This window comes from Micromonospora sp. NPDC047187 (genome assembly GCF_040643355.1).
Taxonomy (GTDB): Bacteria; Actinomycetota; Actinomycetes; order Mycobacteriales; family Micromonosporaceae; genus Micromonospora; species Micromonospora salmantinae.
The window spans coordinates 1-57142 of the sequence record NZ_JBEYUF010000028.1 but is presented as its reverse complement, the minus strand read 5'-3'; the positions used below and the strand labels follow the sequence as shown (position 1 = coordinate 57142).

Genomic DNA, 57142 nt, shown 5'->3' with positions numbered 1-57142 from the left:
ACGCACCTCGCCCACCTCGCCCCCGAGAGGCAGTGGCCCCCCGGCGACGCGGGCATTGCGCGCGTGGAGCGTCGGGGCGGTGCCACTCCGGTCGGCGATATCCCTCAGAGGCATCAATATGACTCCCAGGTATATGGCTCACCAAGGATTCTCCCGCCCGAGATGGTGCCGAGGCCGCCACCGCAGTCCGGCCAGCACCAGGGAACGCAGCACGACGGGTCCCCGGGCGACGGTGCGCCCGGGGACCCGTGGACCGCTCAGGTCACTTCGTGAACGAGTCCTTCACGTTTCGACCAGCGTCCTTAACGTTCTGACCGGCCTGCTTGGCGCGCGCGTCGCTCTGCTGGCTGGCGCCCTCGCCACGCATCCGCTCGTTGTCGGTCATGTCGCCGACGCGCTCCCTCGCGGCGCCGGCCATCTGCTCAACCTTGTTCTTTGCCTTCTCGGTGAAGCTCATCGCGCCTCCTCGGTCTGGCGGTTGTCCTGGCTCGCTTGCCCGGTCTCCGGGTGCCGAAACCGGCAGTGCCGGTCGGCACACCCGCTAAAGCATCCTAGGAAGATGGGTAGTGGGAGGGTCTCCTGTCGGCACCACCTCGCGATGGTTAACTGACCGCATGGGAGAGCTCCTGCTGATCCGGCACGGCGAGACCACCTGGAGCGCCAGCCTGCGGCACACCTCGTACACCGACCTGGAGCTGACCCCCGACGGCGAGCGACAGGCCCGCACCCTGGCCGCGTTCCTGGCCGGCCGGCGCTTCGTCACCGTGCTGACCAGCCCCCGCTCCCGGGCGCTGCGCACCGCGCAGCTGGCCGGGCTCACCGTCGACGCCGTCGACGAGGACCTCAGCGAGTGGAACTACGGCGAGTACGAGGGCCGCACCACCGTCGACATCCACGACGACGATCCGCACTGGAACATCTGGACCGACGGCTGCCCCGGCGGGGAGTCCCCCGCGCAGGTGGGCGAACGGCTCGACCGGGTGCTGGCCCGCGTCACCCCGCTGCTCGACCGCGGCACCGTCGCACTGGTCGGGCACGCGCACAGCCTGCGGGTGCTCGGTGCCCGCTGGATCGGCCTGCCCCCGTCCGCCGGTGGGCGCTTACGCCTGGACACCGCCACGGTCAGCGCGCTCGGTCACGAACACGGCCGGCAGGTCATCCTGCGGTGGAACCAGCCGGCTCCTCCGGCGCCCGGGACCGCGACCGACTCGGTGCCGCAGAGCTGATCTTCGGCGGCCGGTTCTCGTACGGCGTGGACAACACCACAGTCGTCCGGGTCGTGACGTTCGCCGAGGTACGGATCTCCTGGAGCACCCGCTCCAGGTCGGTGGGGCTGGCCACCCGCACCAGCAGCAGGTAGAAGTCCTCCCCCGCCACCGAATAGCAGGAGTCGATCTCCGGCAGGTGGGCCAGCCGCTCCGGGGCGTCGTCCGGCTGCGACGGATCGAACGGCCGGATCGCCACGAACGCGGTCAGCGGCAGGTCCAGCGCCTCGAACGACACCCGGGCGGCGTACCCCTTGATCACCCCGCGCTGCTCCAGCCGACGGACCCGCTGGTGCACGGCGGACACCGACAGCCCCACCCGCTCGGCCAGGTCGGTGTACGACAGACGGCCGTCGGCGGTCAGCGCGGCGACGATAGCGCGGTCGATCTCCTCCACGGCGTGCAACCTACCGGGAAAACCGTCGCACGGCGACGAGGTACCCGAGTGGCGGACCGCGGTGGGCCGTGACACACCCACCGCAGCCCCACCGCCACGTACCGCCGTCAGCCCTTGGCCAGCGCCCGCGAGATCACCATCCGCTGGATCTGGTTGGTGCCCTCCACGATCTGCAACACCTTCGCCTCACGCATGTACCGCTCCACCGGGTGGTCGGCCACATAACCCGCGCCGCCGAGCACCTGCACCGCGTCGGTGGTCACCCGCATCGCCATGTCGGTGGCGAACAGCTTCGCCTTGGCCGCCTCGATGGCGTACGGGCGTCCGGCGTCGCGCAGCCGGGCCGCCGCCAGGGTCAGCGCACGAGCGGCGGAGATCTGGGTGGCCGCGTCGGCGAGGAGGAACCCCAGCCCCTGGAAGTCGATGATGGAGCGCCCGAACTGCTGCCGCTCCCGGGCGTAGGAGACCGCGTAGTCCAGGGCGGCCTGGGCCAGCCCGACCGCGCACGCCGCGATGCCCAGCCGGCCGGAGTCCAGCGCGGACATCGCGATGGTGAAGCCCATCCCCTCGCCGCCGATCAACCGGTCGGCCGGCACCCGCGCCTCGTCGAAGGCGACCTGCGCCACCGGGGAGGCGCGCAGCCCCATCGTCCGCTCGGCCGCCTGCGGGGTGATACCGGCCGTGCCCGCGTCGGCGAGCAGGCAGGAGATCCCCTTCGGACCGGGCCCGCCGGTGCGGCAGAAGACGTTGTAGAAGTCGGCAGTGCGGGCGTGGGTGATCCACGCCTTGGTGCCGGAGACCAGGTACGCGTCGCCGTCGCGATCCGCCCGGGTGGTCAGCGCCGCCGCGTCCGAGCCACCCTGCGGCTCGGAGAGGCAGTACGCGCCCAGCAACTCGCCACCGAGCATGTCCGGCAGAAGCTTGCGCTGCTCGTCGCTGCCGAACGCCGCCACCGGGTAGCAGGACAGGGTGTGCACGCTGACCGCCTCGGCGACAGCGAGCCAACGGCTGGCCAGGATCTCCAGCACCTGCAGGTACACCTCGTACGGCTGCGCCGCGCCGCCGTACTCCTCGGGGTAGGGCAGGCCGAGCAGGCCGGCGCGGCCCAGCGTGCGCAGCACCTCGCGGGGGAACTCGGCGCGTTCCTCGAAGGCCGCGGCCTTCGGCGCGAGCTCGCCGTCGGCGAGCTCGGTGGCGAGACCCAGCAGGTCGTGGGCCTCGTCGGTGGGGAGGATCCGGTCGACAGTCATAGCGCGATGAGCTCCGTGGGGGTGGTGTTGAGCCGTTGCACGCCGTCCGTCGTGCAGACGACGATGTCCTCGATGCGGGCGCCGTGCCGGCCCGCCAGGTAGATGCCCGGTTCGATGGAGAACGCCATGCCGGCGTCGAGGGGTCGGTCGTTGCCGGCCACCAGGTAGGGCTCCTCGTGCCCGTCCAGGCCGATGCCGTGGCCGGTGCGGTGCAGGAACGCGGGACCGTAGCCGGCGGCGGCGATCGGCGCTCGGGCAGCGGCGTCGCCCGCCGCGGCGGTGATCCCGGGGCGCACCGCCTCGACGGCGGCGCGTTGGGCGTCGCGCAGCACCTCGTAGTAGTCCAGGAAGTCGGCCGGCGCCGACCCGCCCGCCAGGTAGGTGCGGGTGCAGTCGGAGCGGTAGCCCGACGCCATGGTGCCGCCGATGTCGACAACCACCGGCTCGCCGAGGCCGATCGGACGGTCGGAGGTGCCGTGGTGCGGGCTGGCTCCGTTGGGCCCGGCCGCCACGATGACGAAGTCGACGGTGACGTGCCCGGCGGCGCGGATCGCCGCGGCGATGTCGGTGGCGACCTCGGCCTCGGTGCGACCGGGGCGCAGCCACTCGCCCATCCGCAGGTGCACCTCGTCGATCGCCGCGCCGGCCTCGGTGAGCGCCGCGACCTCCGCCGGGGACTTGCGGATCCGCAACTCGCGCAGTACCTCCCCGGCGAGCCGTTGCGCGGCGTCGGGCAGCGCCGCGCGCAGGCCGAGGACCTGCTCGGCCCACATCCGGTCGGCGAGCCCGACCGCCGCGACCGGGCCGTCGAGGGCGGCGACGACCAGGGGGTACGGGTCGGTGCCGTCGACGTGGTCGACGATGCGCACCCCGGTCGCCGGCGCGGGGGACGCCTCGGCGGCCGGGCGTTCGAGCCGGGGCACGACGAGGGTCGCCTCGCCCTCGGCGGGCAGCACCAGGCAGGTCAGCCGCTCCCCCGCGTGGGCGTCGTACCCGGTCAGATACCGCAGGTCGGAGCCGGGCGTGAGCAGCAGGGCGTCCAGGCCCGCGGCGGCCGTCGCGCGCTGCGCGGCGATCAACCGATCCGGCGGATACAGCTCGTCGATTCCCACCCCGTCAGCTTAACGGTCGTTTGGGCAAACCCCATATCGACACCGATCGTCGGAAAATCCATCGACGTTGATTGACGCGGACAGTTAACACTCTTTAAGATTTGGCTGCCTCGAGGCCCACCCGTCCCTGCGTCCCCGCACCCCCCGCCCGCGACAACCCTGCGCGGGCGGGTGTCGTCCCCCGCCCACGGGAAGGCCCCCGATGTCCTCACCACTGCGCCGCGCCCTCGCCGCCGGCCTGCTCGCGCTCGCCACGGCCGGCGCCACCCTCACCGTCATTCCCACCGCCGCGCAGGCCGTGGTGCTGCCGAACAACTTCAAGAGCGTCGGCTACATGCCCTCCTGGGCCGGCAACATCAACACCATCCAGTACAACAAGCTCACCCACATCAACTACGCCTTCGTCCTGCCCAACAGCAACGGCACTCTGCAAGGGGTGGACGGGGCCCGGCTCTCCTCGCTGGTCTCGCAGGGGCACGCCAACAACGTCAAGGTCTCCATCGCCGTCGGCGGCTGGAACGACGGCAACGACTCGGCCTTCGAGACGCTCGCCGCCAACGCCACCAGCCGCACCAACTTCGTCAACAACCTGATCAACTTCGTCAACCAGTACAACCTCGACGGCGTCGACATGGACTGGGAGTACCCCGACCCGGGCGCCTCGGCCAACAACTACACGACCCTCATGACGCAGCTCAGCAGCGCCCTGCACAGTCGCGGCAAGCTGCTCACCGCCGCCGTGGTCAGCGAGGGCGGCAGCGTCCAGGGCGTCCAGACGGCAGTGTTCAACCAGGTCGACTGGCTCAACATCATGGCGTACGACGGCGGCAGCCCGCACGCCAACTACGACTGGTCGATCAACAGCATCAACCTGTGGAAAGCCCGCGGCCTGCCGGCCAGCAAGGCCGTCCTCGGCATCCCGTTCTACAGCCGCCCCGTCTACTACAACTACTCGTACCTGGTCGGACTCGACCCGGCGAACGCCAACCGGGACTGCGCCACCATCGGCGGCAGCCAGCAGTGCTGGAACGGCATTCCGACCGTCAAGCGCAAGACGCAGTGGGCCCTGGCCAACGCCGGCGGCGTGATGAACTGGGAGCTGTCGCAGGACACCAGCGGCTCGACCTCACTGCTCAGCGCCATGTACGACACCATCATGGGCGGCACCACCCCGCCGCCGACCGGTCGCACCGGTCAGATCACCGGGATCGCCGGCAAGTGCGTCGACGTGGCCTCCGCGAGCACCGCAAACGGCACCGCCGTCCAGCTCTGGGGTTGCAACGGCACCAACGCCCAGACCTGGACCGTGGCCAGTGACAGCACGCTGCGCGCCCTCGGCAAGTGCGCCGACATCACCAGCGGCTCCACCGCCAACGGCGCGAAGGTCCAACTCTGGGACTGCAACGGCAGCGGCGCCCAGGTCTGGCAGGCGCAGTCCAACGGCACGCTGCGCAACCCGCAGTCGAACAAGTGCCTCGACGCCAGTGACAACAGCTCCGCCGACGGCACCCGGTTGCAGATCTGGGACTGCTTCGCCGGCGCCAACCAGCGCTGGACGCTCCCGGCCTGACGCCCCGCCCGCAGGGTCCCCGGACCAGCTGGCTCGCAGGTGCCCCCGGTCGACGCGAAAGGCGTCAGCCGGGGGTCCCTGCGTGCTCACCGACCAGGGCGAGCATCTCCTGCACCGAGCCGGCCGGGTCGGTGACCGGGAACTGCACGGCCCGCACCACCGCCGTCGGGTCGACCAGCAGGGTCAGCCGCTTGAACCGGGTCATCCCGCCCGCGCGGAACACCGGCAGCAGCAACCCCGCCCCCAGCCGACCGTCCTCATCCGACAGCAGCGGAAACGGCAGTTCGGCGTACGCGGCGAAGTCGGCGAGCTGGTCGGGCCGCTGGGTGCTGATGCCGTACACCCGGACACCGGCTCTCACGAAGTCCGGATGACGCTTGGCGTACGTGGTCGACTCCAGGGTGCAACCACGGGCGCCGGGAATCTCCGCCCAGCCGGGCGGATAGCCGTGCGTCCCCGGCGCGTACGCCCCGGGGAACAGGTAGAGGACCGTCCACGCGTCCGTCGCGGCCACCGCCACCGGTTGCCCGTCGGCGGCGGGCAGGACGACAGCGGGCAACCGTCGGCCGACCAGGTCCTGCGCGCGGCGCGCCTCGGCCGAGCCCGCGCCGGCCGTCGCGGTCACGTCACCGTCGCCCATCAGATGCCTCGTCCCCCAGTCCTGCAGCGCGATCAGCACCGGCAACAGCCCCTCGCCCCTCGCGGTGAGCAGATAGTCGTACCGGGGTGGGTGTCGCGAGTACGGTCTGCGCTCCAGCACACCGTGCTCGACCAGGGCGGCGAGGCGCTCGGTCAGCGCCCGCCGGCTGACGCCCAGCTCGCGTTGCAGCGCGTCGAAGCGGGTCGTCCCGCCCGCGACGTCACGCACGATGAGGAACGTCCACCAGTCCCCCAGTACGCCGAGCGCCTGCGCAATGCCGCAGTCCGCATCGACAAGATCCTCTCGCCGCACCCGCTACCCCCATCGCTCCCGCTCCGACTATAGTCCGTTCCATTTCGGAACGCGCGGGCCTGACGAACAGGGGGACGGCGACACGCACGTCGACGAACGGGCCAGGGCGGGCATGCCCGTCGCCTCGGCCCTGATGGCGTTCCGGGGCAGCCCGGGGGCGCACCGGTCGCCGCCGGTACCCCCGCCGCGAGGGGTCGGCGTGTCAGCTCGCGGGTGCCACGTTCATCACGTACTGGCCTCCCATGTTTCCGGGCGGCGAGAAGTTGGCGACGATGTAGGTCTCCCACCATTTCGTGCCCTGACCGGCGACCCGCCCCACGCCCAGCTTCGTGGTGCTCTTCCACACCAGCGCGGTGAAGTGCCCGATGGCCTTCGTGGAGTCGATGGCCTTTCCCGTGGCGAAGTCGTAGTTGCTGATCTCGCTGTACCAGGAGTCGACGGCAGCGGTCCCGGAGCCTGCCGTCGGGCCAGTCGAGGCGCCCGCCCACGACCCGTTCTCACCGGTGCCCGATCGCAGACCCTCGTGGGTGAGGTTGTCCTTCTCGGCCATGAAGGACGCCCGCGACTTCGAGTACTCCACGAGCTCCAGGTCGAGGGTAAGCAGCGACGATCCGTGCCGCGCCCGCAGTTCGTTGACCTTGCTCAGCACCTCTTGCAGGAACTCGTCGTTGGTTCGATCCGCGAATCCATCTCGCATGATGTGACACCTCTTCTGAAGAAGAACGGCGGACTATCTGCCCGTGGCGGGCGGCTCGCCCTCGACGGCTGGCACAGCGAGTCGAGTGGCCATCGACAGCCTTCCATCGGCAAACACCAAAGAGCCGTCACTGAAGGTGATGGATTAATGACAGAGGCGATAACACCGGCTCTCGCTGGCGAACCGTTGCGGAGATGCTGCAGCGGGCCTGGCCGCACCACCCCAGGTGGTGACGGGGCATCTTGGCTTGGACGCACCGCCAGCGGCACGCTGTTTCAGACCCGAACGACATCAGCGGCGTGAAGGCGAATTCCTCTTCTCCGTCACAACGGCGATTTCACGCCCCGCCGTCGACCGGCTCCGTTCGCTGACGACATCGACGCCGCTTCGCCACCCGGCTGCCCAGCTCGTCACCGACGACTGGCACACGGCCGGGCAGGTGCTCCGCCTGCGTTTTCCGGTCCCGCGCACCCTCGCGGCCCTAGCCTGGGATCGGGGCGCCCGCGCGGGCGACCTGACCGGGAGGACCGACGTGGCAGGCAACGAGGCGAATCGGGTGGCAACACGCCGTCGCCGGCAACTGTGGGCCGGGGTCCTCGCACTCGTCGGCCTGGTCCTGCTGGTCATCGGCGTCACCGTCGCCGACGGCATCGCGGCCTGGGTCGAGGTGGTGGTCGCGATCCTGCTGCTGGTGACCAGCTACGTCGTGCAGCGCCTGGCCCGACGCGAGACCGTCTACCGGCCCGACGAACGACGCTGACACCACCGGCGGCCGGGCGTACGCCAGATCGTCGGACGGTTGTGCCAGGCTGTCCGGCGTGGCACACCGACCCCCGATCCTGCTGATCGACGCAGCCAGCCTCTACTTCCGGGCCTACTTCGGCATACCGGAGTCCGCCGCCAAGGCCGAGGACGGCACCCCGGTCAACGCGGTGCGCGGCTTCCTCGACATGCTCGCCACCCTGATCCGGGTGCGGGGCGCCGACCGGATGGTCTGCGCACTCGACTACGACTGGCGCCCGGCGTGGCGGGTCGACCTGCTGCCGTCGTACAAGGCGCACCGGGTCGCCCCGCAGGGCGGCGAGATCGTTCCGGACACCCTCTCCCCGCAGGTGCCGATGATCCTGGAGGTGCTGACCGCGGTGGGCATCACCGCTGTCGGCGCGACCGGCTACGAGGCGGACGACGTGCTCGGCACCCTCTCGGTGACCCAGCCCGGCCCGGTCGAGGTGGTCTCCGGCGACCGGGACCTGTTCCAACTCGTCGACGACGCGCGACCGGTCCGGCTGCTCTACGTCGGGCGCGGCGTCGCCAAGCTCGACGACTGCGACGACGCCGCCGTACGGGCCCGCTACGGTGTGCCCGCCGACCGGTACGCCGACTTCGCCGCGCTACGCGGCGACCCGAGCGACGGGCTGCCCGGGGTGGCCGGCGTCGGCGACAAGACCGCCGCCCGGCTGATCGAGCGGTACGGCAGCATCGCCGGCATCCTGGCCGCGCTCGACGACTCCGACTCGTCCTTCGCACCGGGCCTGCGCGCCAAGCTGGTCGCGGCGCGCGACTACCTGGGCGTCGCGCCGACGGTGGTCCGGGTCGCCCTGGACGTGCCACTGCCGGAGCTGCCCACCGCTCTGCCGAGCGCGCCGGCCGACCCGGACCGGCTGCTCGAGCTCGCCCAACGATGGAACCTGGCCGGCTCGGCCCGCCGCCTGGTCGACGCCCTCGCCGCCCCTCGCGGCGGCGCGAAGCCGTCGACACCCCCGCAAGCGGGGTAACCACCCGACACGACCCGGTCGGGGGACGAGCGGGCGAACGCCGGATCCGGCGCTCGCCCGCTCGTTACCGTCCGTAGAGGTGGACCGGACAGGTCCATCGAGTCGAGCGGTTCCGCAGGAGTATCCCGTGCACCTCGCCGCGCCGGAGCCCGGATCGCCACGGGCCAGCGGTCCGCCGGTGCGCGACCCGGAGGCACCACGCCGGGTCACCCTCCTCGAACTCTTCTTCGACCTGGTGTACGTGGTCGCACTGGCGCTCATCTCACGGGGAATGGTCGACCAGCTCGACTGGCACCGTGCCGCCGAGGCACTGATCATGCTGGCCGCCGTCTGGTGGACCTGGGCGATCACCACGCTGGTCACCGACCTGTACAACCCGGAACGCACCGAGATCAAGCTGCTGATCAGCGCCGTGATGTTCGGCGCGCTGCTGATGACCACGGCGATCCCGGAGGCGTTCAACGATCGGGGGCTCGTCTTCGCCGGCACCTACGTGGCGATCCACCTGGGGCGTGGCCTGTTCCTGATGCCGGCCGTACGCCGCGAACCGCAGACCCAGCGTCGGGCGGCCCGCATCTTCGTCTGGTTCACGGTGTCGGCGATTCCATGGCTCATCGGCGCGTTCGTCAGCGGGGACGCCCGGATCGCGTGCTGGGCCGTCGCGCTCGCCATCGACTACCTCGGCTTCCGGCTCGCGTACCCGGTGCCGGGGCTCGGGGTGGTGCCCGAGAAGCAGCGCAACGTCACCGCGGAGCATCTCTCTGAGCGCTACCAGCAGTTCTTCATCATCGCGCTCGGCGACGCCATCCTGACGATCGGCACCATGTTCAGCATTAAACACAACGAGGCCGAGAACATCGGGGCCTTCGCGGTGGCGTTCCTGACCACGCTGCTGCTCTGGCGGATCTACGTGCACAAGTCCGGCGAGCTGCTGCCGACCGCCATCCAGGCGGCCCAGTCGCCCAGCAAGTTCCTGTTCAGCGCGCCGTACACCCACCTGTTGATGATCGCCGGCGTGGTCACGACGGCGGCCGGCTTCCACCTGGTGCTGCACGAGCCGACCGGGCGGACGCCGCCGGCCTGGCTGGCGGTGATCCTCGGCGGCCCGGCGCTGTTCCTGGCCGGCCGGGCCTCGTTCGAGTACGAGGTGTTCAGCCGGGTGTCGTGGTCCCGACCCGGTGGGGTGCTGGCGCTGCTGACCATCGCCCCCGCCCTGGTGTACCTGCCGCCGGTCTTCGCCTCCCTCGGCGGGCTGCTGGTCCTGGTCGGCGTGGCCTACGCGGACTTCCGGCGTAGCCACGGCAAGCCGCCGGAGGCCCCGTCACCGCCGCACTGAACCAAACCCGCCCTTCACCGCGGAATCGGGCCGGCCAGCAGCCGGCCCGCGTCGGGCACGTACGGTTCGACACCCAGACCGGTGAGCAGTTGATGCACTGTCGCCGTCGCCGCGGTGAGCACCGGGCGCCCGAGACGGGCCTCCACCTGCGGCACGGCCGCCAACGACGGCAGCTGCACGCAGGCGGAGAGGACCACCGCGTCCACGCCGGTCACGTCCAGACGACCGGCCAGCTCGACCAGCCGCGCCGCGGGGATGCGCCCGACCGCCACGTTGTCCGGCTCGCAGAGGCTCACCGAGTCGGTCACCTGCACGCCGTACGCGGCGAGGTAGGCGGCGACGGTCGCTGTCAACGGCGGCAGGTACGGCGCGATCAGGGCCACCCGGCGGGCACCCAGCGCCCGCAGCCCGGCGACCAGCGCGCCGGCACTGGTCACCACCGGCATGTCGTGCCCGGCGCGAACGGCCGCGCGGCCCAACCGCCGCTCGGCCCGCTCGTGCGCGCCGGCGCCCTCGCACATCACCGCCACCAGACAGGCGTACGCGAGCACATCGCAGCGGGCATCGGCCAGCTCGGCGGCGCAGCGCAGGGCGGAGCGGTTCATCCGGGCCAACTCGTCGGCCGTCACCTGACGCAGCCGTACCCGACTGGCGTGGGTGGTGAAGCGGACCGTCGGATCGACGACCTCGCGTCGGCGCAGCATCGCCGGGATCTCGGTTTCCATCGTGGTGTTGGAACTGGGCACCACCAGGCCGATGCGGTAGCCGCTCACACCAGTGCCCCGGCGTACCCCCGGACCCGCAGTCGTTCCCGGGCACCTCCGGCCAGGCGTACCTGTAGGCCGAGCGGCGCGGCGGCGCGGCGGACGTCGTCCAGGTGCAGCGATCCGTGCCGGTCCACGGTGAGCACCGGCGGTTCTTCGAGGTCACCCTCCGGCGCGTGGAACGAGAGCAGCGTGACCGAGGTGGTGAGGTAGCCCGGGTACGCGGCGCGGGCCGCGGCCTCGTCCCGGTGGACCAGCACCACCAGATCATCGAGGTGGGCGAAGTCGGCGGCGAGGGCGCCCGCCTTCCAGTGCGCCGGTTCCTCCGCCGCGCCGGTGAGATGCCGGGAGCGGTTCGCCGAGGTGATGTAGAGGTGATCCGTTCCGGTCTCGGCGAGCGCCCGCTCGAAGAAGGCGTTGGACGGGCAGGTCAGCCCTGGTGCGATCACCTGGGTGGTCCGCATCCCCTGGTCGATCTGGGTGAGGTGCTCGGGGAGCCGATCCGCCGCGGGCCCGCGGAAGCCGAACGGCCCGGCCCCGTAGAGGGCGTCCATCAGCGCCCGCACCCGACCGACAGGCAACCGCGGCGAGATCCGCGTCCAGTCGAACATCCCGGGGATCCGGCCGATCGCGGTGGTGATGCTGCCGACCTGGTGGACCGGACGGCCCTTGGCCAGGTTGACCCGGCGTACGGTGGCCGCGTCGGGACGCGTCACGATGACGTAGAAGTTGGCGAACGCCGCCGCGACGATCGCGCCGCCAGCAAGCGCGCGGGCCGCGACCGCGACGTCCTCGGGGCGGTCGATATAGAGGGGCGGTGTCGGGGCGTCCATGAGTCCTCCTCGGCGGGGCCGTGAGGCAGTTCTACGTCCCCTCACCCGGATGACGGCGAGGTCGGTCGCCGATCCGATAGCCGACAGGCGCTACCCGGTGCGGGCGGCGGATACCCGGGCGGTACACAACGACGGACGGCATCGGCCGGATGGGGGATCCGGCGGGGGTCCGTAGCACGCAACCGTTAGCCGCGCGACCCGATTGGGTACAACGGCTGCACCTCAGATCCACCACATACCTCAGGAGGCAGCGATGCGCGGCACCTCGATTCTCGGAGTCATCGTCGTGATCTGGTTGGTGATCGGCGCCATCGCCGGTGGCCAGCGCGGTTACTACAGCGGCGATGACACCAACTGCGCCGAGGCCGGCACCATCCTGGTCACCATCGTGGCCGGGCCGTTGAACTACATCGGCGCCAACCCGAAGGTCGACTGCAAGCTGCCCGAGCCTTCCAAGTAGACGACAGACGTACCCCGGCCCGTGCCCCCACTGCGGGGGCACGGGCCGGCGCGGTTTCGACGAGGTCGCCAGGATCACTGGGCCGTCTCCTCCCCCGACCGTCGACCGGTCGACCGGTCGCGTCCCCAGGCGGCCAGTGGCTCCAGGGCCTCGTTGAGGCGCGTGCCGTCCTCGGTCAACGAGTACTCGACGCGGGGCGGCACCTCGTCGTAGGAGACGCGGTGCACCACGCCGTCCGCCTCCATCTCCCGTAGGTGGGAGGCCAGCACCTTCTCGGTGATCCCCGGAAGCAGTCGACGCAGCTCGCCGAAGCGACGCAGGGGGTGCTCGTGGAGCGCCCAGAGGATCAGCACCTTCCACTTGCCGCCGATCACCTCCATCGCGGTGTCGATACCGCAGGTGTGTCCGTCCGCGGTGCCCGGCCGGTTCACCGTCGCCATACCCACCCCTCCGACGTGCTCGCTCACCCCCGGGTAACCACGCACTCCGAAGTGCGTACTTGATCATCTGGGGACCGATGACCAGCCTAATCGGCATGGAACCGAACACTGTGGAGAAGCCCTCCGTCACGATGCTGGGACTCGGTGCGATGGGTACCGCGCTGGCCCACGCCTGGCTTGCCGCCGGCTACCCGCTCACCGTCTGGAACCGCACCCCGGCCCGCGCCGCAGCGCTCGCGCCCGACGGGGCAAGGATCGCGGGCAGCGCCGCTCAGGCGGTCGCGGCGAGCACCCTGGTGGTCGTCTGCCTGTTGGACGACAGCTCGGTCGACGAGGTGCTGGCTGGCGTGGACCTGGTCGGCCGGGACCTGGTCAACCTGACCACCAGCACCCCTGCCCAGGCCCGCGCCCGCGCGGCCTGGGCCCGCAGCCGCGGCGCGCGCTACCTGGACGGTGGAATCATGGCTGTCCCGCCGATGGTCGGCGTCCCGGAGGCCGGCGGCTACGCCTTCTACAGCGGCTCGCGAGCGCTGTTCGAACGGCACCGGGAGACGCTGGGCGTCCCGGTCGGCACCACCTACGTCGGCGAGGACGCCGGCTTCGCGGCCCTGCACGACGTGGCTCTGCTCAGCGCCATGTACGGAATGTTCGCCGGGGCCGCGCACGCCTTCGCCCTGATCCGTCGGGAGGACATCGACCCGGCGGCGTTCGCGCCACTGCTCGCCGACTGGCTCGTCGCGATGGTCCCGGCGGTGCACCAGACCGCCGACCAGCTGCGCGGCGGGGACTACACCACTGGGGTCGTCTCCCCTCTCGCCATGCAGGTGGCCGGCACCTCGACCTTTCTGCGCACCGCCGAGCAGCAGGGCGTCAGCCCCGAACTGCTCCTTCCCTACTTCGACCTGATGCGCCGCCGCCTGGCGGAGGGCGGTGGCGAGGAGGACCTGACTGGCGTGATCGATCTGCTGGTGCGGTGACGATGTCCGGTGGCTGGAGGCGGTTCCTTGGTGCCTGACGTCGCCCACCGCACACCGGCTAGGGCATCCTAGGAGGCTGGTTTGCAGCTCGCCGGCGTTTGTCCGCGCCGAGACCGGGAACCGCCGATGCCTCAGTCGGCGAACGGGATCGGGAGTGTGGGCATGCAGATCGGCTACAAGCTGGCCGCGGAGGGATACGGCCCGCAGGAGATCATCCGGCAGGCCGAGCGGGCCGAGCGGGCCGGCTTCGACTTCGTCGAGATGAGCGACCACTTCCACCCGTGGCTCGACGCTCAGGGGCACTCGTCCTTCACCTGGAGCGTGCTCGGCGCCATCGCGGCCAGGACCAGCACCCTGCGCCTGGCCACCGGGGTCACCTGCCCGACCGTCCGATACCACCCGGCGATCATCGCGCAGGCCGCTGCGACAATGGCGCTGATCTCCGACGGCCGGTTCACCCTCGGGGTGGGCGCTGGAGAGCGGCTCAACGAGCACGTGGTCGGGCAGGGCTTCCCCAGCGTGCGAGGGCGACACGAGCGACTACGCGAGGCACTGGAGATCATCCGACTGCTCTGGCAGGGCGGCTACCAGTCATACGAGGGCCGGCACCTGCAACTGGAGGACGCCCGGATCTTCGATCTGCCGGACACCCTGCCCGTGATCGCGGTGGCGGCCAGCGGTGAGGTGTCGGCGCGGCTCGCCGCCGAGTTGGGCGACGGCCTGTTCGCCACCGAGCCGGACGCGTCGATCGTCGAGCACTACCGCCGCGCCCAGGGTTCGGGCCCGCGCTACGCCGAGGTGCCACTGGCCTGGGCCACCGACGAGCAACAGGCGGTGCAGGCGGTGTTGCAGACGAGCCGATGGATGGTCACCGGCTGGAAGGTGATGAGCGAACTGCCGAACCCGGTCAACTTCGACGCGGCCAGCGCGTACGTCGAGGAGAAGCACATCCGGCAGCTCTTCGCCATCGGCCCGGACCCGGAACCGCACGTCGCGAAGGTCCGGTCGTACGTCGAGGCCGGCTTCGACCACATCGTCCTGCAGAACGCCGGCCCCGACCCGGACGGCTTCCTCGACTTCTTCGCCGGCGACCTCTCCGGCCGTCTGCGCGCGATGGGCTGAGGGCGCACCCATCCGCTCGCCGACGGCAGGCCAGGAGGCTGGTTCGGAGCATTCGCCGCCGGAGGTGTCGCCCGCATGACCATCAGCTACGCCAGGGGTACAGCCGGCGCACCCGGCCCACCGGCGATCGGTCGATCGCTCCTGCGGGTCGGGTGCGTTTTGGACCGGTGTCCGCCACCCGGCGGGCCACCCCACTGATGGTCAGCGGAAACAGTTGGGAACCGGCGCCGTGCTGTCCAGGCAGTTGCTGGGCTCGTTGCCGCTGATCTCGGTCTCGTCATCGACCTTGGCCTGGGCTTTGTCCACGAAGAGGCCGCCCGGCCGAACGTCGGAGACATTGTCGGCCACTCGGCTCTTGAACAGCGAAATCTGGCCCATGGTGACGAAGATGCCGCCCGCCTTCTTGTCGGCGTCGTTGCGGCTGACGTCGCTACGGCGCACCAGCAGGTTGGACTTCTCCGAGTAGATCCCACCACCGTCGCCTTCGGACATGTTGTCCGTGATGGTGCTCTCGTCCAGCGGAAGCAGGCCCTGGAAGGTGGAGATGCCGCCGCCCTTGACCGTGGCGGTGTTGTCACGGATCGTCATGCCCCGCAGGTAGAGCACCGCGTCCGAGTTCGCGATGCCCCCGCCGACCTCGGCGGTGTTGCCGATCACCCGGACGTCCGAGACCTTGCTGCGCGCCGAGAAACTGGCGAAGCCCCCGCCCTGCGCCGCCTTGTTGTCGGCGAACGTGCTCCGGTGGACCTCGGCCGCTCCCCGGTAGTTGCCGAGCCCACCGCCATAGCTGGCGGCGGTGTTCTCGAAGAACTTCGACTTGTCCAGGGTGAGCACGCCACCGTTGAGCAGCCCTCCGCCCTTGCCCTCCTTGCCGATGGCGCGGTTGCCGACGAAGGTGCTGTCGCTGATCACCATGTTGCCGTCGTTGAAGACCGCGCCACCGCCTCCCTCGGCGGAGCGGGAGGTGCTTCCGATGATCGTCGTGCGCCGCACGGCGGCGGCGGCTCCATGGACCACGTGGATGCTGCCCCCCTCGGCTGCCGACCGGCCGTTCTTGAGGACGACGTCACTCAGGTCCAACTCACCACCATCGCGGACGGTGAAGAACCGGAACTCCTCGGCGTCCGGGTCGCGCCGGATGGTGGCGCCCTCCCCCCGGATGGTGATGGCGTGGTAGATGACAGGCAGACCGGCCTTGTCGTCCTTCGGATCGCGCGGGGGCGTCTCGGCGTCCCCGGGGTTCTCGGCGGTGTCGGCAGCCTCGCGGGCGTCCCGGATGCCGCCGTCGTAATCGTCGGGTTGCTGGAAAGCCTCGGTGAGGGTGTAGATGCACTTGCGCGCCAGGCGAAGCTCGCCGCCACCCTCGGCGTTGGCACGGACGAGCGCCGCGATGAGTCGGTCGGAGTCGCAGGGCACCGTCACCCGGTCGGCTGCCGCAGCCGCCACCCCGCTCAGACCCGTCGTCGCCACCACTATGCCGCCAGCCACCAGACCACCGGTTAAGAACCACCGGGACCGCCGCCTGGGCCGCGCTGGGCGTCGACTCGCTCGGTACGTGAACATAGAACTTCCCTGCCCCTCGTGCATCTGAACACGGCCGCCCCCAAAACAGGCGCGGGGTGGCTAACGTCCCTACCGCCACCGAAATGACGATACGACGGTCAAATGTGACAAGGCAGGCGAACGTGAATAAGCTTGCGATTTCGCTTGGGTGCCCCGTCCGGCACTCGACCGGAACAGCAGGGCCGAATCCCTCCGAAAACACCGGCTCGGGGCCGCTCCAGTGCCAGGGGCCGGCCCAATGGCGGCCACGTCGGCGCCGAACTCACCCGCCGACGTGGATGCCGGGTCGACGCAGCGGGTCCCGTTCGGTCCGGCGGATGATCTCCCGCACGACCGGCGGGGTGTCCCCCCGGCCCAGGATGAGGTAGCGCGCCAGGTGCGCGATCGGGCTGCCCTCCGACCACTCGAAGTGCGCGTGCGGCCGGACGCCGGTGGCGTCCCGCAGGGCCAGCAGGATCGCGGCGATCGCGTTCGGCGCGGCTGGGCTGTTGGCCCGCAGCACCCGGAAGCCGCCCACCTCGATCCCGTGCACGCGCAACACCTGACTGAACTCCGACGGATCGACCACGTCGATCTCCAGGAACAGCACGTCCGCGGCCCCGGGCACCGGATTCATCCCGCGCTGCGCACGCTCCTTGATCGTGTACTCCTTCACCGACCCCTTCTGCCGCTTGTTCGCGATCAGGTGCAGCTGCCCGTCGTGCGCCAGCGACTCGGTGATGAACCGACGGGCCGCCTCGTCGAACTCGATCCGCTCGGCGCGCAGCTCGGTGGTCCGGGTGACCCGGGAGACCAACGAGACCACGATGATGCCGAGGATGAACAGCGCGGAGATCGTGATGCCGTCCGGCTGTTCGATGACGTTCTCCAGCAGCGCGTACAGCAGCACCAGGGTCAGCACTGTGAAGCCGATCGCGGAGCCACGCCGGTGATTACGGGCCGCGGAGATCGTCACCGCCACCGCGCCGGAGACCATCATGGCCAGGATCCCGGTGGCGTACGCCCCGGCCTGGGCGTTGACGTCGGCGCGAAAGGCGATCGTGATGGCGACGCTGACGACGGTGTAGACGATCACCACGGGGCGTACCGCCCGCGCCCACTCGGGCGCCATGCCGTACGACGGCAGGTAGCGCGGCACGATGTTGATCAGCCCGGCCATCGCCGAGGCGCCGGCGAACCAGAGGATGAGCACGCTGCTCACGTCGTAGACGCTGCCGAACACCTCCCCCAGGTAGGTGTGCGCCAGGAACGCCAGCGCCCGCCCGTTCGCGCCGCCGCCCGGCCGGAACTCCTCCGCCGGAATGAGCGCCGTGGTCACGAAGGTCGTCGAGATCAGGTACACCGACATGATCAACGCGGCGGTGGTGAGCAGCCGACGAGTGTTGCGGATCCGGGCGGCGAGCCGGGCCTGCTTGTCCGCTCCGTCGGCCGAAACCAGGGGCATCATGCTGACCCCGGTCTCGAAACCCGACAGCCCCAGCACCAGCAGCGGGAACGCCAACACGGCGGTGACCAGCACCCCGCCCGGGCCGCCACCGGTCGAGGTCACCGCGGCCGTCCAGTTCGACACGATGCCCGGGTCCTCGACGATCCGGGCCACTGCGACCACGACGATCACCGCGTTGAGCACAAGGAAGACCGCGACCAGCGGGATGGCCACCACCACCGCCTCGCGGAACCCGAGCAGGAACACCCCGCCGAGGATGAGCAGCAGCACCACCGTCACCACGACCGGCACCACGGACCCGTGCAGGACGTCCGGCAGGTACGGGTTCTCCAGCAGGTGCACTGTGGCGTCGGCCGAGGAGAGGGTGATCGTGATGATCCAGGAGGTGGCCACGAAGCCGAGCAGCACGAGGACGAAAATCTTGCCCCGCCAGAACGGCAACAACCGCTCCAACATCGCCACCGAACCCTGACCGTGCGGGCTCTCGTGGGCCACCCGCCGGTACATCGGCAGCATGCCGAACAGGGTGAGCACGACGATCAACAGGGTCGCCAGCGGGGAAAGCGCCCCGGCCGCCACCGCCGCGATTCCCGGCAGGTACGACAGCGTGGAGAAGTAGTCCACGCCGGTCAGGCACATCACCTGCCACCAGGCGTGCCGACGGTTCTGCCCCTCGGTCGCCTCGGGGCCGGGCGGCTGCACCTGGTGCTGGAAGAGCCACCGGCGCAACGGGCTGGCCGGCGGCGCCGAGCGGGCCGCGGTGGCCACACGTTCGGGCACCACGACGCCGTGCCGGCCGCCCCGGTGTGGGCGGGCCGGATCGCGGGCCGCCCGCAGCGCCGGGTCCGGGCCGCTCGGCGCGTGGCGGCGCCCGCTCCAGCGCCCTGGTTTCGCCCGGTGCTCGTCAGCCATCGCCAGTCCCACCCTCACAGGTCCTGATCTGACGGTAGGCGGTGACCCGGCGCCCGACCGGCGGAACCGGGCACCTGTTCGGCCTGCTCAGGACAGGTCCGCGACGGTGAACAGCCGGGCCAGCGCGGGTGGGTCGGCGACGGTCACCGTGGCCGCCGGGTGCCGGGGCCGCCCCCCGGGCACCAGCGCCGGCACCGGTACGGCGAAGCGCAGGCAGATCCCGCCGGCCGCGCTGCTGCCGAAAGTCGCACCGCCGTCGGCCAGCGACAGGTGCGGGCCGATCGCCCGCCACCATCGGTACGGCCCGCTCAGCTCGACGGCGGTGACGTTGTCCCGGTCGGTCCGCAGCCGCCACGGCCCGTACCGGATCATCAGGTCCCGTTCGGTGACGACGACCCAGGCCGTCGCCGGGCGGACCCCCAGCAGCGCCAGCACCGGGCGGAACACCGGGTCGAAGCGGAACGGAAACCGGGCCACGACGCCGGTCATCGGGCGCCGGGCCGAGCGGTGGGCCGCGACACCGGGCCGCCCGGCCGCAGGGGGCCGGGCCGCGCGGGCCGGGGGCGGGCGGCGGGCCGGCGCCGGGCCAGGACGGTCATGGCGCGGGCGTACCCGATCCGAGCCCGCCGACACCCCCGGATCCGCACGCCGGTCGAACTGACCCCCGTTCGGCGCTCCCCCACCGCCGGCCGACACCCCCCGGGCCGGCCGACGGTGGCAGACGGTCGACACCCCCCGGGCCGACCGGCTGTCCCCCGGCGTGACCGACCCGACCTCGGGCGGCCACGCGGGGTGGAACTGGTGGGACGCGCCCCCGCGCTCCGCCGCCCCCCACGGGGCGGAGCGCGGAGGCCCCCCGTCCCGGCTACTGCAGGAACGCCCCGAGGGGCGAGAGCAGCAACCGGCCGAGCGCCGCGGCGTTGTCGTCCAACCGTGTGCGCTCACACTCGCGGGCGTCCGGATCGTGCCGGCACCGCCAGATCTTCTGCGCGTTGCGCCAGGCGACATCGCGGGTGTACTCGACCAGTTCCCCCTGGTACCAGTCGTCGATGTCGCCGTTGAGCATGTCGATGAGCAGCTGCCACCGCTCCAGGTAGCCCCGGCGCAAGCCGGGGATCTTGTCCGCGAAGATGTTGTTGATCTCGAGGTAGTCGTGGTGCTGGTCGCTGCCGTCGACCGGCTCCGACTCCAGGTGGTCGAACGTGGTCACCAGTGCGAACGGCAGGTCGAAGTTGATGTGCGCGTTCACCCCGGCCGCCGCCGACGGCAGCGGGCGGGCATCGGGCCCCCGCATCCGCTCGAAGAGGCACGACCACGCCTTCGGGGTGCCGGGGCTGGAGTCGGTCCACAGTCGCATCGCGTCGAAGTACCGGGCGGCGAACTCGACGTCGAGCCGGGAGAGGAAGACCGGATCGACGAAGCGGTCGTCGTACAGCCCGTCCAGCACGCTGCTGGTGATGGTCAGGTAGAGCTTGTTGAAGTCAGCGAGGGGGCAACTGGCTTCCAACGGTGGCAGCCGGACCAGCATGTCCTGGAGCTTGGTCAGGTGATCGACCACGGCCGGCACGTCCGCGGGATGATCGGCGAGCAGGTCGACGATGTCCCGGTGCACGGGCCCCCAGACCGGTTCGATCATTTTTCCTCCATTGTGGTCGGCGGCATCCCCCGTGCCGTCGTCGACGCGGCCCAGCCTCTCAGCCGACACCGGGGCACCGGATCAGTAGAACGACGTATCCCGGCGCGCACACGCGCCGGGATACGTACTTCAGTGGTCGGGTCGGTCAGCCCCGTTGGTTGCGCAACTGGATCGCGCTGGCCTGCACGCGGGTACGCACCTGGAGCTTGTCGAAGATGTGCGACACGTGCACCCCGATGGTCCGCTCGCTGATGAACAGCCGCTGCCCGATCTCCCTGTTGGTCAACCCCTCGGCGACCAGGGCGAGCACTTCCCGCTCCCGGGCGGTGAGCGCCGCCAACTCGTCGTCGGACGCCTCGACCGGGACGCTGCGCGCACCGGTGGTGCTGTCGCGCTCGTCCAGCGACACCCGGGCCCGCCCGGCCAGCTCGCGGATCTCCGAGGTCAACGGCACCGCGCCCAACCCCTGCGCCACCCGGTACGCCTCCCGCAGGAGCTTGCCGGCGGTCGCCACCCGGCTGCGCCGAGCCAGCAGCGCCTCGGCCTGCCGCAGCCGCGAGTAGGCCGCCGGATAGGGGTGATTGCGTCGATCCCACTCGGCGGCCGACACGGCCCACAGCTCCGGATCGCTGCCGTCGAGGCGGCTCACCTCGGCGGCGCACAGCGCGAGGAAGCCCTCCACCACCGAGCGCACCGGCCGGGCGGCACCGGCGCTCTTGCGGGCCACCCGCTCGGCCACGTCCCGCAGCCGGCGCACCGCCGTCGGGTCCACCTCCACCGTGCGGCTGGCGTGCGCCTCAGCCTCGGCGCGCAGGCCGTGCCAGACCAGCGCGGAGAGGATCATCACGTCGTCGGAACGGCTCTCGGTGAGGCCGCGCTGCACCGCCTGCCGGGCCACGTCGTGCCGGCCCTCCCACATGGCGAGCCCGGAGCGCAGGGTGAGCAGCGGAATGACGTGTCGCGCCCCGCCGCCGGCGAGCAGGGTCGCCACCGCGTCGAGGTCCCGACCGGCGGCCTCGATGTCGCCGTAGCCCACCGACAGCCGACACCGGGCCAACAGCAGCTCCACGGCGTCCGCACCGGACGGTCGGTGCCGCAGGGCCGCGGCCACCACCTTCTCCGCCTCGGCCCACTGGCCCACCCGGAACAGCCCGTTGATGGCGATGGCCAGCAGCCGGGTGCCCCAGGTGCGGCCCAGCCCCAGCTCGGCCACCCGTTCGGCGCCCCGCCGGGCCACCACCACGCCCTCTTCGAGGACGTTCAGCGGCCCGGTCAGCAGCTCCGCCAGGTGCAGGTACGCGCAGGCCACGTCCTCGGGTTGACCGGCACGCTCGGCGGTGTCGAGGGCGTCGCGCATGACCGCCAGACCGGCGTCCGGGTCTTCCAGACAGGCGTCGCTGAAGCCCAACGCCGAACTGGCCAGCACCACCTCCGTGGCCGAGCCCGCCACGTTCTCGGCCAACGCCAACGCCTCGCGGGCCCGCTCACCGGCGTCGGCGTAGCGGCCCAGGTGCAGCAACAGCTCGGCCAGGCGGGCGGCGGCGCTCGCCCGGTCCCGAGGGGAGCAGTCCTCCGCCTTCAGCGCCCGCTGGTACTCCTCCTCGGCCAGCGCGGAGCGACCGGCGGCGGCCAGGTAGCGGGCCCGGCGGATGTGCAGCGCGCAGCTCGGCTCGCCACCCCGCAGCGTGGCCAGCTCCTCCAGCAGGGCCAACGCGCGGGCATGCTCCCCACAGTGGTGGGCCGCCTCGGCGGCGTTCTCGAGCAACTCGACCCGGTCCACAGTCAGCGGGCCCGGCTCGGCGGCCAACTGCAACGCCGCCGACCAGTGTCGGTGCGCCTCGGCGTAACCGTGCAGCCGCTCGGCCTCCTGGGCGGCGGCCACCGCCGCCGGCAGGGCCCGCGCCGGCTCGCCGGCCAGCCGCCAGTGGTGCGCCAACCGGGCCTGGTGCAGCTCACCCGGCGCCGTGGTCAGCGCCTCGGCGTAGCGGCGGTGCAGCCCGGAGCGTTCGGCCGGCAGCAGCTCGTGCGCCAGCACCTCGGCCACGAGGCGGTGCCGCAGCCGGTAGCCCTCGTCGGCGCCGACCAGCAGCCGGTGCGCCACCGCGGCCCGGGCCGCGGCGATCAACTCGTCCTCCGGCATCCGTAGCACCTCGGCCAGCAGCCAGTGCTGCACCGGCTCGACCCCGGCGGCCACCGCGTGCACCACGGCGTGCGCGTGTTGGGGCAGCGCGTCGACCCGGTCGAGGAAGATCTCCCGCAGGGTCTCGGACAGGCCGTCGCGGCCGTCGCGCAGATCCCGGGCCAACTCCTCGATGACGAACGGGTTGCCACCGCTGCGCTGCCACACCTGCTCGGCCGCGTCCGCGGTCAGCGTCCGGCCGACCACAGCGGCGGCGAGCGTCTCGGTGTCGGCGCGGCCCAGCGGCGCCAGGTCGAGCACCCGCACCGTGCGGAGCCGACGCAGCTCGGTGAGCACCCGGCGCAACGGGTGCGCGCCCTGCAACGACTCGGCGCGCACCGCCGCCAGCACCGACAACTGAAGATCACCCAGACCGGCGAGCAGGTAGAGCAGGAGCTGCCGGGTGCTGCGGTCGACCCACTGGAGGTCGTCGAGGATCAGCACCAGCGGGCGGCCCTCGGCGATCAGGTGCAGGCCACGGGAGACCCGCTCCAGCAACGCGCCGGCGCCGTCCGGGCCGGCGGTCTCGTCGGCGAACATCTGCAGCAGCCCTCGCACCGCCGAGGAGGTGCGCGCGGGCGAGGCGGACACCTCGGTGTCGAACCGGCGCAGCGCCTGCAGCAGCGGGTGCAGCGGGGAGGCGTCGCCGATGTCGAGGCAGCTGCCGGTGAGCACCACGGCGCCGCGCTCCCGTAGGCGGTCGCCGATCTCGCCCAAGAGCCGGGTCTTTCCCACACCGCTCTCGCCGGTCAGGAAGACCGCCGCGGTCTGCCCGTGCGCGGCGTCGCCGAGCAACGCGGACCGAACCGTCTGCACCAGCTCGGCCCGGCCCACGAGCGGTGCGGTGTCCACATCGCTGGCCATGCCACGCAGCCTAATCACAGTGCCCCTCACCGTTCTACGGCCGCCCACCGCTTGTGGTACTCCTCGCGTCGACTTTGCGACTAAAGGTTGCAGGTGGCCGACATACGTCGTTCGGCAGATCCCCCGTCGGCCCACTAATGCCAATCTCCGGAGGTGATCAGGCAACAGCGGGGAGAAAGGCCGGTGCGACACCCATGACCACCAGCATCATCGTCGACACACAACGGACCGTCACCCCGCTCTGGCCGGTACCTCAGGAGAGGCGCGTCGTCACCGTCCTCTTCGCGGACATCGTCGGCTCCACGGCCCTGGTGGACCGGCTCGACCCCGAGGACGTCCGAGCGTTGCAACGGGCCTACTTCGACACCGTGGCAGGTGTGCTGCACCGCTGGCACGGGGTGGTGGAGAAGTACATCGGCGACGCCGTGATGGCGCTCTTCGGCGCTCGGCACTCCGACGGCTTCGACGCGTACCGGGCGGTGCGCGCCGGGCTCGAGATCCAGGCCGCGCTGGACCGACGGCCCATGGTCGACGGCATCAGGCTGCGTGTCCGGGTCGGTGTCGCCACCGGCGAGGTCGTGGCCGACCTGGGCGACGTCGTCACCGGTGGGCACGGCGTGGCCAGCGGCGCGGTGATCACCACAGCGGCCCGCCTGCAGGAGTACGCCGCGCCCGGTGCCGTCGCGCTCTGCGCGGCCACCGCGCGCGCCACCGCCGGCCTGATCACCCAGCGTCAGCTCACGCCGGTGCCGGTCGCCGGTCGGGTGCCGCCGGTGCCGGTCTGGCACGCCGTCGGTCCGGTACGCCCCGGCGCCGACCGGCACGACGGCCCGTTGATCGGTCGACGCCGCGAACTGGCCACCATCCACGACCAGTTGGGCGCGGCCATCCGAGACCGGACGCCACGCTGGATCTCACTGGTCGGCCCCACCGGCAGTGGCCGCAGCCGGCTGCTGCACGAGCTGACCCGTGGGCTGACCACGGTGGACGGATTGGCGGTCCGCTGGTGCGTGGCGCACTGTCAGCCGTACCCCGATCAGGTGTTGGCGCCGGTCGCGCACCTGCTCCGCAGCCTCGCCGGGATCCGGCACAGCGACGGCCCGGCGGCGGTCCACGACCGGCTCGTCGCCGCCCTGACGCCGCTGTTCCCGCCGACCCGGGTGGCCACCGCCGTTCCGGCGCTCCAGCGGATGCTGACCACCCCGGACGGCTCGGCCGCCGCCCTCGCCGGCGCGGCGATCTGCCGCGAGGTCCTACTGCGGCTGGCCGCCCACCGGCCACTGATCGTGGCAGTCGACGACCTGGACCGGGCCGCGCCCCCGGTGAGCCGCTTCCTGCACGCGCTGTTCGGCGCGGCGACGGAGCGCGGGCTGCCGCTGGCCCTGCTCACAGTGCACCAGCCGCAGTGGGCCGACACCCGGCCCGGCCCGGCACGCCAGATGACGATCGGACCACTGGCCACTGTGCAGTCCGGGCGGCTGCTGCGCCACCTGCTCACCCGGGCCGGGCAGCCGGTGGCCCTGGTCGACCGGCTGCTGCCGCTGGTGGGAGGCCGCCCCGGGCACGCGGCGGCGTACGTCACGTCGCTGGTGGACGGTGCCGATCCGGCGGCGCTCCCGCTGCCCGAGGCGGTACGTCGGGCCGTCGGCGCGGAGCTGGACCACCTCGACGGTGAGCGGCGGGCGGTCCTGATGGCCGCCGGCACCCTCGGTGGTCTGATCTCCGGGGCGGCCGTGGACCGGGCACTCGGCTGGACGCCCGGTCGGTCCGCATCCGCGCTCCGCAAGCTGGTCGCCGCCGGGCTGCTCCTCCCCCACCACGTCGACGGGTACGCGTTCGCCGCTCCCGCGCTGCGCCAGGTCGCCGTCGAACGGTTGCCCCGCGCCCTGCGGGTCGTCTTCCAACGCCGGGCCGTCGACGTGCCGAGCGGCGACGCCGGGCACCTGGACGCCACCCCGCCCGACCCGCGCGCTCGTGGCGTCAACGGCTCGGCGGCGAGGAGTGCGGAGATCGTGCGCCTCGACACCGTCGGCACTCGGACCGGCCGCCTCGACGCCGTCTTCGCGGCGCTGGCCCCGGCAGGGCCGGGCGGTGGCACCGGCCCGACCGCGCTGAGACGAGGCAGCCCCACCCCGACGATGGCCACCCGTCCCGCCGCGTCGGGTTCCGACGCCAACCGTACGGCGGGCTCACGCCGGCTCCGAGCCGTCGCCTCGGCGGGCGACGTACCGCCGACGCCTGCCACGGCGGCGTCCCGACCTCGGCGCAGTGCGGGCGGTGACCCGTTCCGGGACATCGGACGGCCCGCAGTGCCGATCCGCCCCACGCCGGCGGGTTCGGCTGGGCACCGGACACTCGCCGACGCCGGCACTGCGCCGGGCGTGGTGCGGGCAATACCTCGCCCACCGTTGATCCGCCCACTGGACGGCCTGCCCGCCACCGCCTGACCATGGGGCATCGGGGCGGTTCAGGGCAGGTCAGGACGGTCGCCCTCCGAACTGCCAGTTGTGCACCTCGATGTCGGCGTACCGGTCCACGGTCAATATGGCGCGCGCCGCGTCCGGGTTCGGCGCCCGCAGCAGCGCGGCGGTGCCGAGCCAGGTGACGCCGTCGTCGGCCAGCAGGGGCCCGTACGCGACCAGCTCGTGCGGGTCGGGCGGCACGGCCAGGTCGGCGGCCTGCCCGGCGCCGAGGCCGAGCACCAGATAACGGGTGCCGCCGGTCCGACCGCCAGGGAAGTCCCACATGGTGCGGCCCAGCGTGTTGCGCCACCGGCGCAGCAGCACGTCCCGGTACACGCCGGCCTGGTAGTTCGGTTCCTCGAACGCGAACGCCCGCGCGGCAGCCGGGTCGGGCACGTCGACGATGTGCACGCTGCCGGTGGGCGTGTCGCCGACGAAGGTCGGGCCACGGGCGATCATTCCCGCCGCGTACCGATCCATGTACGACCAGTGCTCGGGCAACAGGTCGTCGCGCAAGGCCGCCGAGCCGGGCCGGTCACTGTGGTAACAGAGAAACTCCACGCCGCATTCTCGCCGGGTGCCCCTCGTCGGCGGCGGGCCGGGTGCCGCAGTGGCCGCTACGGTACGGACGCCGAGGCCAGCAGCGCGCGCCTGCCGTGATCTGGATGCCCGGTGTCCCGTGGCAGCGGTCGAGCCGCTCACCAGCGCGACTAGGATTGGTCCGTCATGCTGCTACGGGTGCTCGGGCCGCTTGAGGTCGAGGTCGACACAGGCGGGCCGGTCGACCTCGGCGGCCCCCGCCAACGCGCTGTGCTCGCGCTGCTGCTCGCGGCCCGCGGCCAGGTCGTCTCCGTCGGGCAGATGATGGAGGATCTGTGGCGGGGTGACCCGCCGCCCCGGGCGATCGCCTCCCTCCAGGCGTACGTCTCGCATCTGCGTCGCCTTCTGGAGCCGGCCCGCGAGCGCCGGGCGCCGGCCCGGGTCCTGGTCACCGCGCCACCGGGCTACGCGCTGCGGCTGCCCGTCGACGCCGTCGACGCCGGTCGGTTCGAGACGCTGCTCGCCGAGGCGCGTGCGGTCGGCCCCGCCGACCCGGACCGGGCACGTCGGTTGCTCAGCGTCGGGCTCGAGCTGTGGCGCGGTCGGGCGTACGCCGAATTCGCCGGTGAGCCGTGGGCGCAGCCGGAGGTGCTGCGGCTGGAGGAACTGCGGCTCGGCGCCCGGGAGCTGCTGCTCGACGTGACGATGCGCTGCGGCGACGCGGCCGAGGCGGTGCCGGAGGCGGAGCTGTTGACCCGGCAGGCGCCGCTGCGGGAGGAGAGCTGGCGGCTGCTGGCGCTGGCGTTGTGGCGTACCGGTCGGCAGGGCGACGCGCTCGCCGCGCTGCGCCGGGCCCGGACGACCCTGGCGGACCAGCTCGGACTGGACCCGGGCCCGGCGCTGGTCGAGGTGGAGTCCGCCATCCTGGGCCAACGACTCGACCTGCTGCCACCGGCGGCGGCGACAGCGCTACGCGTCCAGCGGCAGGGGCCGGTGGAGGTCTTCGTCGGCCGGGAGGCAGAGCTGGAGGCGCTTCGGCAGGCAGCCGCCGAGGCGGTGGCGAGCGGGCCGCGAGTCGCTCTGCTCAGCGGTGAGGCCGGGGCCGGCAAGACGAGCCTGCTCACCCGGTTTCGGGACGAGCTCACCGCTAACGGCTGGCTGGTCGCTGTCGGCCGCTGCCCCGAGGTCGAGGGCGCCCCGCCGGCCTGGGCCTGGGTCGAGGCGCTCCGGCAACTCGCCGAGCAGGCGCCCCCGGGCGATCTCACACCGGCGCTCGCCCCGCTGCTCGGTGGGGGCGACGGCGAGGCCGGCGGCGACGTCACGGCCGGCCGGTTCCGGCTGCACCGCGCCGTCGGCGCCTGGTTGGACGCCGCCGCGGCCCGCAGACCGGTCACCATGATCCTCGACGACCTGCACGCCGCCGACGCGGAGACGTTGCTGCTGTTGCAGAGCGTCACCGAGATGACCACCGGCACCGTCCTGTTCGTCGCGGCGCTGCGTCCCGCCGACAACACCGAGCGGCTCGCCGACACGATGGCCGTCCTGGCCCGCCGGTCACCGCAGCGGATCCCGTTGGGCGGTCTGAGCACGTCCGAGGTCGAACGGCTGCTCGGCGCGCTGGCCCGGACCACGGTCGACCCGGACACGGTCACCGCGTTGGCCGAGCGGACCGGCGGCAACCCGTTCTACGTCCGGGAGTCGGCGCGACTGCTCGCCGCCGAGGGCACGCTCGTGGCCACCTCCGACGTGCCCGAGGGCGTCCGCGACGTGCTGCGCCGACGACTCTCCCGCCTCCCGTCGACGGCCGTCTCGGTGCTGCGTCTCGCCTCGGCCGTGGGTCGGGAGGCCGAGGTGCGAACGCTCGTCGACGCTGCCGGCACCGACGAGGGAAGCGTCCTGCGGGCGCTGGAAACCGGGTTGGCCGCCGGGTTGCTCACCGAACCGGCGCCCGGGCGGGTGCGGTTCGTGCACGGCCTGGTCTGCGACACCATCTACACCGACCTGCCGCAGCTGCGCCGCACCCGACTGCACGCGCGGATCGCCGCCGCCACCCGTCGGCTGCGGCCCGACGACTACCCCGCCCTGGCCCACCAGTACGCCCGGGCCGCGTCGGCCGACACCGCACCGCTCGCCGTCGACTACGCCATCCGGGCCGCCGAGTTGGCCGAGCGGCGGTACGCGTACGACGCCGCGATCGAGCTGCTCAGCAACGCTGTCGAGGCCGCCGCCACTGTCGCCGGCGACCGCGACGCGCTCCGGGTCGACCTGCTCGGGCGGCTGCTGCGCGCCCAGGCGCGGGCCGGCGCGGTGGCCGCCGCCCGGCAGACCCGCGCTCGGGCGATCGACGTCGCCGCGGCGTCCGGCCGCGACGACCTGCTGGTCGCGGCGTTCACCGCGTGGACCGTGCCCACCCCGTGGCTGACCCACGAGTACGGCGTGGTGGACCACCGGGTCGTCGAGCTGCTCGGGCGGCTGCTGCGCGCCGACGAGCTGGACCCGGTCGCCCGCTGCCGGCTGCTGGAGGCGCTGGCCACGGAGTTGGACGGCGAGTCCGATCCACGAGGCGTGGCGGCCGGACGGGAGGCGCTGGCCCTCTCGCAGCGGTTCGACGACCCCGAGCTGCGCGCCCTCGGGCTGGCCGCGCGGCTGCGCACCATGAGCTACGAGCGGGAGGCGCCGGACCGTCGGACCTTCGCCAGTGAGCTGCGTGACCTCGCCGACGAGCACGGGCTGGTGACCTACCGTTCGGTCGCCGAGCAGGCGCTGGGCCACTGCGCTGCCGCGCTCAACGAACCGGACGAACTGCGCCTCAGCGTCGCCCGGCAGGGGTGGCTCGCCGAGACGTACCAGCTGAACGAGGCGCAGACGATCAACCTGTGCTCGCTGGGCGCTCTCGCGCACATCGCCGGCGACTTCGCCGCGGCGCGGCGGCACTACGACCAGGTCGCCGTGCAGATGCGGCGGCAGGGTTCGCTGCACGCCGAGGCCTTCCACTACTTCTCCACCGGCACCCTGCTGATCAGCCAGGGGCGGTTCGCTGAGCACCTGGAGGCGACCCGGCGAATCCGGGGGTCGTTGGGTCCGATCGTGGACGACCTGCTGGCGCTGGCGCTGATCGGAAGCGGGCGCCTGGACGAGGCGCGCGCCATGCCTGTCGGGCGGCACACCTACCGCCCGGACTACTTCGAGTCGGCGCTGCTCAGCGTGCGCGGGATGGTCGTCGTGGCGCTGGGTCGACGGGACCTTGCCCAGCCCGTGATCGACGCGCTGCTCCCGGTACGCGACCAACTGGCCGGTTTCTCCACCACAGCGGCCGTGGTGCGGCCGGTCGCGCTGACCCTCGGTGAGCTGTTCCGGCTGGTGGGCCGCACCGAGGAGGCGACCCGGCACTTCACCCTCGCCGCGCGGGTCGCCCGTCGGTGGGAGTCGCCGCACTGGCTGGCCGAGGCGACGGCGGCGATGGCCCGCTGACCGTCACTGTTGGCGGATTCCAAGCCGGTTCCAAGTGGCACCGAGCATGATCAACAGATCTGTGCCAGTTGATCCCTCGGAAAGGTCACCGTGAACCAGAACCAGCGCGAAGCCATGGCCGACGTACGCGACATGTACATGGCGCACTCGGCGCTCCGTCGCGAGTTCAGCCTGCTGCCGCAGCTCGTCCGCGACGTCACCCCGGGCGACGCCACGCGCGCGGAGGTCGTCGGCGCCCACGCCGAGATGCTCTGCCACATCCTGCACCTGCACCACGAGGGCGAGGACCTGCTGCTCTGGCCCCGGCTGCTGGAGCGCGGCGGCGCGGAGGCCGCGGCGATCGTCCCCACCATGGAGGCGCAGCACCACGCCATCGAGGACGCCCACACGACGGTGGTCGCCCTCCTCCCCCAGTGGCGCCGCACCGCACGCGGCGGTGAGCAGCTCGCGGACGCCCTGGAGCAGCTACGCGCCGCGCTGATCGAGCACATGGCCCTGGAGGAGAGCGAGATCCTGCCGCTGGCGCAACGGCACGTCACCGCCCGGGAGTGGATGCAGCTCGGCGAGCACGGCATGAGCAAGTCCCCGAAGAAGCAGCTCCCGCTGGCCTTCGGCCTTGCCATGTACGAGGGCGACCCGGAGGTGGTCAAGGCGGTGCTGGCGCACGCTCCGCTGCCGGCCCGGCTACTCATGCCGATCATCGCGCCCCGGCTGTTCGCCAGCCACGCCAAGCGGGTGCACGGCACCGCCACGCCCCCGCGCATCGGCGCCAGCGTCCGCTGAGCGAGGTCAGCGGCTCGGTCGGCGGCTCGCCGAAACTCCGCCGTACCCTGAACATGATCGATCCGGCGACCCAGCCGGCCGGGGATCCCGGCCGGCTGGGTCGCCGGGATTACTGGCCCACTTGGCTGCGTCCGGATACCGACGCCGGGGGCGCCAACCGCGCCACGGGCGGGAGCGGCGAGACATCCGGAGAGGCTTGGAACGCCGAGATGGCGAGCGCGGCGAAGCGCCGGGAGGCGCTGACCTGAGTGGTCGGCGAGGTCGCGTTGATACCGCTGTTGGCCATGAGCACGAGGATGACGTCGTCCAGGACGAAGTCGGGGCGGAGGCGACCCGCATCCTTGGCGCGCCGGGCCAGTTCGTCGATCGCTCTCAGCGCGTATTCACGGCGCGCCTCGAAATCAACTGCTTTGGGAAAGTTCGAAATTAGAGCTGCGGTAAAGCCTCGGTCGCGTGCGTGCAGTTCACACATTTTCTCGATCACGAGACAGAAGCCGTGCCATGGATCCGAATCGGCAAGACCCTCGTCGACAACGCCGCGACACGCGTACATCTGTTCTGTGAATGCCTCGGTGACCAGCATCTCCTTGGTCGGAAATCGGCGGTAAAGGGTGGCGGGTGCAACCCCGGCGCGCCGGGCAACCTCCCGCATCGGCACGTCCAGGCCGTCAACGGCGAAGACAGCGCGGGCGGCCTCGAGGATGCGCTCGCGGTTGTCCAGGGCGTCGGAGCGGAGGGCGTGAGGCAAACGATCGGTCACGACTCTCACTTTAGCGAGGCGGACAGCGGCCTGCGTTAGCGTCCGTGCGTATGAGGGCTTTGCAATTTTCGAAGTACGGTCCCGCGAGTGTCCTTGAGGTCTCGGAGGCACCGGAACCGCACGCCGGACCCGGCCAGATTCGGGTGGCGGTTCGGGCCTCGGGTGTCAATCCTGCCGATACGTACGTTCGCGCCGGCCGATTCCAGGAGTGGATGCCGCTCCGTCTGCCGCACGTGCCGGGTGTCGACGCTGCCGGCGTGGTGGATGAGGTCGGTGACGGGGTGACCACGGCTCGGGTAGGACATGAGGTTTTCGGGATCACGGACTACGCCCAGATGGGCGGAGCGAACGCCGAGTACGCCGTCCTGGCCGCGTGGGCACCGAAGCCGGCCGCCCTGACCTGGGTGCAGGCCGGCGGCGCGGCGGGCAACATCGAGACGGCCACCCGAGTGCTAGACCGGTTGGGCGTCAAGAACGGCACTACGCTGTTGATCGAGGGCGCGGCCGGCGGGGTCGGCACGACCGCGATCCAACTCGCTGTCGCTCGCGGTGCGGCCGTCATCGGCACGGCCAGCGACCGCAACCATGAGTTCGTCGCCGCGCTCGGGGCGATCCCGACCACCTACGGCCCCAGGCTGGCCGAGCGGGTCCACACTCTGTTGCCCGGAGGGGTGGATGTCGTACTCGACTGTGCCGGCTCTGGTTCTCTACCAGACCTGGTCGGGCTGGTCGCGAGCCCGGACAGGGTGGTGAGCATCGCCGACATCAACGCCGCGGCCTACGGGGTGCACGTGTCGCGCGGCTCTGGCCCCGGCGCGGACACACCGGCTTTCGAAGGAATCGCCGCCGTCGGCGAACTCGCCGAGCGGAGTCGTTTCACAGTGCCGGTCGCGGCCGTGTTCTCTCTGGATGAGGCGGCCGCCGCCCACGAGCTGAGCGAGTCCCGCCATGCGCGAGGCAAAATCGTGCTGAAGCCGTAGGGTGCCCCACCCAGCCTCTGTCCACCTGACCCGGGCACACACGGCCGACCATCCGGTGTGGTGGGCGAGCACACGCGGGCGCGGTCCGCGGGACGGGTGTTCAGCGGGCGGCCAGGAAGGCCAGCACGCGTGGCCAGGCCGCTGCGGTGGCGTCCGGGGAGTATTCGGCGACGTCCGGGTCGGTGAACAGGTGGCCCACGCCGGGATAGTGGAAGACCGTCAGGTCGGCCCCGGCGTCGGTCAGGGCCTGCTGCCACTCGTCGACCTCGTCCGGCGCGTCGTACGGGTCGGGGTCGGCGAGGTGCAGCTGCACCGGCAACCCGGGTCGGACCGCGTCCGGGGCGCCGCCGGTGCCGTGCAGCAGGAGCAGGCCGGCGGCGTCGCGGCGTTCGGCCAGCAGCGCCCCGGCCACCCCGGCGCCCATCGAGAAGCCGGCGAGCACCGTGGCCGGTGGCAGGTCACGCAGCGCGTCGCGGGCTCGGTCCAGCACCACCTCCTGGCCGATCTTCTCGAGTAGCGCGAAGCCCTCCTCGACGGTGTCGGTGGCCGGGACGCCGTACAGGTCTGGGGTGCTGACCTGGTGCCCGGCGGCGCGTAACCGGTCGGCGGCGGCGCGCACGGCGGGCCGCAGCCCGTACACGGAGTGGAACAGCACGACGTGTCGCATCCGGTCATCCTGCCGCAGTCGAGCGGCCGTCCGGTGTGGCCACGCGGAGTGGGAGCATGATCGTGGTCGAGTCATCGGGTGTCCACTCGGGGCTGTGTTGGCGAACGGTGCGCCGGGATGGCGACATCGGTGGCCGGCTGAGCTGCTCTACCGGGACGGGACGCTCGGGAGCAGGTCGTCGTCGCGTCCGGTCTGGGGTAGCCCAGCCGCAGCGGCGATGGCGTTGACGGCCTCGTTCAGTCCGGTGGTCTCGGGGAGGACGAGTTCGTCGGGCCAGCCCAGGACGTCATGGGCGGCGTACCAGCCGCTCATGTGCTCGGCGGTGAACTCACCGGCCTGCGGGCGGGTGAGGTGTCGGCGCAGGGTCTCGGCCAGGGACACGTCGAGATAGCAGAACAGGGACCGGCCGCGGTGGTCGTCCCGCAGGGAGGTCAGCATGCTGCGGTAGCGGCTGCTGTGCATGATGCCCTCCAGCACGACGTGATAGCCGTGGTCAAGCGCAAGCCGGACGGTTTGCCCGATCAACGCCGGCGCCGCGCCGCCGGGCTTGTCCCGCTCGCGCAGCAGGATGCGGCGCAGGTAGTCCTGCTCGACCAGGGCGCAGCCCCGGCCGTGTCGGCGTCGTAGCTCGCGGGCGATGCTGCTCTTGCCGGAGCCGGAGTTGCCCCGGACGCAGACGAGGATCGTGTCCGGGCTGCCAGTGGGTTCAGCGAGCACGATGCCTCCTCGGCTTCAGTGGTTGCGCACTGTGAGTTTGAGGGCGAATGCGGCGTACCCGCGGGTGCTGTCCTCCCTTAGGAAGATCAGCGACGCCGCAGGCCGACCCGGTGCCAGACGTCGCAGGTCCGATCGACGCCCGGTTGCGTTATGCCACAACTTGTCCGCTTTGCCCTCGTTCAGTTGTTGACGGGTGCGCCATGCGAACAGGCCCGTCAGTCCACTGAACGGGGGAAATTGGTGAGGCCTGTCCTGCGAAGAATCACAAGCGCGTCCACGGCGATGCTGGTCGCCGGCCTGGCAACCCTGGGGTTGGGGACGCCGGCACGGGCGGCACCGGGGGACGCGAACGCACGCGGTGCCGTTATCGACCTGTCCGCGGAGGTGGCCGGTATAGCCGTGATCACCGCCGATGCTGTCATCGGTACGGCCACCGCGCCGGCCGCCGGCGGTACCGACACCGAAACCCTGCTGGCCATCTCGGTACCCGGGACGCTCGGAGTGACCGCCAGCGGCACCGTCGAGGAGGTCACCGCCACCAGGGCGGCGGGTGTGTCGTCGGCGTCGTCCAGCGTCAACGGCCTCAACCTGGCCGTGCTCGGTATCGACGTGCTGGACGCTACCGAGGTCACCGCCTCCGCGACCTGCCCGCAGACAGGCGCGACCAGTGCGGGCACCACGCTCGCCGGGCTAGAGCTGTTCGGCTCGGCGGTCACGCTGACGGCGAACACCCCCGCCGTCGTGGGCAGCGCGGCCGTCGTGGTGCCGGGGCTGGCGGGTGCCAGCCTGAACGCCTCGTTGACCCGCGTCGAGACGACCACCGCCACCGGCGCCACCGCCATCGCAGTGCGGGCCACGCTTACCCTGTCGGGCACCGTCCTCGGCGTCCCGACGACCATCCCGGTCGGGACCGTGATCGTGGCCGAGGCCACCTGTGAGCGCCCACCGGCGGCGCCCGCCGCCGCGACGATCACCCCGGACGAGGGCCCGCAGTCGGGCGGTCAGACGGTGACGATCACCGGTACGGGCTTCATTGCGGGCGGCACCACGGTCACCTTCGACGGCGTACCGGCGACCGGTGTCACGGTGGCGCCGGGCGGTGCCTCGCTGACGGCGGTCACTCCGCCTGGTGCGGTCGGTCCCGCGTCGGTCGTGGTCAGTACGGTGAACGGCACGTCGCCGCCGCTGGGCTACACGTACCTGGCCGACGGCAGCGCGGCCGTCATCACCGGTCTTACGCCGACATCCGGGCCGACCGCCGGCGGCACGACGGTAACGATCACCGGCACCGGTTTCACCGGTGTGGCGGGAGTGGACTTCGACGGGCTACCCGGCACGGGGTTCACGGTCAACCCGGCCGGCACCACGATCACCGTGGTGACCTCGCCGAACCCGGAGGGACCGGCCCTGGTCGAGTTGGTCTTTCCGGCCGGTCGGGTGACCGCGCCGACGTTCACCTACATCGCGCCGACGATCACGTCAATCGTGCCGAACACCGGCCCGACAACCGGCGGTACGACGGTAACGATCACCGGGACCGGGTTCACCGGCGCGACCGGAGTCACCTTCGACGACACGCCGGGCACCAACCTCGTCGTGGACCCGAGCGGCACCTCGCTGACCGTGGTCACACCACCCGGGCAGGTCGGTCCGGTGGACGTGACCGTGCACGTCCCAGGCGCGAACGCGACCGCACCGAACGGGTTCACGTACGTGACGGCACCGCCCACCGCTGCGTCGATCACGCCGAACACCGGCCCGCAATCAGGCGGCCAGACGGTGACGATCACCGGCACCGGCCTCGTCCCCGGTGACACGACCGTCACCTTCGACGGTGCGCCAGCCACCAACGTCACGGTCAACCCGGGCGGCACGTCGCTGACGGCGGTCACGCCGCCCGGCGCGGTCGGGCCGGCGGCCGTGGTGGTGACCACCGGCGGCGGATCGGCGACTCCGCTTGACTACACCTACGTCGCCGACGGCAGCGCCGCCAACGCGACCGGACTGACCCCGACGACCGGGCCGACCTCAGGTGGCACCACGGTCACCATCACCGGAACCGGCTTCACCGGGGCGACCGGAGTGACCTTCGACGGGGTGCCCGGCACCGGTTTCACCGCCAACCCGGCCGGCACCACGATCACCGTCGTGACCCCGCCGAACACCGCCGGACCTGCGGACGTGCGACTGGTGTTCCCTGCGGGCACCGCCGTCGCGCCACCGTTCACGTACGTCGCGCCGACGATCACCTCGATCGTGCCGAACACCGGCCCGATCACCGGTGGTACCACCGTGACGATCACCGGGACCGGCCTCACCGGCGCCACCGGCGTGAACTTCGGCAACACTCCGGGGACCAACCTCGTCGTGAACCCGAACGGCACCTCGCTGACCGTCGTCACCCCACCCGGCCTGCCCGGCCCGGTGGACGTGACCGTGCAGCTACCCGGTGACGACGTCACCGAACCAGGCGGGTTCACCTACGAAATCGCCCCACCGCGCATCGACACCGTGAACCCGAGTCAGGGGCCAACCGGCGGCGGCACGACCGTGACGGTCGGTGGTTCCGGGTTCATGCCGGGCGCGACAGTGGTCACCATCTGCGGAAAGACCATCCCGGCCAGCCAGGTCACGGTGGCAGCGGACGGTCGCACGTTGACCTTCCGCAACCCGCCCTGCCCGGCTGGAAACACCACGGTCATCGTGAGCACCGACGGTGGATCCTCCAACGGGCTCACCTTCCGCTACGTTTCGCGGATTCTGCCGGTGACCGGTGACACCATCGCCGCACCGCTGACCATCGGGGCGATGCTGGCGCTCCTCGGCGTCGTCCTCGTGCTGCTGACCCGCGGACGGCAGCACGCCGGCCGAATCGACTGACCGGTAGTCCCGGCCAGGGCCCAGACTGGGCCCTGGCCGGGACGCACGCGGACGACTTTCCCGAGGTGCCTGACCGTTGTCGGGTGCGGCGGCCAGAGCCCTCCAGTTCCGCACAAGGATGCCGGTTCGTTTGACAAGCCCGACCAACCGGCCCGGCTCATCCTCGATGACCTGCAACGTGTCCACGCCAAAGTGATCGACGATCCGCTCGGCGAACACCGGCCCGATCCCCTTGACTGGAGTCGACAACCCGCGGATTAAGAGTCAGACCAGTGCCGCCAGCCGCGCGACCAGGTCGGTCGGTGGCGGCATCGCGGCGATCTCGCGGCTGACCTGCGCGGCAGCGGTCCGCAGACGCTCGTCGGTGAGCAGCCGGGTCAGCGCCTGCGCGGTGATGTCCCGGGGGCGCAGCGCCAGGCCGGCGCCCCGGCGGGCCACCAGCTCGGCGTTGTGCCGCCGGTCCCCCGGACCCGTGGTGGCCAGCTGGGGCCGACCTGCGGCGAGTGCGCCGAAGGCGCTGCCCGCACCACCGTGGTGCACCAGCGCCGCGCTCGCCGGCAACGCCTCGTCGAGCGGAATCCAGCCGACCACCCGCACGTTGCCGGGCACCGAGCGGGCCGACCGCTCGTCGGGGCGGACCAGCACGATCTCGGCGTCCACCTGGGCGGCGGCGGCCACCACGGCGGGCATCGGCCCCCGGTCGCCGGGGCCGGTGAGGGTGCTGCGGGTGACCAGGATGCGGGGGCGCTCACCCGGCTCGCGCAGCCAGGCCGGCAACTCCCCGCCGCCGACATAGGACGTGTAGCGCATCGGCCAGCCGCCCTGGGTGGCGACGCTCGGTGGGGCCACGGCGAGGGCGGCGGCCGGCGTGGGCAGCTCGGTGAGGCCGTGGCGGCGCAGTGCGGCGCCGAGTCGGGCGACGGTGGCGCGGACCAGGTCCCGGCCGTCGAAGAGGGCGTTCTCCTGGCGTACGGCCGGCACGTCGAGCCGTGCGGCGGCCACCGCACCGGCGACCGCGAACGGCTCGTACAGCACCAGATCCGGCCGCCACCGGGTGGCGAGCGCCACCACCGGGTCGGTGAGCTGGTCGTTGAGCGCGCCGAACAACAGGCCGGCGCCCCGGGTGCCGGCGGTGCCGGCCATTTCCGCCCGCGCGATCAGCGGATGGCGGGGGAAGACCCGCAGCGCGATCCGCCTGAAGTCGAAGCCCGGTGCGATGTCCTGCACCGGCAGACCCGCCTCGGCGGCGGCCAGAGCTCCGCCGCCGGTGGCCACCAGCACGTCGTGGCCGGCGTCGCGCAACGCGACGGCGAGCGGCACCAGTGGGAAGACGTGCCCGACGAGCGGGGCGGAGACCACCAGCACGCGCATGGGCAGGATCCTATGTCGACCACTGCCATGCCCGAGGGCCCGGAACGTCGGGCAGCGGTCAGGCGGACGGTCGCTGGTCGACGATGCGGCGCATCTTGCCCATCGACCGTTCCACGGTGTCGGGGGCCAGAACGTCGACCGCCACGCTCACGCCGATGGTGTTCTTCACCAACTGGACCAGCGTGTCGCTGGCCCGCTCGGCGGCGTCCACGTCGACGTCGGCCCGCCGCTCCACCCGCACCGTGAGGGTGTCCAGTCGGCCGTGCCGATCGAGGACGCACTGGAAGTGCGGCGAGAGCTGCGGGGTGCGCAGGATCAGTTCTTCGATCTGGGTGGGGAAGATGTTCACCCCACGCAGGATCATCATGTCGTCGGTGCGGCCGGTGATCTTCTCGATCCGGCGCATCGGGCGGGCGGTGCCGGGCAGCAGCCGGGTCAGGTCGCGGGTGCGGTAGCGCACGACCGGCATCGCCTCCTTGGTCAGGGAGGTCAACACCAGCTCACCCCGCTCGCCGTCGGGCAGCACCGCCCCGGTGACCGGGTCGATGATCTCCGGGTAGAAGTGGTCCTCCCAGAGGTGCAGCCCGTCCTTGGTCTCGACGCACTCGGTCGCCACGCCGGGACCCATCACCTCGGAGAGCCCGTAGATGTCGACGGCGTGGATGTCCAACTGCTGCTCGATCTCGCGGCGCATGTCCTCGGTCCACGGCTCGGCGCCGAAGATGCCCACTTGCAGTGAGGTGGCCCGCGGGTCGATGCCCTGGCGGCGCATCTCGTCGACGATGGCCAGCAGGTAGCTGGGCGTGACCATGATGACCTCGGGCTCGAAGTCGCGGATCAGCATGACCTGACGCTCGGTCATGCCCCCGGAGACCGGGATGACGGTGCAGCCCAGTTCCTCGGCACCGTAGTGCGCGCCCAGGCCACCGGTGAAGAGCCCGTAGCCGTACGCGACGTGCACCCGGTCGCCGGGGCGGCCGCCGGAGGCGCGGATCGAGCGGGCCATCAGGCGCGCCCAGGTGCGCAGGTCGTCGCGGGTGTAGCCGACCACTGTCGGCCGACCGGTGGTGCCGGAGGAGGCGTGCAGGCGGGCGACCCGCTCGCGGGGTACGGCGAACATGCCGAACGGGTAGTTCTCCCGCAGCTCCGCCTTGCCGGTGAACGGGAAGCGCGCCAGGTCGTCGAGATCCCGGCAGTCGTCGGGGTGCACCCCGGCCGCGTCGAACGCCTGCCGGTAGTGCGGCACGTTGTCGTACGCGTGCCGCAACGACCAGCGCAGTCGGTCGCGTTGCAGGGCGCGCAGCTCGTCGATGCCGGCGCGCTCGATCGGCTCCAGCTCCTCCGGACGAGGGGTGCGGTCCTGCATCGGCTGCCTCCTTGGCGCGGCGGTCCCGGTGGGGCTGCGGGTACCGTACGCCCGCTGTCGCCCGCGGCCGGCGGGCGGTCAGCGGGTGGCCGGCAGCCGGTGCAGGGCATCGACCAGCGGCGCCAGCTCGGGGGTGGCCTCCGCCTGGGCGAGCGCGTCGGTGAGCACCCGGTCGTGGGTGGGTCGGGTCTGGGCGAGCAGCTCGGAGCCGGCCGGGGTCAGCTCGGTGTAGATGCCGCGCCGGTCGTCGGCGCAGAGGATGCGGGTGAGCAGCCCTCGCTGTTCGAGGCGGGTGACCAGCCGGGTGGTGGCGCTGCCGGAGAGCGCGGCAGCGCGGGCGAGCTGGCTCATCCGCATGTGCCAGCCATCTTGGCGGGAGAGCGCGTCGAGCACCGTGTATTCGACGACGGAGAGGCCGTGGCCGGCCTGTAGGGCCCGCTCCAGGGATGTCTCGATCAGCCCGTGCAGGGCGGCGAGGGTGCGCCAACCCTGCGCGCGGATCTCGACCGCGTCGTCGGCGATGCCCATGCCGGCCTCCTCGGTGTGATCTGAACGGACCCCAGGTTACCACGCTTGCGCCGATATGAAGCGCGTGCAAGTATTTCGTTGCCGGCGCCTGTAGTTGCACACGCCGCATAACTGCCCTCTCCCGATGGGAAGACAATGCCCGTACGCCCACAGTCCCTGCCGCCCGGCCTGATCGCGCTGGCCATCGGCGCCTTCGGCATCGGGCTCACCGAATTCGTGATCATGGGGCTGCTGCCCGAGGTGGCCGCCGACTTCGCTGTCACCGAGCCGGTGGCCGGCTGGCTGATCTCCGGCTACGCGCTCAGCGTGGCCGTCGGCGGGGTCGCCCTCACCGCGGCGGTCACCCGACTGCCGCGCAAACCGGTACTGCTCGGCCTGATGGTGCTCTTCATCATCGGCAACCTGCTCTCCGCCGTCGCCGACGACTACGCCGTGATGATGGCCGGCCGGATCGTCGCCGCGCTGTGCCACGGCGCGTTCTTCGGCATCGGCGCCGTTGTCGCCGCCGGCCTGGTCGCACCGGCCCGACGGGCGGGCGCCATCGCCATGATGTTCGCCGGCCTGACCATCGCCAACGTGCTCGGCGTGCCGTTCGGCACCTTCCTCGGGCAGCACTTCGGCTGGCGGTCGACGTTCTGGGCGATCACCGCCATCGGGGTGGTCGCCCTCATCGGTCTGGCCCTGCTCATCCCGGCGGGCGACACCGCCAACGCCGACCGCCCGGCCGGTGGGCTGCGCGGCGAGTTGCGCGCCTTCACCCACCCGCAGGTCTGGCTCTCCCTGGTGATCACCGTCCTGGGCTTCGGTGGGATGTTCGGCGCGTTCACCTACATCGCCTACACGCTGACCGAGGTCAGCGGCTTCGCCACCAGCACCGTGCCGTGGCTGCTCGTCCTCTTCGGCGTGGGGCTCTTCGCGGGCAACCTGCTCGGCGGCCGGGCGGCCGACAGGTCACTGTCGCGCACGCTGGTCACCGTCCTGGCGGTGCTCACGGTGGTGCTCGTCGGCTTCGCGCTGACCGCCACGAATCCGGTTCTGACCATCGTCGCGCTGGTGCTGATGGGTGGGTTCGGGTTCGCCACCGTCCCGCCGCTGCAGATGCGGATCATGCGGTACGCCCACCAGGCGCCGACCCTGGCGTCCGGGGCGAACATCGCCGCGTTCAACCTCGGCAACGCGTTGGGCGCGTGGATCGGCGGGGTGACCATCGCCGCCGGACTCGGCTACACCTCGCCGATCTGGGCCGGCGCCGCACTCACCCTCATCGGTTTGGGTGTACTCCTCGGCGCGCTGCGGCTGGCCCGCCGCGACGAGCCGGCCCGGGCCGACGGGAGCCTGGTGGACGCCCCGGTCTGACCTCGCCGGAAGGAGGACGCCGGGCCGGGCGGATGCCCTGCCCGGCGTCGCTCTGATCATCGCCCTGCCATCCGGACTGGTGGGAGCGGGCCGGCGCCGACCCGGCGCTCGCCCCGCTGGTCGCCCAGCGACACGCCATCTACTCGACCGGGCACAGCCCCGAATGGAACCCACCAATCTCCTGGCACCTGGCCGCGCTCACCGCGGCGGGCTTCAGCGAGGTCGGCACGGTCTGGCGAGGCGGCCCGGACGCCGCCGTCGCGGCGGTGCGCTGACGCCGCGACGGCGGCAGGTACGCCGCCGTGGCGGCACTGCGCTGACGTCGCCGTCGCCGGCACTACGCTGGGGAGTCGTGCCAGAGCCGTTCGAGCCGCGTACCGATCCCGACGTCGACCTGCACCTCCCCGCCGATCGCCGTGAGTTGACCGCGCGCCCCGCGACGGTCCTCGCCGCGATCGCGGCCGGCGGGGTGCTCGGCGCGCTGGCCCGAGCCGGCCTGCAACACGCCGTTCCGCACCCACCGACCGGCTTTCCGTGGGCCACGTTCACCATCAACACGTCCGGCTGCCTGCTGATCGGCGTGCTGATGGCGGTGCTCGGGCACCTCGACGGTGGGCCCCCGCTGGCTCGCCCGTTCCTCGGGGTCGGGGTGCTCGGCGGGTTCACCACCTTCTCCACCTACGCGGTCGACGTTCAGCGGGCGATCGTCATGGGCGCACCGGGCACCGCACTGGCGTACCTCGCCGCGACGGTGCTCGGGGCGCTCGTCGCGGTCGCCCTGGGCGACGCCGTCACCGCCGGGCTGCTGCGGCGGGCGACCCGATGACGGTGCTGCTCATCGCCCTGGGCGCGGCGGTCGGCGCGCCGCTGCGCTACCTCACCGACCGGGCCGTGCAGTCCCGGCACGGCTCGGTGTTCCCCTGGGGGACGCTGTTGGTCAACGTGGCCGGGTCGCTGCTGCTCGGCGTCCTGGTCGGGTGGCCAGCCGGCCCGGCGGTCAGCGCGTTGCTCGGCACCGGGTTCTGCGGTGCGCTGACCACCTACTCCACCTTCAGCTACGAGACGCTGCGGCTGACCAGGGGCGGCCATCGGCTCCTCGCGCTGGCCAACGTGCTCGGCAGCGTGGCCGCCGGGCTCGCCGCTGCCACCGCCGGCTACGCAGTGGCCCGCGCCCTGACCGGCTGACGGCCACGCCGCGCCCGATTTCATCCCCACAAACGCCTGGCACCACTGCCGATCCACAACACACCGAGGGTATATACGCGGGGTATACCCTCGGTGTAGTCTGCTGGCATGAGCGTGCCACTGACCCTTCTCGGACTCCTCGAACGCGAGCCCAGCCACGGTTACGACCTGAAGCGCGACTACGACGCCTTCTTCGGCCGGGGCAAGCCACTGCCGTTCGGCCAGGTCTACTCCACCCTCAGCCGACTGGCCCGCGACGGCAAGGTGGTGATCAGCGACGTCGCCCCCGGCGCCGGCCCCGACCGCAAGCGCTACATCATCACCGACGTCGGCGCGACCGAGGTCGAGCAGTGGCTGACCCAACCGGTCGACCCGGAACCGCACCTGCAGACGGTGCTCTTCGCCAAGGTCGTGCTCGCGCTGATGCTCGATCGCCCGGCCGCCGAATACCTCGACACCCAGCGCAGCGCGCACCTGCACCGGATGCGTGAGCTGACCGAGATCAAGCGCGCCGGAAGCCTGGTCGACGCGCTGCTCGCCGACCACGGCCTCTACCACCTGGAGGCGGACCTCCGATGGATCGAGATGACCGGCGCCCGACTGGACGCCCTGCGGAAAGAGGTGCGGCAGTGAGCGTCGTGATCGAAGCGCGCGACGTCGAGTTCTCCTTCGGTCAGACCCCCGCCCTGCGCGGCGCCAGCGTCGCCGTGGAGGCGGGCGAGATCCTCGCCGTCATGGGCCCCAGCGGCTCGGGCAAGTCCACCCTGTTGCACTGCCTGGCCGGCATCCTGGTGCCCGACTCCGGCGAGATCCTCTTCGACGGGGCCCGAGTGCACGCCATGGCCGAGACCGAGCGCAGCAGCCTGCGCCGGGACCGGTTCGGTTTCGTGTTCCAGTTCGGTCAACTCGTCCCCGAGCTGACCGCTGTGGAGAACGTCGCGCTGCCGCTGCTGCTCAGCGGCGTACACCGCAAGCAGGCGCTGCCCAGGGCGCGAGCCTGGTTCGCGCGCCTCGGGTTGGACGGCCTGGAGCAGCGGCGCTCGGGTGAGCTCTCCGGCGGGCAGGCGCAACGGGTCGCCCTGGCTCGCGGCCTGGTCGCCGAGCCGCAGGTGCTCTTCGCCGACGAGCCGACCGGCGCGCTCGACTCCCTCACCGGCGAGCAGGTGATGGACCTGCTGGTCGGCGCCGCCCGCGAGCAGGGCACCACCGTCATCCTGGTCACCCACGAGCCGAGGATCGCGGCGTACGCCGACCGCGAGGTCATGGTCCGCGACGGGCGCGTGAACGCGCCGGACCGGGTCGCCTCGTGATCCGCTTCGGGCTCCGCCTCGCCGTGGCCGGCGGCCGTGAGGCGCTCACCCGCCTGGTCGTCATCGCCGCCGCCGTCGCGGTCGGCAGCGGGCTGCTGCTGACCACCCTCGCCGGGGTCAACGCGGTCAACTCCCAGCTCACCCGGTACGCGTCGATGTATCCGAGCGCCTCGGCCGGCGACGCCGACCCGTTGTGGTGGTCGAACCGGCAGGACTTCTTCCACGGTGAGCAGATCATCCGGATCGACGTCGCCGCGACCGGCTCGACAGCGCCCACCCCGGTCGGTGTCCCGACCACCCCGGGCCCAGGCGAGTACTACGCCTCGCCCGCGTTTCGCGAACTGCTGGCCGCCCACCCGGCCGACCAACTGGGCGACCGCTACCCGGGGCGTGACCTCGGCACCGTTGGCCCGGCCGCGCTGACCTCGCCGGACACCCTGCTCGTCATCGCCGGCGGCACCCCCGACGAGGTCGCCAAACTGCCCAACGCGCAGAAGGTCACCAGCGTCGGCGAGACCCGCGCCCTCCCCGAGGCCACTGTGAACCTGATCCTGGGCGTGATCGCCGGTGGGTTGCTGTTCCCGGTGCTGATCTTCATCGGCACCGCCACCCGGCTCAGCGCCGCCCGCCGGGAGCAGCGCTTCGCCGCGATGCGCCTGGTCGGCGCGACGCCCCGACAGATCTCGATGGTCGCCGCCGTGGAGGCGGCCGCCGCCGCCGTCGCCGGCACCGCCGTCGGCTTCGGACTGTTCTACGCCTTCCGCGACCCGCTCGCGGGCCTCCCGTTCACCGGCATGCCGTTCTTCCCGAACGACATGTCCCTGGGGATGCTGGACGTCCTGCTGGTGGCGCTCGGCGTCCCGGCCGGCGCGGCGCTGGCGGCGCAGGTCTCGCTGCGCCGGGTCCGGATCTCGCCGCTGGGCGTCACCCGGCGGGTCACCCCCCGGGCGCCGCGCGCGTACCGGCTGATCCCGATGGTGCTCGGCGTCGCCGTGCTGCTCTTCGCCATCGGCTTCCGGCCCGAGACCTCCGACGGCCAGGCCGCGGTGTTCCTGCCCGGGCTGCTGCTCATCATGGCCGGGCTGGTGTTCGCCGGCCCGTGGTTGACGATGGTCGGCGCCCGGGTGATGGCCCGGTACGCCAACCGCCCGGCCACGCTCATCGCCGCGCGACGCCTCGCCGACAATCCGAAGGCCGGCTTCCGGGCGATCAGCGGCATCATGCTCGCGCTCTTCGTCACGAGCGTGTCCGTCGGCGTGATCACCACGATCGTCGCCAACCGCGGCCCGGCGCCCACCGGTTCGACCGACGCGGGCACGGTGACCACCGTCTTCGACGAGAAGACAACGTCGGTGCCCGACACGCTCTTCGCCGAACTGCGGGCGATCACCGGGGTGCGCTCCGCGACCGCCATCCGCCAGAACCCGGTGGTGACCGACTCCGGCGAGGTCGGGGTGATCGCGTGCACCGACCTCCCGAGCGCGTACGGCCGGTGCGCCGACGGCGCGAGCGTCATCGAGGTGCCGTTCGGCCTCAGCCGCTGGCGGGAATCGGCATCGCCCGCGACGGTCTGGCCCGCCGCGTCGCTCACCCTCGACGAACTCCAACGGCTACCGGTCGGGGCAATGGTCGTCGGCACGGACGGCTCCGCCGCCGCCGTCGAGCGCACCCGCACCGTGCTGGAGGTCGCCCACCCGACCTTCTGGGTCGGGCCGAACGTGCCCGGCGACTTCGAGTCGGACTTCGCGAACACGCTGCGCGGCTGGGAGCAACTGGCCAACGTCATCATCATCGCCAGCCTCGCGCTCGGAGGGTGCAGCCTCGCGGTCAGCGTCATCGGCGGTCTCACCGAACGCCGACGCCCGTTCAGCCTGCTGCGCCTCAGCGGCGCTCCGGTGCGGGTCCTGCGTCGGGTGGTGGCGTTGGAGAGCGCCGTGCCGATGCTCGCCGTCGCCGCCGTCGCCATCGGCATGGGCCTCCTCGCCGCCCACCTGTTCCTCCGGGCGCAGATGGACTACACCCTCGTCGCGCCGCAGCCGGGCTTCTACGTGATCGTCGTGGTCGGGTTGGCAGCCTGCCTCGGCGTCATCGCCTCCACCCTGCCGCTGCTGGAACGCATCACCGGGCCGGAGACCGCCCGCAGCGAGTAGTCATCCCGTCGGCCCGGTGGTGGCGAGGGCCACCACCGGGCCGAGGACGAAGACGGCGGGTGGGCCGACGCCCTCCCGGGCGGCGACGGCGCCGATCTCGTCCAGCCGGGCGGGCACCGATCGCTGGTCGGGCAGCCCGGCGTCCTGCACGGCCAGCACCGGGCTCTCCGGGGCACGACCGTGCTCGATCAGCACGGTCGCGATCTTGGCGATGGTGTCGACGGCCATCAACAGCACGACGGTGCCCCGGGCCCGGGCCAGCGCCGCCCAGTCGACGAGCGAGTCGGGGTGCCCGGGCGGCAGGTGCCCCGACACGACTGTGACGTCGTGCGCCACGCCCCGGTGCGTCACCGGCACGCCGGCGAGGGCCGGTGCGGCGAGCGCGCTACTCACCCCCGGCACCACCGTCACCGGCACACCGGCCGCCACGCAGGCCTGCACCTCCTCGTGGCCGCGCCCGAAGACATACGGGTCACCGCCCTTGAGCCGGACCACGCGGCGACCGGCGCGGGCGTGCGACACCAGGGCCTCGTTGATCGCCTCCTGGGCCATCGACGGGCCACGGGGCACCTTCGCGGCGTCGACCACCAGCACGTCGGGGCGCAGCCCGGCGAGCAGCCCCTGCGGGGCGAGTCGGTCGACCACCACGACGTCCGCCGCGTCGAGCAGCGCCTTTCCGCGTACCGTGATCAGGTCGTCGGGCCCCGGCCCGCCACCGACCACGGCGACCGAGCCGTGCCCGTGGTCGTGGTGGTCGTGCCGGTGATGGTGGTGGCCGACCGGGTCGTCGGGGTGGTCGTGCGGGCGTTGCGGGCGACCCACCTTGTCCGCGAAGCCGGGCATCAGCACCCGGTACGCGCAGGTGTCGCAGTTCATCCGGATGTCCCCGCCCAGTGCCTCGGCGTACCGCTCCAGGACGAGGTCGGCGAGGGCGTCACAGTCGCCGATCACCTCGGCGACGCGGACGTCCAGGTCGGGGTGGGCGGCGGCGAACTCCGCCGACTGGGCGACGATCCGGTCCGGCAGCACACCGGCGAACAGGAAGTACGGTGCCACCACGATCCGGCGCGCACCGAGGCGGCGCAGGCGCTCCAGCACCGCCGGCACCGACGGCTGCGCCAGGGAGATGAACCCCGGCTCCACACCCGCGTAGCCGCGCCCCTCCCAGAGCAGCCGGGCGACCTTGGCGACCTCGGCGTTGGCGTCCGGGTCGGTGGACCCCCGCCCGATCAACGCCACCCACGTGCCGGCCCGGTCGGCACCAGCAAGCTCCGTGTCGGCCCGGTCGGCGCCGGCCGGTGCGGCGTCGATGCGCTGTTCGAGGGCTTCGTGCAGCAGCGGGTGAGGGCCGAGCGGGCGGCCGTAGCGGTAGCTCAGCCCGGGGTGGCGCTGCTGCTCCCGGGCCATCGCGGCGGGGATGTCGCCCTTGCCGTGACCGGCGCCGGTGAGCACCAGCGGCAGCGCCACCAGCGCCCGGTGCCCGCGGGCGACGAGCGCGCCGACAGCGTCGGTCAGCGGTGGGCGGGACAGCTCGATGAAGCCGCCCTCGACGTCGCCGATGTCACCGCGACGACGGACCCGCTCGACGAGAGCGGCGAACTGCTCGACCCCGGCCGCGCTGCGCGTGCCGTGCCCGACGACGACCAACCCGGTCATGACTTCTCCTCGACGTAGAGCAGGGCGTTGAGGGCGGCGGCGGCGACCGCCGAGCCACCCTTCTCCCCCACGTTGGACACGGCGGGCAGGCCGCTGGCCCGCAGCGCCGCCTTCGACTCGGCGGCGCCCACGAAGCCGACCGGCAGGCCGACGACGAGCGCCGGTGCGGCGTCCACTATGAGCAGTTCGACAAGCGCGGTGGGCGCGCAGCCGACCACCCAGACCGCGCCGGGCCCGACCCGTTGCACTGCGATCCGGACGGCCGCCGCCGAGCGGGTGATCCCGGCCGAGCGGCCCAGTGCGGCGGCGGCCGGCTCGGCGACCGGGCAGACCAGTTCCAGGCCGGCCCGGGTGATGCCGGCGGCGACCATCGCCACGTCGGTGACCACTGGCGCACCGGCGCGCAGCGCCGTCAGCCCCGACTCCAGGGCGGCCTCGTCGCAGACCAGCTCGTCGACGTACGCGAGGTCGGCGCTGGCGTGCACCACCCGCTCGGTCACGGCGCGGCTCAGCGGCGGCAGGTGCGACAGGTCGACGCGCTCGCGCAGGATGCGGTACGACTCGGCCTCGATGGGGTGCACCACCCGGCTCATCGGGCTCCTTCACAGGGGTCGGGCTCGACGACGCGGATCGCGTCGACCGGGCAGATCTCCAGGCACTCCAGGCAGCCGGTGCACCGGTCGGCGCGGACCGTGAGGCCACCGGCGACCGGTCGGATGGCGTGCGTGGGGCAGGTGAGCAGGCAGGCGCCGCAGCCCTGGCAGGCGTCGATCGTCACGAGCGCCATCGGTACCCCCGGGGTGTGACCATCCGGCCGGCGATCAGCCGGGTGTCGCTGCTGCCCACCACCACGACGCTGTACATGTCGACGATGGCCGGGTCGAGCGTGGCCACTGTGGCGAGGTGCACCCGTTCGCCGGGGCGGCTGGCGTTGCGCACCACGCCCACCGGGGTGTCCGGTGGCCGGTGGGCGGCGAGGATGCCGAGCGCCTTGCCGAGCTGCCAGTCGCGGGCCCGGCTACGCGGGTTGTAGAAGAGCGTCACGAAGTCACCCTCGGCGGCGGCGGTCACCCGCCGCTCGATGACGTCCCACGGGGTGTGCAGATCGGACAGGCTCAGGTAGGCGTGGTCGTGGCCGAGTGGCGCGCCGAGCAGTGCCCCGGCAGCGAGGGCGGCGGTGACGCCGGGCACGCCCACCACGTCGATGCGCTCGTCGGCGTACTCGAGGGCGGGGCTGGCCATCGCGTACACCCCGGCGTCGCCGGAGCCGATCAGCGCGACCGCCCGGCCGGCGGCGGCCTCGGTGACGGCGGCGCGCGCCCGTGCCTCCTCCGCGCCCAGCCCGCTGGAGAGCACCCGGGTTCCCGGGCGGAGCACGTCGCGGACCTGCTCCAGGTACTGGTCGAGGCCGACCACCACTGCGGCGCGACGTAGCTCGGCCACCGCGCGGGGGGTGCGCAGGTCGGCGGCGCCCGGCCCGAGGCCGACAACGGCCAGCCGGCCGCGTGGCGCGTGCCGGGCCACCGCGACGGTGGTCATCGCCGTCGCGGTCTTGCCCACCAGCAGCGTCGCGCCGTCGGCCCGGCCGTCCGGGCCGAGCAGGGCCGCGGCCTCCGCCACGCTCGGCGTGCCGACCGCGGCACGGACCACCTCGCTGGGGTGCGGCACGTCCACCGCCGCCAGCCGCGTCGCCGGCCAGGTCACCAGGGGTACGCCGAGCGCGTCGACGGTACTGCGGATGCCCGCCTCGTCGGCCTTGATGTCGGCGGTGGCCAGGCAGCGTAGGCTCGCCGGGTCGAGGCCGGCCTCGGCCAGCACCCGGTGCAGCAGCTCCGCCACCTCGGCGGCGGGTACGCCCCGACTCGCGCCCACGCCGACGACCAGCGACGGCGGCCGCAGCACGGCGGTCCGCTCGTCGGGTGACACGACCCGGTCGGTGACCAGCAGCCGGTACCCGTCGTCCGTCGGGTCCTCGTCGGCCGCGCGCACGTTCGGGGGCAGGGCGGGCAGCGGCCAGTCGGCGTCGGCGATCAGCCGGACCGGCTCGCCGTCCAGGATGGCCCGGGACACTGCGGCGACAGCGCCCTGCACGGGCCAGCCGAGGGTGTCCAACCCCGGCAGGTCGACAGCGTCGGTGGCGGTGGTGATCACCGGTCGGGCGTCCAGCAGGGCAGCGACCCGCTCGGCGAGCGCGTTGCCCCCGCCGGCGTGTCCGCCGAGCAGCGCCACGGCGTGCCGGGCCGCCTCGTCGACGACCACCACCGCCGGGTCGGTGCGCTTGTCGTCGAGCAGCGGCGCGACGATCCGCACCACAGCACCGGTGGCCAGGAACGCGATGACCGCGTCACACCCGACCCAGGCGGTCCGCAGCGCGTCGGCGACGGTCTCCCCCTCGACCAGCCGGGCGTGCGGCCAGGCGGCGGTCAGGGTGTCGGCGTGGCGGCGGCCGGCGGCGGTGGCCGCCACCAGGCCGATCCGGGCTGGCGGGTTCTGATCGGTCACGGGCGCTCCCCGGTGAGGACGACCACCGGGTTGGTGGCCGCGAGGCGGATCGACCCGCCGGGCAGGTCGGCGAGGCGGGCGGCGGAGAGCTGGCTGCCCTCGACGGTGTAGCCGGCGGCGCGCAGCAGACCCACTGCCGGTGCGACCCGGTCCAGTGCGGCCAGGGTGAGGACCACCCGCTCGGGTTGGCGGGCCACCACCGCGGTGAGGACGTCGACGCCGCCACCGCCAACGAAGACCGCGTCGGGCTCGGGGAGGTCGGCCAGCGCCGCCGGGGCACGTCCGCTAACCAGTCGGACGTGCACGGCGTGCGCGGCGGCGTTGGCCTGGATGGTGGCACCGGCGTCGGGGTCCTGTTCGACGGCGAGCACTGCCGCGCCGAGCAGCGCGCACTCGATGCCGACCGAGCCGCTGCCCGCCCCGATGTCCCAGATCAGCCGGCCCAGCCGGGGGCGCAGCCGGGCGACGACGAGGGCCCGCACCTCCCACTTCGTGATCATGGAGCTGCGGTGGGTGTACCGGTCCTCCGGCAGCGCCCAGCCGCCGGCCGGCGCGGCGGCTGGCTGGTTGTCGGCCCGCATCCCGTCGGCCTTGGCCGTCTCGGGAACGACGTCGGCGGGCGCAGCCCCGACGGGAACGGGGTCGGCGGGCGCGGACCCGGCCGGTTCGGGGTCGGCGAGGCTGAGCAGGACGTGCGGGTCGGCCCAGGTCTCGGCGGCGGCCTGCTCGGGGGTCACCGCGCGGATCCGTTCGGCGGCGGTGCCCAGGTGCTCGGCGACCAGCAGGCGGCGGGACCAGCCGATCAGGCCGGCGCCCAGCTCGGCCGCGCCGGCGCCGGGTGCGGTGAGCACCGCGACCAGTGGCAGCGCCCGGCAGGCGTTCACCGCGGCTCGGGGGTCGCGCCCGTGCGCGGTGACCACTGCGGCGCCGTCCCAGGGCAGCCCGACGCGGGCGAACGCGGCGGCCACACTGGACACCGCCGGCACCACCCGCAGTGGCAGCCCGGCCGCGCGCAGCCGCCGGACGATGCCGAACAGACCGGGGTCGCCGCTGGCCAGCACCACGGCCGGCACCCCGGCGGCGACGGCCTCGGCGAGCCGGCGCAGGGCGGGGGCGAGCGGCCCGAGGGTGATGCTGTCCGCACCGGCCGGTACGGGCACCGCGGCCAGGTGCCGGGCGGCCCCGACCACCAGCCCGGCGGTGGCCAGCACCGCTGCGAGCACGGGGTGCGGCGGTGCTCCCGCCGCGTCCAGGCCGACCACTGTCACGGCGGTCACCGGGGCCATCTGCGTCATCGGGGCCACCTGCCGGACGAGGCGACGACGTGCGCTCCGGCGAAGTCGACCATCGCCACGTCGACGGTGACCGTCGGCCCGGCGAAGCGCCGCAACACCTGGCGGACCCGCTGGCAGAGCAGGTCGCCGGCCGGGGCGAGCAGCCCGGCGGCCTCCCACAGCTCGTACGCGTGCCGCCCGGTGTTCGCCTCGGTCACGGCGGCGACCAGCGACGGGTCACCGCCGGCCTCGGCGGTCACCGCGCCGAGCAGGGAGAGGTCCACCTTGGAGCGGGTGTAGTGGGTCATCAGGATGCCGGCCGCGAGTTTGGCGAGCTTGCCGGCCATGCCGACGAAGACCACTCCGGTCATGGCGTCACCCACGGCGGCGGTCACCGCGGCCCCGGTGAAGTCGCCGACCTCGACGAAGCAGACCTCGGGCAGGTCGGGCAGGAGCGCGCGGGCGGCGCGCTCGGTACGGCCGCCGGTGCAGAGCACCACTGTCGGCTCGCCCTGGGCGGCCATCACGTGCACTGCCTGCACGACGCTGGCCCGCCACGACGCGGTGGAGAAGGGGCGGACGATCCCGGTGGTGCCGAGGATCGAGATGCCGCCGAGGATGCCGAGCCGGCGGTTGGTGGTCTTGCGGGCCATGATCTCGCCCCGGGGCACGCTGATCACCACCCGAACTCCGACCTCGCTGAGGTCGACCACCTCGGCCACCGCCTCGCCGATCATCCGGCGCGGGGTGTCGTTGATCGCCGGGCCACCGACCGCGAGCCCGAGGCCGGGCTTGGTGACAGTGCCGACGCCGGCGCCGCCGGCCAGCCGCAGGCCGGGGACGTCGGTCCAGTTCACTGTGGCGGTCAGCTCGGCGCCGTGGGTGACGTCCGGGTCGTCCCCGGCGTCCTTGACCACCACCGCTTCGGCCCGGACCGGTGGGGTGCCGGTCACCTCGCAGCGCTCCACCGGGAAGCGCACCCGGCGTCCGGCGGGCAGCCCGATCTCCACCTCCTGCTGGGTGGTGCCGGTGACCAGCGCGGTGACAGCGGCCTTGGCCGCCGCCGTGGCGCACGCGCCGGTGGTCCAGCCGGTGCGCAGCGCGGTGGGCCGGACCTTCGCGGTGCGCGGCAGGTCCGGCTCGCGCAGCGGCGGCTCGGCGTACGTCATGGTGTGTGCCCCGGTGTGGCTGTCCCCCCGGTACGGGCGCCGACCTGGCGGCGCAGCTCGGCGCGGGCGGCCGGCTCGGCCCGGCGGAAGGTGTGGAAGTGCCCGGGGTGGTACAGGTGCGAGCGGGTGCCCTCGGCGGCGAGTGCCGGGCCGACCAGGAAGAGGGTGTGCTTCCACAGCTTGTGCTGTTTGACCGTCGCCTCCAGGGTGCCGATCGTGCAGTGCACCACCAGTTCGTCGGGCCAGGTCGCCTGGTACGCCACCACCGCCGGGGTGTCCTCCGGGTAGCCGCCGGCCAGCAGCTCGGCCTGCACCTGCCCGGAGCGGGCGGCGGAGAGGAACAGCGCCATTGTGGTGCCGTGCCGGGCGAAGTCGCGGACCCGCTCGCCGGGCGGCATCGGGGTCTTGCCGCCTTCGAGGCGGGTGAGGATGACCGACTGGGCCACCTCGGGCACTGTCAGCTCCCGTCCGACGATCGCCGCGACGGCGGTGAACGAGGACACCCCGGGCACGATCTCGACGGCCAGGTCGAGCGCCCGGCACACGTCCAGTTGCTCCTGCACCGCGCCCCACAGCGCCGGGTCTCCGGAGTGGATCCGGGCCACGGTCAGCCCCTGCTCGGCGGCGCGCCGGTAGAGCGGCAGCACCCCCTCGATGGGCAGCTGCGACGAGTCGACGATCTCCGCGCCGGGGCGGGCGTGGTCGAGCACGTCGGCGTGCACCAGGCTGGCCGCCCAGATCACGATGTCCGCCTCGGCGATGACCCGGGCGGCCCGCAGCGTCAGCAGGTCCGCCGCCCCCGGGCCGGCTCCGACGAACCACACAGTGCCGTCGCTGATCACAGCTTTCCTCCTCGGTGCTCGCGGCGGGCCGGAACCAGCAGTGTCGACAGGTACGGCAGGTCGTGCTCGGTGTCGTCGACCGGCCCGATGCGTTCACCGGGCAGCCCCAGGCTGCGTCCGAGCACGGCGTCGTCGAGGCGACCCTGCCGGCGCAGTTCGGTGAGCAGTTCCGGGTGCCGCCGCCAGCCCTTGTAGGCGACGACGGTGCCCGGCCCGGCGAGGGCGTCGGCGAAGAGCGCCAGGCCCGCGGTGGCCGGCAGCAGGGTGAGCGGTTCGCGTCCCTCACAGAGCGGGGTGCCGCTGCGGGCCGCCAGCTCCTGCATGGCGGTGACGCCGGGCACTGTCGCCACCCGCACCTCCGGGCGCAGCGCGCGGACGCTCTGGGCCAGGTAACCGAAGGTGGAGTAGATGTTGGGGTCGCCGATGGTGGCGAACGCGAGGGACCGGGCGCCCGCGTCGATCGCCTCGACCACCACCCGGGCGGCGTCGTCCCAGGCCGCCGCCCGGCGCGCGGTGACCCCACCCCTGTCGTCCAGCGCGAACGGCAGTCGGCGCAGCCGCTCCGCCGCGACATGGGAGCGCACTGTCGTCTCGGCCCGCCCGTCCGCACCCGGCGGCGTCGCACCGGCGGTCGCTGTGGGCGCGACCCGGTCCGCCATCACGGGTACGAAGACCAGGTCGGCCTCGCGCAGCAGCCGCACCGCCTTGACGGTGAGCAGTTCCGGGTCGCCCGGCCCGACGCCGACCCCGGTGAGCGTGACGTCGGCGCTCACCGGCACGCCTCGACGAGTCGACGGGCCGCGTCCGGGTGGCCGGCCCAGTGGGTGTGCAGGTAGGACGCGTGCACCCGACCGGCGACGAAGCCGTGCCCGGTGTCGTTCCAGCGCCACGCCGGCGCGTCGCCGTGCCCCGGGTCGGTGGTGGTGCGGTGGAACTCGTGGCCGCGTACCGGCTCGCCGGCGCGCGCCACCGGGGAGTCGGTGACGGCGAGGGCCTCCCGGTAGCCGAGGGTGAGCCGGTCGGTCATCCGGGCGGTCAAATCCAGTCGGCCGCACATCGGTACGCCGTCCAGGGACCGCCCGAGGTAGAGCAGTCCGGCGCACTCGGCCACGATCGGCCCGTCGAAGTCGGCCAGCTCGGCGCGGAGCGCTGTGTTGTCGGCCAGCGTCTGGGCGTACGCCTCGGGGAAGCCGCCGCCGATCACCACCGCCCGGGTGCCGGTGGGCAGCGCCGAGTCTCGCAGCGGGTCGACGGTGACGACGTCCGCGCCGGCGGCCGTGAGCAGTTCGGCGGTCTCCGCGTACGAGAAGGTGAAGGCCGGACCACCGGCGAGGGCGACGCGTGGTCGCTCGACGCCGGCCGGCCCGCCGACGGCGACGACCGGGTCCCACGCCGGGCCGGTCAGCGGGGGGGCGGTCCGGGCCAGGGCGAGCACGGCGTCGAGGTCCACTGTGGCCTCGACCAGTTCGGCGAGCGCGGTGACGATCGCGACGGATTCGGGTGTCCGCTCGGCGACCGGCACCAACCCGAGGTGCCGGGCCGGCGCGGCCACCTCGACGGCGCGGGTGACCGCACCGAGCACCGGTACGTGCACCTCGGCGAGGGCGTCGCGCAGCAGCGTCTCGTGCCGGGGTGAGCCGACCCGGTTGAGGATCACCCCGCCGATCCGTACCGCCGGATCGAACGCGGCCATACCGAGGGTGAGCGCGGCGGCCGACCGGCCCTGCGCGGTGGTGTCCAGCACCAGCAGCACGGGTGCCTCGATCAGCCGGGCGACGTGCGCGGTGGAGGCGTAGTCGCGGCGGCCCACCGCGCCGTCGTGCAGGCCCATGACGCCCTCGATCACGGCGATGTCGGCGGGCGTGGGGACGCTCGCGCCGTGTCGCAGCAGGGGGGTGATCCGGTCGGCCCCGACCAGGAACGGGTCGAGGTTGCGCCCGGGTCGGCCGGCGGCGAGGGCGTGGTAGCCGGGGTCGATGTAGTCGGGGCCGACCTTGTGCGGGCTGACCGTCAGGCCCCGTCGGCGCAGCGCGGCGAGCAGCCCGGTGGCCACAGTGGTCTTGCCGTGTCCGCTGGCCGGCGCGGCGACCACCACCCGGGGCAGCGCCCAGTGTGCGCTCACCACTCGATGCCCTTCTGGCCCTTCTGGCCGGCGTCCATCGGGTGCTTGACCTTGGTCAGCTCGGCGACCAGGTCGGCGGCGGCGACCAGGCGTGGGTCGGCGTCCCGACCGGTGATCACGACGTGTTGGAAGCCGGGGCGGTCGGCCAGGGTGGCGACCACCTCGTCGACGTCGACCCAGCCCCACTTCATCGGGTAGGTGAACTCGTCCAGCACGTACAGCCCGTAGCGCTCGGCGGCCAGGTCACGCTGGATCTGCCGCCAACCTTCCAGGGCGTCGGCGGCGTGGTCGGCGTCGCCGCCGCGCTGGATCCAGGACCAGCCCTCGCCCATCTTGTGCCAGGCCACCGGTGCGCCCTGGCCGGTGCGCTCGTGCACCTCGCCGAGCGCCCGGAAGGCGTTCTCCTCCCCCACCCGCCACTTGGCGCTCTTGACGAACTGGAACACGCCGACCGGCAGCCCGGCCGTCCAGGCCCGCAGGGCCAGCCCGAAGGCGGCCGTCGACTTCCCCTTCATCTGTCCGGTGTGGACGATCAGCAGTGGCCGGTGCCGCCGCTGCCGGGTCGTCAACCCGTCAAGAGGCACCGAACTAGGTTGTCCCTGCGGCATCAGCCCATCCCCCGTCCCGCGGGCACTCCCGCGATCTTGCAGTTTCTGTTGGTCATATGCGCACCTCGCCCCTTATGCCGCGACCGGAAGTGCAAGATCGCGGGGGTGGGGGTGGGTGAGGGCTTCCAGGGGGGTTCTTGGGGCGTTCAGCTGGGTGGCCAGGCGGGCGGCCAGGTGCAGGCGGACCGGGCCGGACTCGCAGTCGACGACCACGCAGGGGGCACCGGTGGCGGCCAGGACCTTCGCTGCTGCTGCCGCGCGGTCCAGCGGGCGGGTGCCCGCCGTGGCTCTCCCGTCGGTGACGATCAGGACCAGTGGGCGGCGCTTCGGATCGCGCAGGCGCTCCACCCGCAACAGGTCCACGGCGGCGAGCAACCCCTCGGCCAGCGGCGTACGCCCGCCGGTGGGCAACTCGGCCAACCGGGTCGAGGCGGCCAGCACCGACGACGTCGCCGGCAGCAGGGTCCGGGCGCCGGCACCCCGGAACGCGATCACCGCGACCTTGTCCCGCCGCTGGTACGCGTCGGTGAGCAGGGCGAGCACCGCGTCCTTCACTGTGGTCATCCGCTGCCGGGCGCCCATCGAGCCGCTCGCGTCCACCACGAACAGCACCAGGTTGCCCTCGCGCCCCTCACGAACCGCCTCGCGCAGGTCGTCCCGGCGCAGTCGCAGCGGACCGGTGACCCGGCCCCGGGCCGCCTGGTGCGGCGCGGCGGCGCGGATCGTGGCCGGCAGGTGCAGCGCGCCCACCCGACCCGCCGGCACCCGGGCGCCGGTGGTGCGGCCCCGCCCGGTGCGGGCCCGCGACCGTCGGCCCGGCACCCCGTCACCCAGGCCGGGCGCGGTGAGCACCCGCGCCTTCAGCCCACCCCGGGGTTCGGCCACCGGCTTG

The 57142-nt window shown here is 72.8% G+C and carries 51 protein-coding genes; 19 read left to right on the top strand and 32 right to left on the bottom strand.

Annotated features, from left to right (window positions below; all coding sequences use genetic code 11):
• Positions 1-262: 262 nt before the first annotated feature.
• On the bottom strand, positions 263-457 hold the full coding sequence (locus ABZ794_RS29550; protein WP_088989634.1) for a CsbD family protein: 195 nt from the start codon (positions 455-457) through the stop codon (positions 263-265).
• A 157-nt stretch (positions 458-614) separates the two neighbouring features.
• Here ABZ794_RS29550 and ABZ794_RS29545 point away from each other — a divergent pair, with 157 nt between their 5' ends.
• The gene (locus ABZ794_RS29545) at positions 615-1226 is read left to right on the top strand and encodes a histidine phosphatase family protein (protein WP_210785778.1); all 612 of its coding nucleotides are present in this window, start codon (positions 615-617) and stop codon (positions 1224-1226) included.
• Here ABZ794_RS29545 and ABZ794_RS29540 read toward each other — a convergent pair.
• The 3 genes from ABZ794_RS29540 to ABZ794_RS29530 all read right to left on the bottom strand — a co-directional run bounded on the left by ABZ794_RS29540 (position 1156) and on the right by ABZ794_RS29530 (position 4024).
• Positions 1156-1662: an Lrp/AsnC family transcriptional regulator gene (locus tag ABZ794_RS29540; protein WP_091398289.1), complete on the bottom strand. Its 507-nt coding sequence runs from the start codon at positions 1660-1662 to the stop codon at positions 1156-1158. The genes ABZ794_RS29545 and ABZ794_RS29540 overlap by 71 nt on opposite strands.
• A 107-nt stretch (positions 1663-1769) precedes the next feature.
• Entirely contained in the window at positions 1770-2912 is a 1143-nt protein-coding gene (locus tag ABZ794_RS29535) for an acyl-CoA dehydrogenase family protein (RefSeq protein ID WP_210785777.1), read from the bottom strand.
• The gene (locus ABZ794_RS29530; RefSeq protein WP_210785776.1) at positions 2909-4024 is read right to left on the bottom strand and encodes a Xaa-Pro peptidase family protein; all 1116 of its coding nucleotides are present in this window, start codon (positions 4022-4024) and stop codon (positions 2909-2911) included. Before ABZ794_RS29530 ends, ABZ794_RS29535 begins: the two co-directional genes overlap by 4 nt.
• Before the next feature lie 202 nt (positions 4025-4226).
• Here ABZ794_RS29530 and ABZ794_RS29525 point away from each other — a divergent pair, with 202 nt between their 5' ends.
• Positions 4227-5594 (top strand): glycosyl hydrolase family 18 protein, encoded by a 1368-nt coding sequence (locus tag ABZ794_RS29525; protein WP_357518617.1) that lies wholly within the window; start codon positions 4227-4229, stop codon positions 5592-5594.
• Positions 5595-5658: 64 nt separating this feature from the next.
• On the opposite strand, the gene ABZ794_RS29520 is transcribed toward ABZ794_RS29525, so the two are convergent.
• Complete coding sequence (locus tag ABZ794_RS29520; RefSeq protein WP_357518615.1) at positions 5659-6546, bottom strand: winged helix-turn-helix transcriptional regulator; 888 nt, start codon at positions 6544-6546, stop codon at positions 5659-5661.
• A 202-nt stretch (positions 6547-6748) separates the two neighbouring features.
• Entirely contained in the window at positions 6749-7243 is a 495-nt protein-coding gene (locus tag ABZ794_RS29515; protein WP_357518613.1) for a CAP family protein, read from the bottom strand.
• A gap of 556 nt (positions 7244-7799) precedes the next feature.
• On the opposite strand from ABZ794_RS29515, the gene ABZ794_RS29510 reads away from it, so the two are divergent.
• From ABZ794_RS29510 to ABZ794_RS29500, 3 genes are all read left to right on the top strand, one after another.
• A complete protein-coding gene (locus ABZ794_RS29510) occupies positions 7800-8003 on the top strand; it encodes a hypothetical protein (protein WP_357518611.1) in 204 nt (67 codons plus the stop codon).
• Between the two features lie 58 nt (positions 8004-8061).
• Complete coding sequence (locus ABZ794_RS29505; RefSeq protein WP_210785773.1) at positions 8062-9018, top strand: 5'-3' exonuclease; 957 nt, start codon at positions 8062-8064, stop codon at positions 9016-9018.
• Positions 9019-9145: 127 nt separating this feature from the next.
• Complete coding sequence (locus ABZ794_RS29500) at positions 9146-10354, top strand: low temperature requirement protein A (RefSeq protein ID WP_357518608.1); 1209 nt, start codon at positions 9146-9148, stop codon at positions 10352-10354.
• Between the two features lie 14 nt (positions 10355-10368).
• Here ABZ794_RS29500 and ABZ794_RS29495 read toward each other — a convergent pair whose 3' ends face one another.
• Together ABZ794_RS29495 and ABZ794_RS29490 are read right to left on the bottom strand one after the other, a co-directional pair.
• Entirely contained in the window at positions 10369-11127 is a 759-nt protein-coding gene (locus ABZ794_RS29495) for an Asp/Glu racemase (RefSeq protein ID WP_357518607.1), read from the bottom strand.
• Complete coding sequence (locus ABZ794_RS29490; RefSeq protein WP_210785770.1) at positions 11124-11951, bottom strand: hypothetical protein; 828 nt, start codon at positions 11949-11951, stop codon at positions 11124-11126. Before ABZ794_RS29490 ends, ABZ794_RS29495 begins: the two co-directional genes overlap by 4 nt.
• 253 nt (positions 11952-12204) lie before the next feature.
• Here ABZ794_RS29490 and ABZ794_RS29485 point away from each other — a divergent pair, with 253 nt between their 5' ends.
• Positions 12205-12411, top strand: a complete 207-nt coding sequence (locus ABZ794_RS29485) for a hypothetical protein (protein ID WP_007460667.1) — start codon at positions 12205-12207, stop codon at positions 12409-12411.
• Positions 12412-12485: 74 nt separating this feature from the next.
• Here ABZ794_RS29485 and ABZ794_RS29480 read toward each other — a convergent pair whose 3' ends face one another.
• Positions 12486-12851, bottom strand: a complete 366-nt coding sequence (locus tag ABZ794_RS29480; protein WP_357518604.1) for a helix-turn-helix domain-containing protein — start codon at positions 12849-12851, stop codon at positions 12486-12488.
• A 95-nt stretch (positions 12852-12946) separates the two neighbouring features.
• Here ABZ794_RS29480 and ABZ794_RS29475 point away from each other — a divergent pair, with 95 nt between their 5' ends.
• Together ABZ794_RS29475 and ABZ794_RS29470 are read left to right on the top strand one after the other, a co-directional pair.
• The gene (locus ABZ794_RS29475) at positions 12947-13828 is read left to right on the top strand and encodes an NAD(P)-binding domain-containing protein (RefSeq protein ID WP_210785768.1); all 882 of its coding nucleotides are present in this window, start codon (positions 12947-12949) and stop codon (positions 13826-13828) included.
• A 162-nt stretch (positions 13829-13990) separates the two neighbouring features.
• Entirely contained in the window at positions 13991-14950 is a 960-nt protein-coding gene (locus ABZ794_RS29470) for a TIGR03557 family F420-dependent LLM class oxidoreductase (protein ID WP_210785767.1), read from the top strand.
• A 201-nt stretch (positions 14951-15151) separates the two neighbouring features.
• On the opposite strand, the gene ABZ794_RS29465 is transcribed toward ABZ794_RS29470, so the two are convergent.
• The 5 genes from ABZ794_RS29465 to ABZ794_RS29445 form a co-directional block, all read right to left on the bottom strand.
• Positions 15152-16513: a hypothetical protein gene (locus tag ABZ794_RS29465; protein WP_357518601.1), complete on the bottom strand. Its 1362-nt coding sequence runs from the start codon at positions 16511-16513 to the stop codon at positions 15152-15154.
• Positions 16514-16775: 262 nt separating this feature from the next.
• Entirely contained in the window at positions 16776-18872 is a 2097-nt protein-coding gene (locus tag ABZ794_RS29460; RefSeq protein ID WP_357518599.1) for an amino acid transporter, read from the bottom strand.
• Between the two features lie 87 nt (positions 18873-18959).
• Positions 18960-19361, bottom strand: a complete 402-nt coding sequence (locus tag ABZ794_RS29455) for a hypothetical protein (protein ID WP_357518597.1) — start codon at positions 19359-19361, stop codon at positions 18960-18962.
• A gap of 376 nt (positions 19362-19737) precedes the next feature.
• On the bottom strand, positions 19738-20508 hold the full coding sequence (locus tag ABZ794_RS29450; RefSeq protein WP_210785763.1) for a DUF5995 family protein: 771 nt from the start codon (positions 20506-20508) through the stop codon (positions 19738-19740).
• Positions 20509-20653: 145 nt separating this feature from the next.
• Positions 20654-23551 carry an AAA family ATPase gene (locus ABZ794_RS29445; RefSeq protein ID WP_357518595.1) on the bottom strand — a complete coding sequence of 966 codons (2898 nt, stop codon included), beginning with the start codon at positions 23549-23551 and terminating at the stop codon, positions 20654-20656.
• Between the two features lie 194 nt (positions 23552-23745).
• Here ABZ794_RS29445 and ABZ794_RS29440 point away from each other — a divergent pair, with 194 nt between their 5' ends.
• The gene (locus ABZ794_RS29440) at positions 23746-25998 is read left to right on the top strand and encodes an adenylate/guanylate cyclase domain-containing protein (RefSeq protein ID WP_357518593.1); all 2253 of its coding nucleotides are present in this window, start codon (positions 23746-23748) and stop codon (positions 25996-25998) included.
• A 30-nt stretch (positions 25999-26028) separates the two neighbouring features.
• Here ABZ794_RS29440 and ABZ794_RS29435 read toward each other — a convergent pair whose 3' ends face one another.
• A complete protein-coding gene (locus tag ABZ794_RS29435) occupies positions 26029-26574 on the bottom strand; it encodes a YciI family protein (RefSeq protein WP_210785760.1) in 546 nt (181 codons plus the stop codon).
• A 165-nt stretch (positions 26575-26739) separates the two neighbouring features.
• Between ABZ794_RS29435 and ABZ794_RS29430 the strand changes: the two genes are divergently transcribed.
• Both ABZ794_RS29430 and ABZ794_RS29425 read left to right on the top strand, forming a co-directional pair.
• Entirely contained in the window at positions 26740-30024 is a 3285-nt protein-coding gene (locus ABZ794_RS29430) for a BTAD domain-containing putative transcriptional regulator (protein ID WP_357518591.1), read from the top strand.
• 90 nt (positions 30025-30114) lie between these two features.
• Positions 30115-30807, top strand: coding sequence for a hemerythrin domain-containing protein (locus ABZ794_RS29425; protein ID WP_357518589.1), 693 nt, complete (start codon positions 30115-30117; stop codon positions 30805-30807).
• Positions 30808-30916: 109 nt separating this feature from the next.
• On the opposite strand, the gene ABZ794_RS29420 is transcribed toward ABZ794_RS29425, so the two are convergent.
• Positions 30917-31567, bottom strand: coding sequence for a helix-turn-helix domain-containing protein (locus ABZ794_RS29420; protein ID WP_357518587.1), 651 nt, complete (start codon positions 31565-31567; stop codon positions 30917-30919).
• A gap of 50 nt (positions 31568-31617) precedes the next feature.
• Here ABZ794_RS29420 and ABZ794_RS29415 point away from each other — a divergent pair, with 50 nt between their 5' ends.
• Positions 31618-32547, top strand: coding sequence for an NADP-dependent oxidoreductase (locus ABZ794_RS29415; RefSeq protein WP_357518586.1), 930 nt, complete (start codon positions 31618-31620; stop codon positions 32545-32547).
• Between the two features lie 100 nt (positions 32548-32647).
• On the opposite strand, the gene ABZ794_RS29410 is transcribed toward ABZ794_RS29415, so the two are convergent.
• Positions 32648-33214 carry a dienelactone hydrolase family protein gene (locus tag ABZ794_RS29410; RefSeq protein WP_357518585.1) on the bottom strand — a complete coding sequence of 189 codons (567 nt, stop codon included), beginning with the start codon at positions 33212-33214 and terminating at the stop codon, positions 32648-32650.
• A gap of 147 nt (positions 33215-33361) precedes the next feature.
• A complete protein-coding gene (locus ABZ794_RS29405) occupies positions 33362-33931 on the bottom strand; it encodes a kinase (RefSeq protein WP_357518583.1) in 570 nt (189 codons plus the stop codon).
• A gap of 399 nt (positions 33932-34330) precedes the next feature.
• Here ABZ794_RS29405 and ABZ794_RS29400 point away from each other — a divergent pair, with 399 nt between their 5' ends.
• Positions 34331-36811 carry an IPT/TIG domain-containing protein gene (locus tag ABZ794_RS29400; RefSeq protein WP_357518581.1) on the top strand — a complete coding sequence of 827 codons (2481 nt, stop codon included), beginning with the start codon at positions 34331-34333 and terminating at the stop codon, positions 36809-36811.
• A gap of 264 nt (positions 36812-37075) precedes the next feature.
• Here ABZ794_RS29400 and ABZ794_RS29395 read toward each other — a convergent pair whose 3' ends face one another.
• The 3 genes from ABZ794_RS29395 to ABZ794_RS29385 all read right to left on the bottom strand — a co-directional run bounded on the left by ABZ794_RS29395 (position 37076) and on the right by ABZ794_RS29385 (position 40076).
• A complete protein-coding gene (locus ABZ794_RS29395) occupies positions 37076-38182 on the bottom strand; it encodes a nucleotide disphospho-sugar-binding domain-containing protein (RefSeq protein ID WP_357518579.1) in 1107 nt (368 codons plus the stop codon).
• 58 nt (positions 38183-38240) lie between these two features.
• Positions 38241-39548 (bottom strand): phenylacetate--CoA ligase PaaK, encoded by a 1308-nt coding sequence (paaK, locus tag ABZ794_RS29390; protein WP_357518577.1) that lies wholly within the window; start codon positions 39546-39548, stop codon positions 38241-38243.
• A gap of 78 nt (positions 39549-39626) precedes the next feature.
• Positions 39627-40076, bottom strand: coding sequence for a MarR family transcriptional regulator (locus ABZ794_RS29385; RefSeq protein WP_238690230.1), 450 nt, complete (start codon positions 40074-40076; stop codon positions 39627-39629).
• A gap of 135 nt (positions 40077-40211) precedes the next feature.
• Here ABZ794_RS29385 and ABZ794_RS29380 point away from each other — a divergent pair, with 135 nt between their 5' ends.
• The 6 genes from ABZ794_RS29380 (at position 40212) to ABZ794_RS29355 (ending at position 46077) form a co-directional block, all read left to right on the top strand.
• Positions 40212-41432: an MFS transporter gene (locus ABZ794_RS29380; protein ID WP_247670363.1), complete on the top strand. Its 1221-nt coding sequence runs from the start codon at positions 40212-40214 to the stop codon at positions 41430-41432.
• Between the two features lie 352 nt (positions 41433-41784).
• A complete protein-coding gene (locus tag ABZ794_RS29375) occupies positions 41785-42258 on the top strand; it encodes a CrcB family protein (protein WP_357518575.1) in 474 nt (157 codons plus the stop codon).
• Positions 42255-42617: a fluoride efflux transporter CrcB gene (crcB, locus tag ABZ794_RS29370; RefSeq protein WP_357518573.1), complete on the top strand. Its 363-nt coding sequence runs from the start codon at positions 42255-42257 to the stop codon at positions 42615-42617. The genes ABZ794_RS29375 and crcB overlap by 4 nt, the downstream gene beginning before the upstream one ends.
• A gap of 108 nt (positions 42618-42725) precedes the next feature.
• Positions 42726-43250 (top strand): PadR family transcriptional regulator, encoded by a 525-nt coding sequence (locus ABZ794_RS29365; protein ID WP_210787260.1) that lies wholly within the window; start codon positions 42726-42728, stop codon positions 43248-43250.
• On the top strand, positions 43247-43927 hold the full coding sequence (locus ABZ794_RS29360) for an ABC transporter ATP-binding protein (protein WP_210787258.1): 681 nt from the start codon (positions 43247-43249) through the stop codon (positions 43925-43927). The genes ABZ794_RS29365 and ABZ794_RS29360 overlap by 4 nt, the downstream gene beginning before the upstream one ends.
• A complete protein-coding gene (locus ABZ794_RS29355) occupies positions 43924-46077 on the top strand; it encodes an FtsX-like permease family protein (RefSeq protein WP_357518570.1) in 2154 nt (717 codons plus the stop codon). Before ABZ794_RS29360 ends, ABZ794_RS29355 begins: the two co-directional genes overlap by 4 nt.
• On the opposite strand, the gene cobA is transcribed toward ABZ794_RS29355, so the two are convergent.
• The 11 genes from cobA to ABZ794_RS29300 all read right to left on the bottom strand — a co-directional run.
• On the bottom strand, positions 46078-47733 hold the full coding sequence (cobA, locus tag ABZ794_RS29350; protein ID WP_210787254.1) for a uroporphyrinogen-III C-methyltransferase: 1656 nt from the start codon (positions 47731-47733) through the stop codon (positions 46078-46080).
• Complete coding sequence (locus ABZ794_RS29345; protein WP_210787252.1) at positions 47730-48326, bottom strand: precorrin-8X methylmutase; 597 nt, start codon at positions 48324-48326, stop codon at positions 47730-47732. The genes cobA and ABZ794_RS29345 overlap by 4 nt, the downstream gene beginning before the upstream one ends.
• Positions 48323-48520 (bottom strand): 4Fe-4S binding protein, encoded by a 198-nt coding sequence (locus tag ABZ794_RS29340; RefSeq protein ID WP_112588067.1) that lies wholly within the window; start codon positions 48518-48520, stop codon positions 48323-48325. Before ABZ794_RS29340 ends, ABZ794_RS29345 begins: the two co-directional genes overlap by 4 nt.
• Positions 48508-50235, bottom strand: coding sequence for a precorrin-3B C(17)-methyltransferase (cobJ, locus tag ABZ794_RS29335; RefSeq protein WP_357518567.1), 1728 nt, complete (start codon positions 50233-50235; stop codon positions 48508-48510). The genes ABZ794_RS29340 and cobJ overlap by 13 nt, the downstream gene beginning before the upstream one ends.
• The gene (cbiE, locus tag ABZ794_RS29330; RefSeq protein ID WP_357518565.1) at positions 50232-51530 is read right to left on the bottom strand and encodes a precorrin-6y C5,15-methyltransferase (decarboxylating) subunit CbiE; all 1299 of its coding nucleotides are present in this window, start codon (positions 51528-51530) and stop codon (positions 50232-50234) included. The genes cobJ and cbiE overlap by 4 nt, the downstream gene beginning before the upstream one ends.
• Complete coding sequence (locus ABZ794_RS29325) at positions 51527-52678, bottom strand: cobalt-precorrin-5B (C(1))-methyltransferase (RefSeq protein ID WP_210786352.1); 1152 nt, start codon at positions 52676-52678, stop codon at positions 51527-51529. Before ABZ794_RS29325 ends, cbiE begins: the two co-directional genes overlap by 4 nt.
• Positions 52675-53520, bottom strand: coding sequence for a precorrin-4 C(11)-methyltransferase (gene cobM / locus ABZ794_RS29320; protein ID WP_357518563.1), 846 nt, complete (start codon positions 53518-53520; stop codon positions 52675-52677). Before cobM ends, ABZ794_RS29325 begins: the two co-directional genes overlap by 4 nt.
• On the bottom strand, positions 53517-54293 hold the full coding sequence (gene cobI, locus ABZ794_RS29315; protein ID WP_357518561.1) for a precorrin-2 C(20)-methyltransferase: 777 nt from the start codon (positions 54291-54293) through the stop codon (positions 53517-53519). The genes cobM and cobI overlap by 4 nt, the downstream gene beginning before the upstream one ends.
• The gene (locus tag ABZ794_RS29310; protein ID WP_357518559.1) at positions 54290-55645 is read right to left on the bottom strand and encodes a cobyrinate a,c-diamide synthase; all 1356 of its coding nucleotides are present in this window, start codon (positions 55643-55645) and stop codon (positions 54290-54292) included. The genes cobI and ABZ794_RS29310 overlap by 4 nt, the downstream gene beginning before the upstream one ends.
• A complete protein-coding gene (gene cobO / locus ABZ794_RS29305; protein ID WP_357518557.1) occupies positions 55639-56250 on the bottom strand; it encodes a cob(I)yrinic acid a,c-diamide adenosyltransferase in 612 nt (203 codons plus the stop codon). Before cobO ends, ABZ794_RS29310 begins: the two co-directional genes overlap by 7 nt.
• Positions 56251-56322: 72 nt before the next feature.
• Positions 56323-57142: VWA domain-containing protein (locus ABZ794_RS29300; protein WP_357518555.1), on the bottom strand; the 820-nt coding region annotated here is incomplete at its 5' end.

Coding starts and splice junctions, on each gene's coding strand:
- ABZ794_RS29475 (WP_210785768.1), top strand. CDS start 12,947: ATGGAACCGAACACTGTGGAGAAGCCCTCCGTCACGATGCTGGGACTC.
- ABZ794_RS29325 (WP_210786352.1), bottom strand. CDS start 52,678: ATGACGTACGCCGAGCCGCCGCTGCGCGAGCCGGACCTGCCGCGCACC.
- ABZ794_RS29480 (WP_357518604.1), bottom strand. CDS start 12,851: ATGGCGACGGTGAACCGGCCGGGCACCGCGGACGGACACACCTGCGGT.
- ABZ794_RS29440 (WP_357518593.1), top strand. CDS start 23,746: ATGACCACCAGCATCATCGTCGACACACAACGGACCGTCACCCCGCTC.
- ABZ794_RS29380 (WP_247670363.1), top strand. CDS start 40,212: ATGCCCGTACGCCCACAGTCCCTGCCGCCCGGCCTGATCGCGCTGGCC.
- ABZ794_RS29525 (WP_357518617.1), top strand. CDS start 4,227: ATGTCCTCACCACTGCGCCGCGCCCTCGCCGCCGGCCTGCTCGCGCTC.
- cobA (WP_210787254.1), bottom strand. CDS start 47,733: ATGACCGGGTTGGTCGTCGTCGGGCACGGCACGCGCAGCGCGGCCGGG.
- ABZ794_RS29515 (WP_357518613.1), bottom strand. CDS start 7,243: ATGCGAGATGGATTCGCGGATCGAACCAACGACGAGTTCCTGCAAGAG.
- ABZ794_RS29450 (WP_210785763.1), bottom strand. CDS start 20,508: ATGATCGAACCGGTCTGGGGGCCCGTGCACCGGGACATCGTCGACCTG.
- paaK (WP_357518577.1), bottom strand. CDS start 39,548: ATGCAGGACCGCACCCCTCGTCCGGAGGAGCTGGAGCCGATCGAGCGC.
- ABZ794_RS29485 (WP_007460667.1), top strand. CDS start 12,205: ATGCGCGGCACCTCGATTCTCGGAGTCATCGTCGTGATCTGGTTGGTG.
- cobO (WP_357518557.1), bottom strand. CDS start 56,250: ATGCCGCAGGGACAACCTAGTTCGGTGCCTCTTGACGGGTTGACGACC.
- ABZ794_RS29550 (WP_088989634.1), bottom strand. CDS start 457: ATGAGCTTCACCGAGAAGGCAAAGAACAAGGTTGAGCAGATGGCCGGC.
- ABZ794_RS29470 (WP_210785767.1), top strand. CDS start 13,991: ATGCAGATCGGCTACAAGCTGGCCGCGGAGGGATACGGCCCGCAGGAG.
- ABZ794_RS29465 (WP_357518601.1), bottom strand. CDS start 16,513: ATGTTCACGTACCGAGCGAGTCGACGCCCAGCGCGGCCCAGGCGGCGG.
- ABZ794_RS29410 (WP_357518585.1), bottom strand. CDS start 33,214: ATGCGACACGTCGTGCTGTTCCACTCCGTGTACGGGCTGCGGCCCGCC.
- ABZ794_RS29345 (WP_210787252.1), bottom strand. CDS start 48,326: ATGAGCCGGGTGGTGCACCCCATCGAGGCCGAGTCGTACCGCATCCTG.
- ABZ794_RS29535 (WP_210785777.1), bottom strand. CDS start 2,912: ATGACTGTCGACCGGATCCTCCCCACCGACGAGGCCCACGACCTGCTG.
- ABZ794_RS29445 (WP_357518595.1), bottom strand. CDS start 23,551: ATGGCCAGCGATGTGGACACCGCACCGCTCGTGGGCCGGGCCGAGCTG.
- ABZ794_RS29455 (WP_357518597.1), bottom strand. CDS start 19,361: ATGACCGGCGTCGTGGCCCGGTTTCCGTTCCGCTTCGACCCGGTGTTC.
- cbiE (WP_357518565.1), bottom strand. CDS start 51,530: ATGACGCAGATGGCCCCGGTGACCGCCGTGACAGTGGTCGGCCTGGAC.
- ABZ794_RS29415 (WP_357518586.1), top strand. CDS start 31,618: ATGAGGGCTTTGCAATTTTCGAAGTACGGTCCCGCGAGTGTCCTTGAG.
- ABZ794_RS29365 (WP_210787260.1), top strand. CDS start 42,726: ATGAGCGTGCCACTGACCCTTCTCGGACTCCTCGAACGCGAGCCCAGC.
- crcB (WP_357518573.1), top strand. CDS start 42,255: ATGACGGTGCTGCTCATCGCCCTGGGCGCGGCGGTCGGCGCGCCGCTG.
- ABZ794_RS29340 (WP_112588067.1), bottom strand. CDS start 48,520: ATGGCGCTCGTGACGATCGACGCCTGCCAGGGCTGCGGCGCCTGCCTG.
- ABZ794_RS29545 (WP_210785778.1), top strand. CDS start 615: ATGGGAGAGCTCCTGCTGATCCGGCACGGCGAGACCACCTGGAGCGCC.
- ABZ794_RS29460 (WP_357518599.1), bottom strand. CDS start 18,872: ATGGCTGACGAGCACCGGGCGAAACCAGGGCGCTGGAGCGGGCGCCGC.
- ABZ794_RS29490 (WP_210785770.1), bottom strand. CDS start 11,951: ATGGACGCCCCGACACCGCCCCTCTATATCGACCGCCCCGAGGACGTC.
- ABZ794_RS29430 (WP_357518591.1), top strand. CDS start 26,740: ATGCTGCTACGGGTGCTCGGGCCGCTTGAGGTCGAGGTCGACACAGGC.
- ABZ794_RS29395 (WP_357518579.1), bottom strand. CDS start 38,182: ATGCGCGTGCTGGTGGTCTCCGCCCCGCTCGTCGGGCACGTCTTCCCA.
- ABZ794_RS29385 (WP_238690230.1), bottom strand. CDS start 40,076: ATGGGCATCGCCGACGACGCGGTCGAGATCCGCGCGCAGGGTTGGCGC.